A 57,671-nucleotide genomic window follows, 5' to 3' on the forward strand; every position below is an offset into this window, starting at 1 on the left:
AGAACGGACACATTCCAAAGGGCGATCCCGAAATCCTCTCTGCAATGTGCTTGGGCGTCATTACGCAAGCCGGTCAAAACAAGCCGTACAATCGTCTGAAGGGGCCGTTTTCCCAATATAAAGACGATATAGCCGCCGCAATCATGGCCATCCTGAAGTATCGCCTGAGTGATTTCGACTAATGCGCTCCTTCATGTTCTCCGTGGCATACTGGATGTTTTCTATCCTGTATGTGCTGGTGACCCTGCCCGCTCTTATACTTCCCGGCGATAAGGTCGTCCGTGCGCTTATACTCTCTTATGTAAAGAGCATGCGCTGGAGCCTCCGGGTCTTTGCCGGCATACGCCATGAAGTTCGCGGGCGCGAAAACCTTCCAGACGGACCATTCGTCATCGCGGCCAAGCACCAGAGCTGGGGCGATGGTTATCTAATTTATCCAGAAATCGAAAACATTGCTTTCGTCACGGGCGATCACCTTGAGAAATTTCCGTTCGTAGGGAAAATCCTGCAAAAGCTTGGCGCGATTGTAATCGACACTTGTGGCGGCGGTGAACGCAAAGCCGCATCCCTTGCAGAGGGACTTGAGCGCATCCGTGAAGATGGGCGCAGAGTTCTGATATATCCGGAAGGTCACCTCGCCCCGGTTGACTATCATTTCCGATACAAAGCCGGTGTATGGCATATGGCGAATGGGATGAAAGTGCCTGTCGTTCCCGTCGCAACGAATATCGGCCTCTATTGGAGCCAGGAAGACCACCAAAAGAAACCTGGTACAGCTATCGTGGAATTTCTACCGCCATTGGAGGCAGGTGAGAATAAAAGCGCCTTTATGTCTGAACTAACTCATACCATTGAAACAGCAACCGCCAGCCTGGTAGCAGAGGGACGACATACCGCCGTCAAACCAGCAGTTTTGTTACCCGATCCGGCGAACGGTGAACTCGGCAATCCGGTGTCCGGACACGCGTCCTGACACCACAAAGGCAGAACATTACCGATTTTCAATATTTTTATAGTGGTAATCATATAATCCTTATTGTATTTCGATGCGTAGTAAGTTTTGTATCGAAATCGAGGAAACACCCAATGATTAAATCTACTCTTGCCAGCATCGCCATGATCTCTATTGCAGGCGCGCTTTCTGCCACAGCCAGCGCCGACGATTGGGACATGCGAGCATACACCGGAGCAGAAATCGCGAGCGATTCAGAGGCAGCAAACAGCTGGACTCTTTCCGCGACGAGCGCTCAGGGACCGGGGCTTGTTTTTGTCTGCACAGTCAACAGCGGAATGCGTGGCGCTGTCGTATACGAGCCAGATGAGGATCTTGTAGATCAGGCTCTGTTCAGCCGCGGCTGGACGGCCAACAAGACGGGCATTGTTACTGTGGGCGATCAGACTATCGAAGATCGCTGGTCCCATCAGCGACGTGCCAACACGCTGACGACAAGCGATCGCTCTTCAATCATCGCTATGCTCAATGGTGTAAATCGCGGCGACAATATCGCCCTCGATTTCCATCGAATGGACCCTATGCGGCTTACATTCCCAGAAACGAGCGACGCCTTTTCAAGCTTCGTACAAAGCTGCCCGATCACGGGCCGTCGCTAAGTAACGCGGATAAGTTGTCTGATACCGGCCTCGTTTCGACGAGGCCGTTTCTTATTCTGCGTCAGCAATCGCAGGAATAATTGTTACGCTCTCGCCGCAGCCACAGGCGTCGGTCTGGTTCGGATTATTGAACACGAACTTTGCGTGCAGCGGTGTGATCTCATAATCAACGACAGAGCCAAGCAGAAAGAGAACGGCTTTGGCGTCTACGAGGATTTTGACACCATTACCCTCGACAACCTCGTCAAACGGTTCTGGAGCGTCGGCATAGTCCATTACGTATTCCATACCTGCGCAGCCGCCATTCTTGACGCCAACACGCAGGAAGCCGCTACCCTTGTTTTCCATAATCTCGCGAACGCGCTTAGCAGCAGCGTCAGTCAGCGTAACAAGTTTTGGACGTGGTCGACGGGCCATATAACCTCTCCTTCCGGACTCAGATCGTGATGGATCAGAGCATATTCAAGGCGAGACGCGCCTCGTCGGACATACGTGATGTATCCCATGGCGGGTCAAAGACGAGATCAACGTTTACATCATTGATGCCTTTGACGGTACGCGCAGCGTTTTCCACCCATCCAGGCATATCGCCCGCAACAGGACAGCCGGGCGCAGTCAACGTCATATCGATCTGAACGTTGCGATCGTCGTCGATATCGACCGTGTAGATCAGTCCAAGCTCGTAAATGTCGACAGGGATTTCCGGATCGAAAACAGTCTTGAACGCCGAGATCAAATCATCAGTTAGACGCAGAAGCTCTGCCTCTGGAATCGCAGATGGCTTGTCCGCTTCAGCCGGACGGTCGGCCTTGCCAGAAACATCAATAAGATCGCGATCGGCAGTTTCACTAGTCATAAGACATCCTAACCCAGCATTCTCAGCGTTTTCGACAGCGCTTCTACGAACGTATCGACTTCTTCAGCCGTGTTATAAATTCCAAAGCTCGCCCGCGCCGTGGCGCTTACCCCTAAATGGGTCATCAATGGCTGAGCACAATGGTGACCGGCTCTAATTGCCACACCATATTTGTCAAGAATTTGTGCGATATCGTGCGGGTGTGCGCCATCAACGGAGAAGGTCAGCACGCTACCCTTTCCCGGTGCCGTGCCATGAACCGTCAGATTGTTGATCTGGCGTACAGCATCAAACGCGCGCTCATACAGCGCCTTTTCGTGCCGTTGAACTTCAGCGCGATCAAATTGCTCATACCAGCGAATGGCCGCACCAAGCGCGATAATCTCCAGAATGGGCGGCGTGCCCGCTTCGAACTTATGCGGTATTTCCCCGTAAGTCGCCCCATCCATTGTGACGGTTTCGATCATCTCACCGCCGCCTTGATAAGGGCGTAGAGCCTCCAGCGCTTCACGCTTACCGTAAAGCACGCCTACGCCTGAAGGACCGTACAGCTTGTGAGGCGCAAAGACATAGAAATCGACATCCAGGTCCTGAACGTCCACGGTCAGGTGAACCGCGCCCTGACATCCATCGAGCAGAACCTGAACGCCGCGTGCATGCGCTACATCCGTAATCCGCTTCGCATCGGTTGCCGTACCAAGCACGTTCGACATGTGTGTCATCGCGACAAAACGCGTTTTACCGCTGAATGCTGCCTCATAGGCATCCATGTCGAGTTGACCGTCCTCCAGTACCGGAATCCACTTCAGGACAGCTCCATGACGCTCCCTGAGGAAGTGCCATGGAATGATGTTCGCATGGTGCTCCATGACCGACAGAATAATCTCGTCACCCGGCTGGATCTGTGCAGCAATGCCATTCGCAACGAGGTTGATGCCCTCGGTTGCACCTTTGGTGAAGACGATTTCGTGCACATCAGACGCGTTCAGGAAGCGACGTGCATCTTCACGCGCATCTTCCATCGCCGATGTCGTTTCGTTCGCCAGCGTGTGAAGCCCCCGATGCACGTTGGCATAGGCGTGGCTCATCTGGTTCGTAAAACAATCAATGACTGCCTGAGGCTTCTGAGCCGACGCCGCGCTGTCGAGATAAACAAGAGGCTTGCCATTCACCTCTCGAGACAGAATCGGAAACTCGGTTCGAATGGCGTCGATATCGAACTTACGGGTCACAGTCGCTCCGTCAGCCATGCTCCAGCCTCTTCTATCAGAATTTCGCCAAGCGCTTCCGGCATGTCATCCAGTGCTTCACCGATGAACGCCCGCGTCAGCAGCGCACGCGCCTGCGTTTCAGGAATACCGCGCTGGCGCATATAGAACAGCGCCGTCTCGTCCAGTGCGCCGACTGTGTTGCCATGGGCGCACTCGACATCATCTGCGTAGATTTCAAGCTCAGGCTTAGCGTTCACTTCGCCGCCATTCTCAAGAATGAGTGCGTTATGCGCCATTTGAGCCGCCGTCTTCTGCGCCTTCTTCGCCACAAAGAACTTGCCCTGAAACACGGCCCGGCCACCGTCCATAACGGCCCCTTTAACAAGCTGCTCTGTCTTACAGTGCGGCTGTGCGTGACGCACGAGGCTCGTCTGATCGAGATGGTATCCATCGCCTACCAGATATGCGCCGTTGATGCTGGCCTTAGCGTTCTCACCGTGGTGGTAGACCTGTGTTTCCATACGCGCGAGCTTGGCCCCAAAGCCAATGCCGGCTTGAGACAGGCTGGCATCATCGGCGAGGTGGATAATACAGGTCGCAACCTGAACCGCGGACGTGTCCGCCTTCTGGTAAATGAAGCGTTCGAGCGAGGCACCCGCCTCGACACTGTATTCCAGAACAATGCTGGAAAACCCGCCAGAACGGATATGGCTTTCCAGAACGGAAAACTGAACGCCCTTACGAACTACGAAGCTGACACGCTGAAAGGCATTCGCAGAGGCAGTATCAAACACCAGATGGACGGGCTTCTCCGGGCTCTGCGTCACCTCTATCAGCAGCGATTGCCCTGCCCGCGTCAAAGCTGCTCCAAGAGCGGCCACGGGCAAATCTTCAGCGCCGCCAAGCGCTGTCAAATTTTCTTCAGAAGCAACACGCATGCCTTTAGGCAGTTTTGGAACGCCAGCGCCGATTTCAATAACCGTCGCATCCGCTGATGCGAAAGCGGAAGTCATCTCCGCTCCAACCCCAGACTCAGGCAGGCTTTGAACTGCGTTGCGCAAATCAGAATATTTCCAGGCTTCAACCCGTGTATGCGGCAGACCGGTTTGCGCAAACGCTTCGAAATTGCGTTCACGCTGCGGGTTCGCCTTCAAACCGGCATAGAGGCCTGCCAGTTCAAGCTCTGCTGCATTGGGGTTTGGAAATAGGTCTTTCAGAGCAGCCATCAGGCAGCCTCCGAAAGAACGCCATCATAGCCCTCTTTCTCGAGACGGAGCGCGAGCTCTGGTCCACCCGTCGCAATAATCTTACCGTTCGCAAGCACATGGACCTTATCTGGCTGAATGTGATCCAGAAGACGCTGATAGTGCGTTATGACCAGCATCCCACGATCGGGCGAACGAAGTTCATTGACGCCATCAGACACGATACGGAGCGCATCAATATCAAGGCCTGAGTCCGTCTCGTCGAGAATGAGAAAACCTGGCTCCAACATCATCATCTGGAAGATTTCCAGACGCTTTTTTTCACCGCCGGAGAAGCCCACATTCACGGGACGCTTCAGCATTTCCGGCGTCAGCTTAAGTTTCGCAGCGACCGCTCTGGATTTCTTGAGAAAATCTGCCGCAGAGATTTCTTCCTCACCACGCAGTTTGCGTTGTGAATTCATTGCTGTTCGAACGAATGTCATGACAGGAACGCCCGGAATCTCAACCGGATACTGGAAAGACAGGAACAAGCCCGACGCAGCGCGCTCTTCCGGCTCCATGTCCAGAATGTCGTCGCCATTGAGGGTCGCCGAACCACCAGTCACTTCATAGCCGTCGCGGCCTGTCAGGACGTAAGACATGGTGGACTTACCTGCGCCGTTCGGGCCCATAATCGCATGGACCTCACCGGCAGGCACTTCAAGCGTCAGGCCCTTGATGATCTCTTTCGTTTCGTCGTCTTCGCCGACTGTCGCCGTAAGATTTTCAATTTTCAGCATAGGTAACTTACTTTCTAAGCCTCATCCGCCGGAGGCGAGAACTGATTACAAATTTTGAGGAATGCGCCGAACAGCACGAACAGCATCGCAAAGAGCCAGACGCCGGTGACAGCTGGCGCAAAACCACCAAATGCCCAGGCGCCGATCATCTGCATAATCAGCGCGAAAATGAATATGAACAGGATGACTGCGGCCCAGCCCTTCCAGTTAGCCGGTCGGCCAAAGTCCGTAACGCTCGTGCGCTTCTTGAACCAGAATTGAGACATTAGCCCACGCTCCCCTCAAGGCTAACCTGCAGAAGGCTTTGCGCCTCAACTGCAAACTCCATAGGCAGCTGCTGGATGACATCCCGAACAAAGCCATTCACCAGCAATGCAACGGCTGCTTCTTCATCAAGTCCGCGCTGGCGCGCATAAAAGAGCTGATCTTCAGAAAGCTTCGTTGTCGTCGCCTCATGCTCAAGCTGGGCGTCTGCGCGACGTGTCTCTACATAAGGGACTGTGTGCGCGCCGCAGTTATCGCCAATCAGCAGCGAGTCACACTGAGTGAAATTGCGCGCGCTTTCTGCTTTCTTGTGAACGGACACAAGACCGCGATAGGTCTGATCAGACTTACCGGCAGAGATCCCCTTGGAGATAATCCGGGACTTCGTACGCTTTCCAAGGTGCAACATTTTCGTGCCTGTATCGGCTTGCTGACGACCGTTTGTAACAGCAATCGAGTAGAACTCGCCGACGCTGTCATCACCGCGGAGAATGCAGCTCGGGTATTTCCATGTCACTGCAGAACCAGTTTCAACCTGCGTCCAGGAAATCTTAGATCGCGCGCCACGGCAGTCACCGCGCTTCGTTACGAAGTTATAGACACCGCCTTTGCCGTTCTCATCGCCCGGCCACCAGTTTTGGACCGTGGAATATTTGATCTCGGCGTCGTCCATAGCAACAAGCTCCACGACCGCAGCGTGAAGCTGGTTCTCATCGCGCATCGGGGCCGTACAGCCTTCGAGATAAGACACGTATGCGCCTTCATCGGCGACAATCAGAGTACGCTCAAACTGGCCCGTGCCTTGCGCATTCATCCGGAAATAAGTGGACAGCTCCATAGGGCAGCGCACACCTTTCGGGACGTACACAAAAGTACCATCCGAGAAGACCGCGCAGTTAAGCGTTGCAAAGTAGTTATCAGATTGCGGAACGACCGTGCCGAGATACTTCTTCACAAGCTCCGGATATTCCTTCACAGCTTCCGAAATCGACATAAAAATCACGCCGGCTTCTTTGAGTTCTTTCTGGAAGGTCGTCGCGACAGATACCGAGTCAAAGACCGCGTCTACAGCGACCTTCGGCTTGTCTGTTCGTGCTTCGGCAGCAGACTCAGCTGCGCCCTCAACACCCAGAAGAACCTCGGCCTCACGAAGTGGAATACCAAGCTTTTTGTACGTTTCGAGAATCTCTTCAGGAACGTCGTCGATGGACTCATATTTCGCGCCAGTCTTCGGCGCGGCCCAATAGTAGATGTCCTGATAGTCAATCTTCGGGTAGTTCACTTTCGCCCATTCGGGCTCTTTCATCTGTTTCCAGCGTTCAAAGGCCTTGAGGCGCCATTCCAGCATCCACTCAGGCTCTTCTTTCTTCTCAGAGATGAAGCGAACAATGTCTTCGTTCAGCCCCTTCGGCGCGAACTCCTGTTCGATCTCTGTCGAGAAACCCGCAGAGTAATTCTTCGACTCAAGTGCGCGCGCGGCGTCGACCGTTCCCTGATCGATACCTTCTTTGACCTTAACTTCGGTCTCGTCTTTTTCGTGCGTGGACACATCGTGATCACACATCACGCGCTCTCCTTAAATGCGGCCGGAACCGCTCTCTTCGCTGCTTTAATCCATGCCTGCGCTGCGGCATCTGCATCGGAGGGCTCTGAGGCCCATCCAAAACTCACCCGAAGCGCAGACCGCGCAATATTCTCTTCTACCTGCATAGACGTCAGAACGCCCGAGGTTTTCACCTTACCGCTCGAGCACGCCGAGCCTGCTGATACCGCAACGCCGCCAAGGTCCATAGCCATGACTTGCGTCTCACTGGCGAAGCCTTCAAGGGCAAAACAGGACGTACCCGGCAAACGGTCGCAGGTGTCGCCAATGAACACGACCGGCGCTGCCGCCGAAACGAGTGCCTCAAACTTATCGCGAATGTCGCTTACACGTTTCGCGGCTGCCGCTTGAGACGCTTCAATAGCGGCTCCAAATCCTGCAATTCCTGCGACATTTTCAGTGCCCGAGCGAATAGACCGTTCCTGACCGCCACCTATTAGCTGCGGCTTTAGCGGCGCGCCAACTCGAAACCAGAGCGCACCCACACCTTGAGGACCGCCAAGTTTATGGGAAGAGAACGCAGCGTAGTCGACGCCCAAAAGGCCGACATTCAGCGGAATTTTCCCGAGCGCCTGCACTGCATCGCAATGGGTGTAACCGCCCTTCTCGCGAACCATCTGTGCCGCTGCCTGAACCGGCTGGATAACACCCGTCTCATTGTTTGCAAGCATCAGACAGAGGAAAGGAACTTCTCCATCCTCCAGCGCGCCTAGCTGTGCCTTAAGGTCATCAAGATCAATTTCACCCGTGAGCCTCAACGCCACCTTACGAGCATCTTCCGGCATCTGAGCAGACACCGCCGGATGCTCGAGACCGGACACAAATACAACAGGCTTTTCGATAAGCGCCAAAGCGCCCCTGATGGCGAGCGCGTTCGCTTCCGTGCCGCCACTTGTAAACACAATGTCCTCGGATCGCCCGCCAATAGCGGTCGCCAGCGATTGCCTGGCTTTTTCTACAATACCACGCGCTTTCCGCCCGGCAGAATGCACAGACGAAGGGTTTGCACCCACATCAAGCGCAAAGCCTAAAGCTTCCCTCGCTTCTGGACGAAGAGGGGCCGTCGCATTGTAGTCGCAATAAATCATAGTGCCTTTCAGGCAGCCTGACTTCCATCAAGACGACGTGTCTGGACGATCTGACCGGCGCGGCCATTGACCACATCATCTAACGTCACCTGAGCAAGGAAGCCCAAAATGTGCTGGCGAAGTGAATCCCACAGTTCGTGCGTTGCGCACTGCTCGCCGTCAGGACCACAACCGCGTCCGGAGTCCGGCGCACAACGTGTCGTCTTGATCGGTTCGTCAACGGCAAGGATGATGTCGCTCAGACGGGTCTTGGATGCGTCTTTAGCAAGCACGTACCCACCACCCGGACCACGCACACTTTTCACGACGCCGCGGCGGCGCATCTTGGCAAACAACTGCTCAAGGTAAGAAAGCGAGATAGACTGGCTGGCAGCAATCTCTGCGAGCGTCTTCGGTTGATCCCGCGGAGAATCGGCCAGATCGACCAGTGCCATAACCGCGTAGCGGCCCTTCGTTCCAAGTTTCATCTTTCAACTCCAGCTAAGTGGGAGATAGATACCCATTGAGAAAGGTCAACTATTTTTCTTCCGAAATTCTTGATTTTTAGTCAATTGAAGGTTTACACCCAGCCTTCAGCAAATTGTCGCACGCTGCACTAAGGAGCACTACATGGCAGAGATTATCATTCCCGGCCCGGCTGGTCGTATCGAAGCCCGCTATACGGAAGGCCCGGAAGAATCCTCTCCAATCGCTCTCATCCTTCACCCTCACCCGCGCGCTGGCGGCACGATGCAGGATCCAGTGACGATTTCCCTTTATAACCTGTTCGAGTCACGTGGCTTTTCCGTGATGCGCTTCAATTTCCGGGGCGTCGGTCGTAGCCAGGGCCAGTTCGAATCAGGATCAGGCGAATTGTCAGACGCTGCTTACGTTCTTGATTATATGGAATCCCTGACCGAAACGCCGCGTTACTGCTGGGTTGCAGGTTACTCATTCGGCGCGTGGATCTGCCTACAGCTTCTGATGCGTCGTCCGGAAATTGATGGCTTCCTCGCTATCTCTCCGCCGGCAAACCACTACGACCTGAGCTTCCTGGCTCCATGCCCGGCTTCTGGCCTGATCCTGTCAGGCGATCAGGACAAAGTCGCACCACCAGCCGACATTGAGCGTTCGCTTACCAAGGTGCGCGTCCAGAAAGGCGAAGTGATCACGCGTGATTCAATCCCGGGTGCGAACCACTTCTATCAAGGCAAGCTGGACGAGATGACGGAACGTTGCGCCCAGTATCTTGATGAGAGCCTTCAGAAAGCCGAACGCGAGCGCCTCGGCGACATCTGATCACTCGATCAGTTTTCCACCTGTTAGCGGGTGCGGCACTCCAGTCGTACCCGGAAAGCTGAGCGGCAGGCCACGCTTGCTGCGCACAGCCAGAAGCGCAAACGCCTCAGCTTCAATTGAATCGCCACGCCAGCCTTCATCCTCTGCCGTAACAACCGGCACAGGACAACGCTGATTCAGCTCGTCCATCAGAAACGGGTTTAGACGCCCCCCACCGCAAACGACGACTTTCGTCACCGGCTCGGGAAATAGGCTAAGCCCTGAAGCGACCCCGGCCGCACTAAACGCCGTGAGCGTTGCGCATCCATCATTGAATGAAAGTCCATCCGCGAGATCAGCGTTGAAGTCATATCGGTCTAGCGATTTCGGATATGATCGTTTGAAGTACGGATGGCTCATCCAGTCTGCGAGACGTTCTGCGTGCACCTCGCCCTGTCGTGCAGCATGGCCATCTGCGTCGTACGTGCCCTGATGATGCTTCATGACCCACTCATCGACAGGACCATTGGCGGGACCACAATCGAACCCGAAAATATTATCGCCGTTGATGTAAGTCAGATTTGCGACACCACCGAGGTTCAATACCGCGACGGGCTGCTCAAGATCAGCGCTCAGTGCGAGGTGATAGACCGGAGCGAGCGGTGCGCCTTCACCGCCAGCGTCAACATCATCCGTTCGGAAATCGAAAGCCAATGGAACCCCAAACATCTGCTTCAATGACGGCGCATCCAATATCTGAAGGGTCCGTCCTTTGCTGCCGTTTAGAGGTGCCTTATGCAGAACAGTCTGACCATGCACTCCCGCGAGTACCGGTTTCATGTCTGGAGCACATTGAGCCACAGCGTCATCAAAGGCGTCTTTGTGAGCGCGATTCAGTACACTCATAGCTGCATCGAAGGTATTCTGAGGTGGCGTCCCCTCCCACTTCCAGGTGCGTGCAGCATCGACAGCAGCGCTGATTACAGCGCGTTCGTCCGGCGTAAATTTACGCTCTGAAACGGGCCCGAACTCATACACCTTTTCACCATCGGTACGGATGATTGCAGCATCGACCGCATCAATCGAAGTGCCGCTCATGAACCCGATTGTCCAAATTGGCGAAAAATCGCCCGTATCAGTGTTCAAACCTTCTATCCTTCGTGCTAGATCGCCGCGTCTAATGGAGACCGATATGAGTGAATTCAAATCCGATTTTCTGCGCACTCTGCAGACCCGCGGCTACATCAAGCAGACCACTCACGAAGCCGAGCTGGATGATTATTGTTCCGAAGGTGTGCCGATGGCTTATATCGGATTCGATGCCACGGCTGAAAGCCTGCATGTCGGCTCACTCCTTCAGATCATGTTGCTACGCCGCCTTCAACAGGCTGGCGGCAAACCGGTTGTCCTTATGGGTGGCGGCACAACTAAAATCGGCGACCCGACGGACAAAGAGAAGTCCCGCCCGATCCTGACGGAAGACGCCATCGCGAAGAATATTGAAGGCATCAAGAAAGCCTTTTCACCGTTCCTGACATTTGGCGAGGGTCCAACAGATGCCATCATGGTCAATAACGCGGACTGGCTGGATAAACTCGGCTATATCGAGTTTCTGCGCGACATCGGCAAGTTGTTCACCGTCAATACGATGGTGAAACAGGACACTGTTGCACGTCGTCTCAAAAACGAGCAGCCATACACCTTCCTTGAGTTTAACTATACGCTTCTCCAGGCATATGACTTCCTTGAGCTATCACGCCGCCACAACTGTATGATCCAGCTGGGCGGCTCTGACCAATGGGGCAATATCGTCGCTGGGACGGACCTCATCCACAAAGCGGACGGACGTCAGGGCTTTGGCATCACATCACCCCTCATCACGACAGCTTCCGGCGGCAAAATGGGCAAAACTGCAGACGGCGCAGTATGGCTGAACTCCGAACTGCGGACGCCATACGAATACTGGCAGTTCTGGCGCAATACGGAAGACGCTGACGTCGGCCGTTTCCTTCGCCTGTTTACGGACATCCCGCTGAATGAAATCGAACGACTGGAAACACTCGAAGGTGCCGAGATAAACGATGCAAAGATCGCGCTCGCCGATGCAACCACAACAATGCTGCATGGCGAACAGGCCGCAAAAGACGCAAAAGAGTCCGCTGCAAAAGTGTTCCAGCAAGGCTCAAGCGGGGACGCGTTGCCAACCTATGATGTTTCCAAAGATGAAGTAGAAGCAGGCATGCTGGTCGCAGCCGGTTTCACGGCCGCGGCTCTGACAAAATCCAATGGGGAAGCGCGCCGGAGCATCAAGCAGAATGCAGCCAAACTCAACGGTGAAAGCGTCAGCGACGAGAACGCGACACTCAGCCTTTCAGATTTTGATGCAGATGGCCTAGCGACATTGTCCATCGGCAAAAAGCGCCACGCCCGCCTTCAGCTCCGCTAGGGCGCAGGCTCCAATTCTTCTGGTTCCGTGACCTCTTCTGGCTGCGGGACCGGAGCTTCCGGGTTTTCGAAAACGCGGCGCAATACGCCTGGAACAATACCTGAAAGCGGGTTTACGGAAACACGGGCTTCTTCCAAAGATCCCCGCACATCATAAGTGATCGCGAAAACGCCCTCACCTTCACGCGAGACAAACAAATCCCCGATGATCGGTATTCCGCCCAACGCCGAGTTCACACCGAATGAGGGCACGAGAACGCCGCTGATTTGCAAGTCTTCACCATCATCGAGCATATGGCCATTGGCCGTTAAGCCGAGCGCCGGCCCAGATGCCTTGCCACCGCGAATGTAGAAACCCTCAGGCGTGAGTGTCAGCGGAAGCTCGACACTCGAAAACAAAACGCCTTCACCCGACATCACGTCTGACAGCCCCCGAAGTGACGCAAGAGACAGAATCTGCGTCAGCAAAGGCGCGTTTGCCATGCGTGCATTTCTAAGCGTGATATTCAGATCGGACGGTTGCTGATCTGCTCGCATAATGCCGCTCATGCTGAGCTCGCCACCCGTCACAAAGTCTTGCCCAAGCACCGCAGAGATCAATCCTCCAGCATTGCTTGCCTGTGCCGTGAGCTGATTATTGCCGTCATCCAGGCCCTGTATGGAGAGCGCGAACGGATTATCCAGCTCTAACAAACCGGCGAGCTCAAAACTGTTCAGGCGCGGGCCAGAGAAATCCACACGCATCGTCGCATCCTGTGCCTGCAGGTCGTTTCTGAGCTGAAGGCGATCAATATTTGCGTCCAGCGTGACCTCTCCAAAGATCGGAAGCGCACCGCTGCCACCGGCGCCGCCTGCATTTAGAACACCCTCCAGAAGCGGAGCCGCGTTCAGATACGGACCGGTTAGCTCCAGTTCCAGCGTGAGCGGATCGGGACGCCGAAGTTCACCGCGCAGGTCAAGCTCGTCTTCGATGTAAATGCGGTCAACTGAGAGGTCTTCCAACCGTCCGTCAGCGCCCAGAGAAACATCACCCTGAAAGTCGACGCCCTCGGCGATGAAGGCAATTTCAGTCGTCTGTTCCTCTTCCTCGGTAATTACCCGAACAACTGCATTGGCTGGCTCACCTATTGGCTTAAACCAGGAAAACTCCTCTACATCGAGGCGAGACTCTTCAAAGTCGAGCGCGATATTGATCAGGTTCCAGTTCTCAGCTGACGTTCCAAACGCATCAAGCTCCGCGTACGCCGATCCGGTCATGTAGGTTCGAATTGCAACGCCGAACCGGTTAATGAAATCAGGACTCACATAGCCGGACGCCCGTAGTGTGGAGCGGTCTTCAGCGCCTTCTTCACGAAACCGGTCGCTCCAGGTAAATTCCATCGGCGCGTCACCGAACTGACCATAACCGGAGATACGCAGGAGCTCATTGGACACGTGGATATCCGCCTGACTGCCAGTCAAGGACATCTCGTTGAACAGCTCCCTAAAGCCGCCATCGGTAATTTCGCCTTCGACAGTGAAACGGGTATCCTCGTAGGACACTTCGGACAACGCAGGACGGATCAGTGAAAAGTGCGCCTGTCCGGACCCCGTAATATCTTGAATGTTCAGTCCATACTGCGCTTCGAGCTGCAGCCGGGAATCAGAGAGCGTCTGGAGAATATCCTGCACATCACCAAAGCCTTCGGCGTCGATATAAAAGTTCTCACCTTTTGGCTTAAACTGGGGAATCGAGACCTTCCCTGAAGTTAGCGTCCAATTGCTGAATTCACCGCTCTCAAGATCAAGCGAGAAGGAGTTTCCGTTCAGGCGGGCTGAACCGCGCCCTCTGTTCACCGAAGGCAAATCCTCCAGGAATGACGTGACAGCATTCTCAAACACGAAATCCAGCTGGAGATCTTCATCGTCCAGTCGATCATCCCGCAATTCATCCGGCGCTAAGTCCATCCGAAATTGAGCTTCGGAGAAGTCGCCTTCGCGAACGTTTTCCTCAACCCACAGACGCGCATCAGCGCCGAGCGTTACAGGCCAGAATTTAAGTACGGTTTCGGGCGTGAATGCACCATCCACTGTGGCTGTCATGGAGATGCCAAAAGGAAGGTCATCTGGTAACGCATTTTCATCAGGCAAATACATTAGCCCTTGCGCGTAGGCTTGTGCGCCATCGACAAACGCAGTCATGTCCAGCACATCCATCTGGCGCCTGCGTAAATCCACCAACGCTTCCGCACGCACATTCTGAACCTGCCAGATGTCAGAAAAATAGGGCGTAAAATCGAGCTGGAGCGCTTCGGCGTCCAGACTGATGGCATGTGGTTCAGCTAAAGGGTCTTCCAGCAGGTTCGTAACCTGATCGAGCTGAAGCTGAAGACTACCCAGAGCGAACTCGGTATCGATTTCACGCGCATCTACAAACAGTACGTCGCGTTCTATATTATATTCGACAAGCAGACTATTCGCGCCAATCTCGATCAGATCTTCACCCATAAGCAATTCGCCAGGCTGAGAGCTTACGTCCACAGAGACAATATCAATGCCCGACTGACGTACCTCAAATGCAAAAGACAAATCAGCCATCAGAGTGCCTGAGAGGTCCGGCAAAATCGCTACGAGTACAGGAAATTCAGGAATATTCGTATCCTGAAGTGACAAAACGGTTCGGAATTCGCGAAGCCGCGGAATAAACTCCAGATCAAACTCCAGGCTCTGAGGCGCACCATCGCCTATCGCTTCGCCGGACCCCGAAATGCCGATCGTGTCGTCATCCTGAACGAGCGAAAGGTTCGCATTTTCCAACACCCATTCCACATCACTTCCCTCGTCTATAAGACGAACACGAAAGCCCGAGAGGGTGATTTCATCTACATTGGCGACGGCGGCAGAATTTGCGAGATTCTCGACAACATTCAGAATGGCTTGTTCTGCATACTGAAATGGCGACGTGGCTTCATGGAATTGAACCGGATAAACCGGAGGGATGGCCTGTCCTGCGAATTTAAGCCCTCCGCCTTCCGGACGCCGAACCTCAAACTCACCGTCGCGAATATGCAGCTCCTGAAGCTCCACTTGCCCTACGAGCAGGCTGAACGCATCGAACTCGATTGTCGCACCATCTGCGCGGGCGACAACTTCTTCGGTGTCATTATAGAAAACCAGTTCATCTGCCAGAATCTGGAATTCGTTCTGATCGTGCTGCCAACGCAAGGAGAGCGCACCGACGGAAACGGGCTGGCCGCCCCGGGCGCGCGAGATTTCGGCTTCCACATTACCGCGGACGAACTCGAGGTCTGTCGGCCCTGAAACGAGGCGCCATGCGATCAAACCAAGTCCGAGGCCAATTAGAAGCACAAGCCCCGTCAGACCTTCCAGAATGATTATGCCTGTGGTTTGACGCACTCAGAAAACTCACAATATTGATCAGAGTCAGAATCTGATCCTTTAAACTCATATATTTCATCAACCAGAAAGAAGGTCGACATGCAGATCGGAGATAAAATCCCATCATTTACACTGCCAACACCCGACGGCGGAACAGTATCTAGTGACGACCTGAAAGGCGGTTGGACCGTTATCTATTTTTATCCGAAGGACAACACCCCGGGCTGCACAACAGAGGCGAAAGACTTCAGCGCAGAAATCGAAGCATTTCAGGCACTTGGTGCTCGCGTTATCGGCATCTCGGCCGACAGCCCCAAGAAACACGCAAATTTTATCGCAAAACAGGAACTCAAAGTCGAACTCCTGTCCGATGAAGATACCTCCGTATGCGAAGCGTTTGGCGTCTGGGTTGAAAAGAAGATGTATGGAAAAACCTATATGGGTATCCTCAGATCAACATTTATCGTTGCCCCGGACCTTAAGGTCGCTCACGAGTGGAAAAAAGTTAAAGTAAAAGAACATGCTTCTGATGTTCTAAGCACTCTAAAAGAAGCAATTAGCCGACATAATTGATTTCTTAATGAGCAATTTACCGGTTCGATCGAGATTAACTAAAAAAAATGCGTAGGGTGGTCTTCGCGTCGTAATTTTTTTCGTCTAGGGTCGATCAAAATCCGGTGAGGGCGATCTGGGGCGCTTTAAATCGGCACGAGTATCGGGCGGCGTAAAATATGAAAGAAATGCACGGAAAAGCTAAATCCTGGCTCGAGAGGACATTTCCTGAGCGCCAGATTTATCACCGTAGCGGCGGTTCAGTACGTTATATCAACATTACTCAACGCCAACAGGTGCTCGCTGCGGCAGGTGCTGCGCTCGCGATTGGCTGGTGCGTGTTCGCAACGTTCAGCGTCATTAGCCAGGGCCCACGCCTCTCTGCCCACAATGATGCACTCGACCGCAACGATGCACGATGGCAGAGATGGGTGAATGAAACAAACGCCCGCGCCGCAACTGCCCAGTCTCTTCTGGAAGAACGAACGGAAGCCTTCCAGCGCGCCACTATCGAGTTCGAGCAACGTCACGATACGCTCAAAATGCTTCTCGAGGCCGTCCAATCGCCAGAATCAATTGAAGAGAATGTGCTCCGCGGCAACGGAGCAAACTTTCTGATTGAAGCAGGGATTGAAGAAGGCGCACCACGTCAATCACGCCCTACCCCAGTCCAGACTGCCTCACTTGAAGTTGCCGGCTTTCGCGAAAATATCGATCAGCTTCGCCAAGAGCAAAACGCCTTCCTTGATGGTGTTGAACAGGTCGCTGTTGAACGTTCCGAACAGGCGCGCGGTGTACTTCAGCTGACTGGCGTCGGTATTGGCCGTTTCGAAGAACAGCGTGAAATGGGCGGCCCACTGGTAGAACTCAGCTCAATGAGCACACAATACGGGCTGAGTGATTCTGATCCTCAATTCTCAGAACGCGCCGTTCAGGTCGCTGCACGCCTGCAAGAAGCGAACTATTACCAAAGCCTGGTCGAGCTGCTACCGCTTGGTGAGCCGATCAGCGTTCCTTTCCGTGAAACTTCCGGTTATGGTCTTCGTACAGACCCGTTTAACCGGCGCCCTGCATTCCACGCTGGAATGGACATGGGCGCGTACCACCGGGCTCCAATTGTCGCCGCCGGTCCTGGCGTTGTTACCTATGCCGGATCACGGTCTGGTTACGGACGTCTTGTCGAAATCGATCATGGTTACGGTTTTAGGACACGATATGGTCACCTTAATAGTGTAGAGGTTGAGGTAGGCGACGAGATCCAGATGGGCGATCTGGTCGGGCGAATGGGCACAACTGGCCGAAGCACTGGTCCTCACCTGCACTATGAGGTCTGGTTCCGAGGCAAAACATATAACCCCGTAAATTTTTTGAGGGCAGGTCAACATGTTCACCAACAAGGGTAAACCAGAAGGTTCTTCTCCTTCAACGACACCATCGCAGGGAGAGCCGATGCGTCAGGCAGCTACACGTCCTGCAGCACGTTCTGCTCCGTCACTCTTCAGCAACGACATGAAGCTGAAAGGCTCTATTGTTTCCGAGGGTGAAATTCAGATCGACGGCAAAATTGAAGGTGACGTTAAAGCAGCGGCGCTGACAATCGGCGACACAGGCGAAATCCTCGGTGAAGTTGTTGCAGAAACCATCGTCGTTCGCGGCAAGGTCAAAGGCCACATTCGCGCACGCAAAGTTCAGCTGGCTTCATCTGCTAAAGTCGAAGGCGACATCACGCACTCTTCTCTGTCTATTGAGGCAAATGCGGTGTTCGAAGGACAGGTCAAACATTCTTCAGACCCTCTGAAGACTGGTTCTGCGCCTGCAAGCCCTGCTCCGTCTACGCCGACGCCAACCGCTGGCTAATCGACGCCTAAAATTTCAGAAAAAAGCCGCCCGTTTCGGGCGGCTTTTTTTTGTTTGAAAAGAACCGAGCTAAGCTCCGCTGTCATCCGTATCAGATGCTGACGTCAGGCTATGTGACAGAGACGCCGCCAGGAACTGATCAAGATCACCGTCCAGAACACCTTGCGTGTCCGACGTTTCAACGTTTGTCCGTAAGTCTTTGACCATCTGATATGGCTGAAGAACATACGAACGGATCTGATGGCCCCAGCCGATCTCCGACTTGGTGCTCTCCAGCGCTTCGGTTGCTTCACGCTTCTTCTGTAGCTCAAGCTCGTAAAGTCGCGCGCGCAGCATCTCCCACGCGGTTGCACGGTTCTGGTGCTGAGAGCGACCATTCTGACATGCAACGACAATACCCGTAGGTTCGTGGGTCAGTCGAACGGCAGAATCCGTTTTATTGACGTGCTGACCACCCGCACCGCTCGCACGATAGGTATCAGTCCGCACATCCTTGTCTTCGATCTCGATTTCAATGGACTCATCGATAACGGGATAGACCCAGACGCTGGCAAAGCTCGTGTGACGACGAGCATTCGAATCGAACGGAGAAATGCGTACGAGGCGGTGAACACCGGACTCACTTTTCAGCCAGCCATAAGCATTTTCACCTTTAATCTGCAAAGTCGCCGACTTGATACCGGCTTCTTCAGCGACATGCTCTTCGACTTCGTCCAGCTTCATGTCATGCGCATTGGCCCAGCGAACATACATTCTGCGGAGCATGCCTGCCCAATCCTGGCTTTCTGTTCCGCCCGCGCCAGCATGAATTTCGACATAGCAGTCATTTCCATCCGCTTCGCCGGATAGCAGCGCCTCAAGCTCGGCTTTTTCACCGCGTGCTTTAGCATTTTTCAGAAGATCGAGAATTTCCTCAAGGGCGTCTTTGTCACCCTCTTCCTGAGCCATTTCATAGAGTTCGCGCGCATCAGACAAATCACTCTCAAGCGACTGGATAGCTTCCATTTGATCATTGAGCTTAGTGCGCTCGCGCATCAGCTTTTGCGCCGCCTGCGCATCGTCCCAGAAATCGGGACGTTCTGACATTGCCGTTAATTCGTCGAATCTTTTGTGGGAACGATCCCAGTCAAAGACGCCTCCTCAGCAGTTCCACTGACTGCTCGATTTGGCCTGCCAAAGACATCATTTCAGGTGTCATGCACCTACTCTCCTGAATTCGTAAATTCCGATTGGACCGTGGGTTCTAGACAGTTCGCACCGTCTAGTAAACTTCCCCGTCAAAATCTTCCGGACCGGTTTGAGGTGGTGGTGTAATCTGCCCCGGTTGCACAGGATCGTCACCATTGCCGTCAAATATATCGCCAACGCCGGTAGAGACTTCGCCTGAATTTCCATTGCCGAAAATACTATCAAGATCGCTACCAAAACTGTCTTCAAAACCCGGCTCTGAGCCCCGGCGGAACGCCTCGCGAATGACCTGGCTGTTAGATCCAGGTAGCGTGCCGGTGCGGGCGTCAATATTCATAAAACGCACACCGCTTGGCGCACGGAATGGAAGTGGATCGTAATCGACCAGAGCCTCATTCATGAATGAACCGAAGATCGGTGCCGCAACACTGCCGCCAGCTTCGCCATTGCCCATAGAGCGCGGTTCGTCGAAGCCGACATAAATCCCTACGACAAGATCCGGAGAGAAGCCCATGAACCAGGCATCCATATAATCGTTTGTCGTACCGGTTTTACCACCCAGCGTGTGTTCACAGAGTGTAGGAATATCACCAACGCCGAGCGCCGCTTCAGGACCGCCACGTGGACACTGACGACGAATGCCCGCCGCTGTGCCGCGTTCAACAACGCCCTGCAGCATGTATGTGATCTGGAAAGCTGTGATCGGATCAATTACCTGCTCACGCGTATCCGCGAGAATAGGCGGCGCCTGCCCGGTATACTCTTCATTGCACCCCGGACATTCGCGCGTATCCATTTGATAGATTGTTGCACCCTCACGGTCCTGAACCCTGTCGAACAGGCGCGGCGTGACCTGACGGCCGCCATTCACAAAGGCAGCATAAGACGCAGCCATGTTCCATACAGTAACCTCGCCGGCGCCGAGCGACATGGAGAGATAAGGATCCAAACGATCGTATACGCCAACACGTTCGGCAAACCGGGAGACCTGCTCCATACCGATGTCCTGGGCGAGACGCACTGTCATAGCGTTACGGGACATTTCAAGGCCGAGACGCATCGTGCTCATGCCATAAAAACGACCGGACGTGTAGTTTGTCGGAGCGTAACACTGGTCTTCTTCGCGCGTGTAGTCGCACTGAACAAAAGGTGCATCGAGAATTTGAGTTGCCGGCGTGAAAACAGCCTGCCCTGTGCGAGGATCGCCAAGCTCCAGCGCGGACGCATAGACAAACGGCTTGAACGAAGACCCGGGCTGACGCTGGGCTTGCACAGTCCGGTTGAACTGCGATCTCCAGAACGAGTAACCACCTGCCATCGCAAGGACGCGCCCCGTATGAGGGTCCAAAGCGAGGAGTGCGCCTTCTACCTCCGGAATTTGACCAAGGCGGGCATCTCCGACTGGAACAAAGGCAGGCTCGACTTCCTCAGCGTCGGTTTCAGCCTCAGCTTCCGAGTTTGCAGCCTCCGTTAGAGTCTCTTCGGAAATAACTTCATCGCCAGCGGGATTGGAGCTGTCTGATCCTTCAGGTACGACCTCTTCACGCTCTACGCCGACGAGGATCACATCGCCTGACTGAAGTCCGCGACCGCCGCCTTCACGGCGATAGGTGCGGGAGAACTCAATATCATCTTCAGCAAGATCAATCTCGGCACCATCGGTCAGCAGCAAGCGAACCGCGCTTGAAGATGCGGAAAGTACCAGCCCTGCCTCGCGGGTGCCATAACCACCCGGAAGCTCTACCGCGTTCAGCGCATCGAGCTGGCCATCGCCAAGTTCGATCATCGCAAGTGGGCCGCGATACCCGTGACGACGGTCATAGGTTTCAAGGCCCTCGCGGAGCGCAGACTGCGCAGCAAGCTGAAGCCGCGTATCCAATGTGGATCGAATAGAAAGGCCATTTTCGCGAAGCTCGTCCTCACCAATCTCTTCTGACAGGGACCGACGCAGCTCCTCAACAAAGTAGGTCGCCGCCGCGTATTCTTCGCCGCGCAGACGTTCCTGCGTCACAAGCGGTTCTGAGATTGCAGCTTCAGCCTCATCTCGAGAAATGTAACCGTTCGCCTGCATGCGACCGATAACCCAGTCGCGGCGCGCACGCGCACGATCCGGGTTTCGGAACGGATTCACATCGCCAGGACGCTGAGGCATCGCAGCCAGAAGTGCCGCTTCAGCCAGAGAGAGTTCTGTAAGAGGTTTGTTGAAATAATTAAGCGCTGCCGATGCAACACCGTAAGAGCTGCCGCCGAGATAAATCTCGTTCATGTACAGCTCAATGATTTCTTCCTTTGTGAATGCTTCTTCCATGCGACGAGACAGAATCGCCTCACGGATTTTTCGGTCCAGCCTCTGCGAACTGTCATTCAGCAGCATGTTCTTGGCGACCTGTTGAGTAATGGTGGAACCGCCCTGCAGATTACCACCCGCGCCAGAGATCATGTCGCGCGCATTGCGAAGCATCGCTCGCACCATACCGAAATAGTCGATCCCGCCGTGAGAGAAGAAGTTCTTATCCTCCGCGGACACGAAAGCTTCAATCAAATGCTCAGGCATCGCTTCATATGGAACGAACAGGCGATGCTCGCTCGCGAACTCAGCAATCAAGCGACCATCACCCGCATGCACACGGGTCGTAACTTCAGGCTGGTATTCTGCAAGGACATTCACGGACTGCAGATCACGTGAGAGCGCATTTACGTAAGCAGCTACCGCGAACGTGCCAATCAGGCCGAAAACGGCGACGACAATCATCAGGACCCGGAAAATCGGATGCATAAGAAAACGCGCAATAGCGCCAAAGAAACTTCTCAGGCCTTGCAGAACTGAATTCATAAAGACTCGCTCGCGATTTTACTGACAGTCAGGGTGATCCCGGAATCACCTTTAATTCCGGCTATACTATGGCGTGAGCATGCCCACGACTAGGCTTTCTATCGAGATATATGCGGGCGAAACAGCCCCATAATCAGCCGCCGTTAGAGTAATACCGAGCGAGCGCCTGCTCTTCTCTGTCGAAATAAGTGTCAATCGCGCGACCAACAGCCTGCATGGCTCGTGTCAGCCCCTGCCCTGATGACAGTCGGCGCTCGTCGTTTGAGTTCGTCAGGAAGCCTACTTCCAGAAGGACCGCAGGAACATCCGGTGCAAGCAAAACGTAGAAATTCGCCTGGCGGTGCGTGTTGCGTAGGATTGGCCCAACCGCTTCAAGCTCTGGAATGAGGATATCGGCAAACGCAGCGGAACGGGTTAGCGTTTCGCGCTCGACGAGGTTCTCAAGGATGTCCTGAGTTGCTGGGTCGACCGGATCGATTTCCATCGGAATGTTCCAGCCCATGCGTTCACGCATTTGCTCCATGCGCGCATCCCCAGCCGTAGAGAGCGTGTAGACGGAAGCACCCGCGACTGACCGACTTCCCGCAGCATCCGCGTGCAGAGAAATAAAGATGTCAGCTTCGGCGGCGCGCGCGATTTCAATACGCCGGTCGTGATCGATATAATCGTCACCATCGCGCGTCAGAACAACGTCGTAACGCCCTGTCTGTTCGAGGATATCGCGAAGGAGTAGCGCACCTCGCAGAACAACAGATTTCTCGATAGTGCCTGCTCCGCCTTGTGTCCCAGGATCGCGACCACCATGCCCGGGATCGATCACCACGACATGGCGTTCCGGAACAGGCGCTATATCGCCGCGACCACCGCGCAGGTCAGGAACACGCATTGCGGTATCGACTTCTACATCAGCGACATCAGTCTCGCCTGACCACGGGCCGGACGGACGGACACTTCGGAACGTGTCCAGATCGACCGGACGAAAATCCAATACAATCCGGTAAACACCATTCTGCCGCGTCGGCTCCATCGTGTACGAACTTTCGAGCACGAGCGGCTGATCAAGGTCGAATACAAGGCGCGACGTTGTTTCAGAATTATGTGCATACCGGAAACGTTGAATTCCGCCGGCTCCGCGACCTTCGCCCTGATGCGCCGCATGATCGGGCATCGCCCAGACGAGGCGATCAAAGTCCAGCACATATCTCAGGCCACCGGTGCTGAGCGCAAATTGCGAGTAATCGAGATCAGCGGTCGCATCAATGACAACGCGAGTTCTGTCGCCGTCAAAGCCGACGCGAACGTCGCGGACTTCGGTACCAGACTGAGCTGTCGCTACGACGCCAAAAAAGACAACCGCAGTTAGAAGCGACGCTACCGCCATCAATATGCGCAGGTAAGGATTCATCCCACTTTCCACCGGTCAGATTAACGTTCGGGATCATAGCGTCGTTTTGGTAAACACTCCATTTACCTTAGTGAAGGAATTGCAGTGAATTCAAAATCGCTCTTTTCTCTTTATTTTTCTTTCCGAATTAGGCAGTGTATGAGAGTCGCCTCCCTGAGATGAGCGACCCAACGTGAACACACGGCGGAAGAGGTTGAACAAAATCCCCTCCGAACCGCCGCACTAGAATTGTTTGGTACCGGAAGTCGAAACTGATGACATCGCATTCTCAAATCAGCATGTCGCTTCGTTTCGACCGCCAGACACCTCCTAACATATATCAACACGGCCGACGTCGCAGTGCATTCAGGTACGACGCGCGAACTGTCAGGACGTGCAGCAGGAACACCTTTAATGACAAAAATGATGTTGATCGACGCGGTCCACCCGGAGGAAGTCCGGGTCGCCGTGGTCAACAAAGGTCAAGTCGAAGACTTTGATTTTGAAAGCGCCAAGAAACGACAACTAAGAGGAAATATCTATCTCGCAAAAATCACACGCGTCGAACCGTCTCTTCAGGCGGCCTTCGTTGATTTTGGCGGGAATCGTCACGGCTTCCTCGCATTCAGCGAGATTCACCCGGATTATTATCAATTGCCACAGGCAGACCGCGAGGCTCTGATCGCAGAGACTGCGTCCGCAGTACAGGCTGATGGTGATGACGCTGACGATATTGATGAGGACGACGATGAGCGTCCTTCCTCCAAGGCACTGCTCTCCAAGAATTACAAAATTCAGGAAGTTATCCGTCGTCGCCAGATCATGCTGGTTCAGGCGGTTAAAGAAGAGCGCGGCAATAAGGGCGCCGCTCTGACAACATATCTGTCGCTGGCAGGTCGTTATTGCGTACTCATGCCAAACACGCCTCGCGGCGGTGGTATCTCACGCAAGATCACAAACAGCACAGACCGTAAGCGTCTGAAAGAGATTGTCCGCGATCTGAACGTTCCAGAAGGCATGGGCCTAATTGTCCGTACGGCTGGCGCGAAACGTACAAAGACCGAAATCAAGCGTGACTTCGAATACCTGATTAAACTCTGGTCGAAGATTCGCGAACTGACACTCAGCTCTGTTGCTCCTTGCCTGATCAACGAAGAAGCAGGCCTTGTCCATCGGGCACTGCGCGACATGTATGACAAAGACATTGATCAGGTTCTGGTCGATGGTGAAGTCGCTTATCGCGAGGCCAAAGACCTTTCCAAAATGCTCATGCCGAGCCATGCGAAGAAGGTTCAGCAGCACAAGTCCGGTCTGCCAGTATTCTCTGAATACGGTGTTGAGCCCCAGCTCGATAATATTTTCAGCCCGACCGTTCAGCTGAAGTCCGGCGGATATTTGGTTATCCACCAGACAGAGGCTCTGGTCGCGATTGACGTGAACTCCGGTAAATCCACACGCGAACGCAATATCGAACAGACCGCGCTTCGGACCAACCTCGAAGCAGCCGAAGAAGCGTGTCGCCAGATGCGCCTTCGCGACCTTGCCGGTCTGGTCGTGATCGACTTCATCGACATGGAAGAAGCGAAGAACAACCGCGCTGTCGAACGCAGGATGAAAGATTGCCTGAAATACGACCGTGCGCGCGTTCAGAACAACAAGATCTCCATGTTCGGCCTTATGGAAATCTCTCGTCAGCGTCGTCGTGCGGGCGTGCTCGACACCAGCTCTGATCCATGCACAGCGTGTAGCGGCACAGGCCATGTTCGTTCTATCGAATCGTCTGCACTCCAGCTGCTCCGCGCCATCGAAAGCCGCAGCGCAGGTGTCGCGGGTGGCCAGATTGAAGTAAGCGCCCCTACGGACGTCGTTCTTTTCCTTCTGAACGAGAAACGTCAGGCAATCAGCGATCTAGAGATACGTCAGAAGCTGACCGTACAGGTTAAAGCGCAATCTGACCTGCTATTCGGCGAATTCGAAATCCGCGTCACAAACGCGGAGGGTGATAATGTCGAGCCGCCTAAGCCGAAACCGATTGAGCGCGTGCCGATCACAGACGTCGATGACCTTGAAGATATTGAGGACGACGACGAAGAAGAAGATGAAGAGATCGCTGAAGAGAAGCCAACGGGTCGCAAGCGCCGCCGTCGCGGACGCCGCAAAGATCAGGACCGCTCATCTGCTGATAATCTGAAGGTTGTCGACGCAGACGCCGATGATGAAGGCGACAACTCAGACGGCCCATCTGATTTCGGCTCTAGTGACGATGATGACGGCGCGGATGGTAATTCCCGCAAACGTCGCCGTCGCGGTCGTCGTGGTGGACGTCGTCGTCGCGGAAGAGATGGCGCACCGGAGGCAGTCGAACTCAATGATGAGAACACGACTGAAGATGGTGGCGCGGTTCTCGACGAAGCGGCTTCCAACGTCGTTGCTCTCGTCGGCGAAGGTGTAGAAATCAAAGCGACACCTGAAGCTAAACCTGAGCCGGAAGCGACTGCAGATGACGTTGCCGAAACTTCTGAAGCAGCCTCTGTTTCCGAAGAAGCCGAAGCAGCTACTCCTGTAGAAACATCGGAACCGGAGACAGCGCCGGATCAAGAGTCCCAGGCGCCTGAAGCCGTCTCGGAAGCACCGGCGGGAATTGCAGAAGAACCTACAACAGAAGAGACACCTTCTGCAGAGGTAGCCGAGGAAGCAGTTTCTGCTGAACCGGCAGCCCCTGTTGTAGAAGCTGAAGCTGAGGCTGAAGAGCCAAAGGAACTTCCGGAAACCGAAAAGCCTAAAAAGATCCGTCGTGGCTGGTGGCAACGCCGGAGCGCCGGCTAGACCGCTAAACTATCTAAGATTTAATTCGCTAAGGGGGGATGCACTGCATCCCCCCTCTCGCATCCGGCCTTCAAGTGTGATTAGATTACGCAGCGGGCGGGCGAAATGGAGAGATTTGTGAAGATTAAAAGCTTCGCCAGACACGTTGTCTCTGCGATTACGGTGTTCTGCACTGTATCATTTTCTGCCCAGGCCCAGAGCTTCATCCGCGATGCGGAGATTGAAGCTATTCTGCGAGATTTCACCAATCCGGTTCTGGAAGCAGCCAATCTGCGCCCGGATGATGTGAACATCTTCATCATCAACGATCCGACCCTCAACGCGTTTGTTGCGCGCGGCCAGAATATCCACCTCCATACCGGCTTGATTATGGCGTCAGAAACGCCAGGCCAGTTGATTGGCGTTATTGCGCATGAGACAGGTCATATCGAAGGCGGACACAATATTCGTCGTCAGCGTGATCTGGAAATCGCATCACGCCCCGCATTTGTGTCTATCGGTCTAGGCCTGCTCGCCATTGCCGCTGGAGCGCCCGACGCCGGTGCGGCGCTGATCGCGAGTTCGCAGCAATTCGGATATCTGAATTTCGCGTCCCATACGCGCCCTCAAGAGGCTTCCGCGGACCAGGCTGCCCTGCGCTACATGCAAGCAACCGGTCGCTCTCCGCGCGGTCTTCTGGAGTTCTTCGAGAACTTCCGCGATATCCAATTCTCCAACAATGCTGAGCGCTATCGCTATTTCTACACCCACCCGCTCGCATCAGATCGTATTGAATCGCTTCGTCAGGGTGCAGAACGTTCCGGTCTGATGGACCTCGAAGACGATCCGGAAGAAGTCTACCAGCTCGAGATGATGAAAGCGAAGCTGTTCGGCTTCATCATGGCGCCAGTCTATGTGCAGCGGGAATATCCGCCATTAGACACATCAGTCCCGGCCCGGTATGCACGCGCGATTTCGGCTTTTCAAAGCCATAGCCTCGCAACGGCCCTAAGTCTCACTGATGAGCTGATCGAAGAATTCCCGGAGAACCCTTATTTCTACGAGCTGAAGGGCCAGATTCTCTTCGAGAACGGTCGGTTCGAGGAATCAGTCGAACCAAACCGTCGTTCTTTGGAGCTGGCAGGCCGCGTCCCTCTTCTCATGGTGAACCTTGCAAGGTCACTTAGCGCCATGCAAACCGAAGAGAACCTCGCAGAAGCTGAAGAGCTTCTTTCGCTCGCGACTGCGCTGGAAGCCGGAAACGCCTTTGCCTGGCATGAACTCGCGATTGTTCTCGAACGTCAGGGCCGCCGCCCTGAAGCAAACCTAGCAACGGCCGAACAAGCGTTCCACTATGGCGACTGCGACCGTGCACGGAGTTTTGCTGCGAGAGCGTCAGAAGATCTTGAGCCGAACACGCCAACAGGCATTCGCGCCAGTGACATCACCAGAATTTGTACGATTACAGCGCAGAGCCGCTCTAGAAGATAAGAGCCTGCGCGTGCTAGTCAGATTCTGATCTATCTAGGGAAACAGTCTATGCTTGCTAAAACGCTCTCCGTTACAACGGCGCTTACCGTCCTCGTGGGCCTTGGCGCTTGCAACATGTCCGCTCAAAGCAACTCTGTGCCTGAAACGGCTCAAAGCCGAGAGGACGTCGAAGCCATCGTTCGTGCTTACCTTCTGGAAAATCCGGAAATCATCATGGAAGCGATGCTCGTTCTGGAAGAACGTGAAAATGCGCGCCTCGGCGACCAGCTCGCATCAAACGATTCGGACTTCTCCGTCGGTCCGGCCGATGCTGAAGTTACGATCGTAGAATATTTTGACTATCATTGCGGATATTGCCGCCGGTCACTCGACTGGGTGATGGATCAGGTCGAAAACGGTGACGGTCGCGTTCGCGTTGTATTTAAAGAACTCCCAATCCTGTCGGAACAGTCTGTACGCGCGGCTCGCGCTGCAATCGCTTCCCAGAACCAGGGCGAGTATCTTGAGTTCCACCAGGCGATGATGCGCCACTCCGGACAGCTGTCAGACGATGACATTTTCGAAATCGCGCGTGATGTTGGCATGAACGCCACGCGTCTGGAACGCGATATGGAAAGCGCAGAAGTCGACGCTCATCTCGCACGCGTGCTCGGTGAAGCGCGCGAACATGGCGTAACCGGCACACCGGCCTTCTTTATCAATGGTGAGCTGTACTCAGGCTTTGCGCAACGCGAACTCGAGCAGCGCATCGAGTCGCTTCTGGAAGGCTGATCAGCCCTCTCGTCTGAACACGACGAAAAAATTATTGGCCGGCATGGCTCTGACCGTTTCCAGAGCCAGCCGGTTTTTTATTGCGCGCGGAACCACGTCGTTATCCAGATCACGCACGCCCCATGACGGATCTCGCATTTTGAGGTTCTGATCAAAAGCGGCGTTGCTATCAGCTGTGTGCTCGCCCTTCCGACTGAATGGACCATAGAAAACCATTCTGCCCCGAGGCTTCAGTTCACGCCCTGCCGTTTGTAAAATGCCTGCCAGCACAGTGATGGGAGAAATATGGATGACGTTAGAGCTATAAACCACGTCAAACGGTCCCAACTCCGAATAATCTGGTGGATGAGACGCATCTACTGTTTCGGCGATCAGCCTGTCGGAAATTGATAAATGGGTCGCCCAATCATTGCAGCTATCGACAGACGAAGGATCAAGGTCAGTTGCAAACCAGCTTACCCCTGCATTCGCTTCCACAAGGTGAGCTGCATGCTCACCGGTGCCGCATCCGATCTCCAGAACCTTGCCTTCAGTCAGGCCAAGCGACTGAAACGCTTCCATAATATGGGGAAGATTGCGTGCTGCCGATGGTGACATAAGGCGCTTTCCTTCGGTCGCACGCTCTTCCAACGCGATGGGCTTTTTCTGGTCACTCATACTTCGCCCTCCGGACGCAGGCAGACAAATCTGCCACCTTGTTCACATATAGACATGGCACGTCGCATCCAGACATCGAATGACTTCACTCGCATGTAAAAGGCCCGATCAAACGGTGGGCACGCGTCCAAGGTTACGGATGACAGAACACCAACGACCTGAGGGCCATTTGACGTCGGCACGTAGAGCGGGCCGCCACTATCGCCGACACATGGCGCAAAACGTCCGCCATTATCGACCATGATAAACGTCTCACCGACATTTCGAACGACAAGCGGGCCACCTTGCAGAAAACGGTTCTGACCGTTCTTGCCCCAGCCTGCAAAATAGGCTGTTTCGCCAGCGCCAATAGGAAGCGGCATATCGCCGAGATCGGTTCGGGCGATTTCCACCTCAGACAGCGGCTCTGTATCTTCCACATATACGAGCGCGATATCATCGTCGAATTTTCCGGTATCGGAATACCAGGCCGAATGACAGACCGCGCCTTCAATCGGGACGATAACTGTCTCAGGCTGCATCACATCATGCGCCGGCGCGATAAGGATCATATCGATGACTTGCGAGGTTGGCCCACGCATACGAACGCAGTGATTAGCCGTCAGGAACCAGTTTTCAGCGATCCGTGTTGCTGCGCAGTGATGACGCTGCGTGCCACCTTCCGAGAGCACCTGCTCTATTTTCACCAGTCCGGGAAACGCCTCTAGATCGGGAAACGGCCGTTCAGCTGACCGCTCGCTGGCAGCCGTATTCAATGCAGGACGCTGCATCCAGGCTGGCGGCTCGTCCGCATGAGAAGGATCGCGAAAGAAGCATGGTTCAAGCGAAAAGTCCGCAAGTGCTGCGGCGTCCACGCCGCCTGTTTCCATGTCGACATCCGCTGGTGAAGGTAAGAATCGGTCAAAAACGCGATCAATTTGCCAGTGAATATCGGGCTGACGGTCGGCATATAATGCGCCACCGGCTCCCACGATCAGGCTTGCCAGAATAATCAGCAGCGTTCGCAAATCAGCCCCTCACCTATTTGAGAAAACTCGCTCATTGAGAGAATATCAGCCGATAGCCAGAACCGCCAGAAGAAGGCGTTCACGAAACGGTCAGAACGCATTAGCGCCTATTCGTCGGGCGGACTGCCGAGCGATGTTGGGACATCGCAAAAATATTCCAGTGAAACATGCGTGAAAGCCCGCTGAGGGTCACCGAACGTTTGTTCGATCTCAACGCTTTGCGCTCGCGCCTGAATGTGAACGCCTCACGCCAGCCATCTTTCGTGCCTTTCCAGACATATCCCGAATAAGGTGTCCCGATGTATCGGATGAGCAGATACGCCGTGAGCGCCAGATGCCCCGGAAGTGTCAGCCACAACAAAACGGCGGGCATGTTTCCTATATAGGTCCACACCCTGTTTCTCGCGCCATGATAGACAGAAAATTCACTGGCCTCGCCAGACAGGCCTCCGCCCTTATGTTGAACAATCGCGTCAGGCTGGAGCAGGCAGTATTCCCCGGCGAGGCGCATGCGGAAACCGAGATCCACATCTTCCATGAAGCAGAAATAGCGTTCCTCGAACCCGCCATAGGTGAGAAACGTTTCGCGATGATAGACAGCACTCGCGCCACAAGGCGCGAAGGTCTCCCCCGCCTCTGGTATCTCCCGCGCTGGGCGATGATACCCGCCGCGCCACGCAAAGCCCCAGATCGTGTAGCCGTCACCAATGCCATCAAGGATATCGTTGTCATCCATGCTGAGTTGTGTGGACGCAAACATGCGGCAATCCGGATGAGCCGCTATCGAGTTTGCCAGTGTCGCCAGCCAGTCAGTTGCCGCTTCCGCATCCGCATTAAGCAGCGCAAGCCATTCGCCGCGCGCCTTCTTCGCCGCGATATTATTTCCTTCTGCAAAGCCGCTATTGCGACCGAGTAGATCAATATCGCAATGGGGTAGTGCCGATACATCCAGCCCGTTCATCGAACCGTCGGTCGAATCATTATCGATGATGATGGTCTCAAAGTTCTGGAAGGTCTGCGCCGCGAGTGAGTTGATCGCCTTCTGGAGATAGGTTCCACCATTGTAATTGATGATCAGAACCGAAAAGAAGGGCGTGTCGGACACAATAAGCTACCTGTCACTCGAAAGTTCGATCCCATTCGCCATGATTTACCCTGTGATGACAAGTCGTATGCTAGAGAAGTCCATAGGCAGCGTGGGATAAGACGGTATGAGCGACCTTGAAACGATCAGACAGGAAGTTGTCGAAGTTATCAGACGGGTCGGCCCCACCCTCGGTAAGGAGCTTGCCGAACATCTTCCTGAACGGAATTATCTGGAACTCTGGCAGGCCTGTTTTACCAGCCCCGACATCCTGATTTCGCATTTCTCCCGCTATTATCTGCGCTATGACATCACACGTGAGGATTTCATCCGCCTGAGCCCGTCTATCCTTCGGGACTTTCTCTCATTCACGCTGTTCTCGACCAATGACCAGCGGGAACAGGTGATCGACCGGCAAGTCACATTGTCTAATCTTCACCGACAGGTCAGCATGCAGAAAATGCGTCTGGCGCGATCAATTCTGCGCCAGATTATGCGCAAAATTCCAAAAGAGCTGCACCATGAAATGTGCGCCTTTATTGCGGGCGATATCGCCTACTTCCTCGCCCACCGCGAACCGCGCGAAGTCTCCGCTATCGGCGAAATGGTGAATGGATCAGACATTGATATCATCATCGTCCATGACGGACTTCCGGATGACATTCTGGAGCTGATCGACCGTGAGATGATGTCGTTCAAGCTCTATTATCTGCGGCACCCGGAATACCGCGAAGAAGTTGATTATATCTGCAAGCATAAGCTCACCATGTTCGGTCAGCTTGCCTATCAGACCATCGACCACAAGATCGCGTCCAAGATCGCCTATGAGGCTATCTTCCTCGCAGGCTCCGTTGAGATTTTCGCAGAAATCAAAAATCAAGTCGAAGCATCAGGGACCCAGGACTTAATCGAGCGTGACTTCCTGCAGGGGCTGGAAGAGCGCAAGGTCGCAATGCGCACACTGCTGTCAGTGGACGCCAGCAAACTCGATAAGAATACCGAGTCGCTGTTCTTCTTCTCGCAGGAGCGCGTTGAGTTTCAGTAGGGGCCTAGGAGAGGCCAGCCTTCAACAGCATATGCATGTGGATGAGGCCGGTCGGCTCGCCGGCTTCATTGCATACAAAAACCTGCGTCAGCTTGCGTTCCCCCGCTGTCAGCGTGCGCAGGACATCCGCCGCGAGAGACGTTTCTTTCACCGTAATCGGACCGCGGCTCATAATCTCATCAACCTTGCGGGTTGGCAGGTCTACAGCGAGGTTCCTACGCAGATCACCGTCTGTGATGATTCCCGCAAGCGTTCCGTCAGACGATTTCACGCCAACACAGCCAAAGCCCTTGGCGCTCATTTCCGCGACCGCCGCTTCCATGCTCGTACCTTCAGCGACAAGCGGGATTTTCTCAGCAGACGCCATGAGGTCAGCTGCACTCGTCAACGCAGCGCCAAGCGCGCCGCCCGGGTGGTAACGTTTAAAGTCCATCGCCGTGAAGCCACGACGTTCAATCAGGGCAACAGCCAGCGCATCGCCATAAGCCATCATCAGTGTCGTAGACGTTGTCGGAGCACGCGTCTCGCCGCAGGCTTCAGCAGCATTCGGGACCAGAAGCAGATGATCAGAATTCTTGGCCAGCGTAGACGTCGCATCTGTCGTCATGCCGATCAGTGGTACGGAGAAACGGCGGCAATAAGCGATAATGTCGCTCAGTTCTTTGGTTTCACCGGATTTTGAAAGTGCCAGAACCGCATCCTGTTGCGAGATCATGCCGAGGTCGCCATGGCTCGCTTCTGCCGGATGGACAAAATAGGCTGGTGTACCCGTCGACGCGAGCGTCGCTGCAATCTTGCGCGCAACATGGCCTGATTTGCCGACACCAACGCAGGCCAGACGCCCTTCGACAGAGCCAATCAGGTCCACAACATCAACAGCAGCCTGATCGAGTGCGTTCTCGAGCTGAAGCATGCCCTCGCGCTCGGTCTCGATCGTCCGCTTCAGCGCGCTAAGTGTCTTTGCAGCAGTGTCAGGCATTTTATTCTTTCAAATCCGGTTCGGGCTTCAAATATCGTCTGGCTTCATATTCCAGAAGCGGGGCAAATAGCTACCCTTCACATAATCCGCGCAACAGATATGTCCTGTTTTTACTTTGGCAGAAGGTGCATCGCCTTGCCCGATGTAAATCGCTTCGTGGAAATACCGCAGCGTACCATTCGACGTGATTAGCAGTACGGTCTCTGCCGGCACCTCGGTGATTTCCTGCATAACGGAGACAGCGTTTTGCCTGAGCGTTGCGAGGTCCGGTGACCAGTCTGCTCCATCAGGAATGATCGTACGTTCGCGCCAGTCATCGATGACATCCGCGCCGTATTGCGCCTCAATCTCTGCGTCGCTTTTTCCGCCCCAGCTTCCATAGTCGATTTCCTTAAGGCGCTCATCGATCTCGATCACGCCAGAAAACCCGATTTCCGCAGCGATCAGATCAGCGCCCTCTCGCGTACGCACCAGCGGGCCCGAGATAATACGATCAGGCATGACAGACTGGCGGTTGAGATATGCCCCGATAGCCGTTGACTGCTCTCGTCCTTTTTCAACGAGCGGATAATCCTCTCGTGCACCGACCCAAACAGGCGTTTCGCCGGGACCGAATGTATTCCCATGACGTGCCAGAATAACTTTCACGCTCAAGCTCCTGTATCACCGAGATTTTCAAGAACACGCTGAAACATGTCGCGACGACCGACATCGACCCACCGATCAGAAATCGGCATTGATCGGACCGTTCTGCCCGCTTCAATCGCGCGCTGGATAAGATCCGGCATATCAATCCGCTCGCCCTTATCAATCAGATCGATCAGCTCCGGCGAAACTGCATACATGCCAGCACTAATGCTCACAGATTGGGTCGGCTTTTCCGTCACGCTCAGCACACGGTCCGACATAGTTTCGACGACGCCATATGGCACCTGAAACTCGGCCTGCCGGGTACACATTGTTACGGCTGAAGACGCATCATGGAAGGCCAGCACTTTCCGGTAATCCAGATCGGTCAGAAGGTCGGCGTTTGCGACGATGAATGGCATGTCCGGGCGTTCATCGAGATACGCAAGACTTCCCCCCGTGCCGAGCCGGTGAGGCTCCTCAATATAGGATATGTCTACGCCCCAGCGCTCGCCATTACCGAAGTGATCGACAATCTGGTCCGAGAAGTGACGAATCGAGAATACGAATCGGCAGAAACCCTGCGCGATCATCTGCGCGATGATGTGCTCGAGCATTGGCGCGCCGACGATTGGGAGCATCGGTTTCGGGATTTCTTTTGTCAGCGGCATCATGCGTTGACCGAGGCCGCCAGCCATAATCATAACCAGCTCGGGTCTGCGCACCTCTGGCAGCGTGACCGTGCGCGTTTGCGCGATCAGGTCGGAGATATCAATATCCTCACCGGGGATATGGTAGGACATTGTCTCGGCGCCGTCTGACATTCTGGTTCTCTACGCTACTCTGAAAGTCAGTTCCGCTTCTGACGCCTGCACAAGTCAATTGCAAGCTTATGGCGGGTGACTTTTTCAATCCTGATTTAAAATATATGCCATAAGAGCCCTGACACTGTTTATGGAAGGCTGTGATTTGCTGAAGCGTCCCACAGAAATGCTCACTCGCCGGTCAGAATCGCTTTTAGCGAAGGACATGGCAGCTAACGCCAACCGTTTGACGCAGACTTTAGCGGGTAAATCCTGTCTGGTGGTTGGCGGCGCTGGCTCAATCGGCAGCGAAACCACTCTTCTACTTGCGCGATTCCCGCTCTCGCGCCTGACGATTATTGATCAGGATGAAAACGGGTTAGCACGATTGGTGAGACGTCTTCGCGGCAATGCATTGGCTCCCGCTGCAACGCAAATCGACTCGCTGCCCATGGATTATGGCTCGACTGCGTTTTTCGCGATGCTGCGCGCATCAGAGCCGTACGATTATGTGCTGAACTTCGCCGCGCTGAAGCATGTGCGCTCGGAAAAACAACCCTGGTCTATCTTCGCCATGATGGACACCAACATTCTGAAACAATCAGACCTGCTGTCAGAACTTTCCGAGGCGGGCCAACCGTTTCGTTATTTCAGCGTCTCGACGGACAAAGCGGCTAATCCTGTATCCTTCATGGGCGCTACTAAACGGCTCATGGAACATGTGATGTTCACCGAGACGGCTAATGTGAGCTCAGCCCGTTTTGCCAATGTCGCTTACTCCCAAGGATCGCTCCTTGAAAGCTTTTGCTACCGGCTGGACAGCGATACCCCTCTCGCAGCCCCGCTTGGCATTGAGCGATTCTTCTTCACACTCGAAGAGGCTGGCCAAATGTGCCTGCTGACCGGGATTCTTGGTGAGAACGGAAAAATCTACATTCCCGACCTCTCGCCAGAAGAACACCTGGTGAGCATGGAAACGGCCGCGATCAGCTTTCTTAAGGCCAACGGATACGAAGCAATTGCCTACCCTCTGGAAAAGCAGGCCGAAGCATTTTCAGATTTCGCGGAGCTTAAAGCTGCAGCAAAGTGGCCGCTCATCCTCACCCCGTCTGACACAGCGGGTGAGAAGCCGTATGAAGAGTTTGCTGGCGAGAAGGAAACCGTTTCGGATAGCACTTTTGCAGCATTGAAGGCCGTAAACTACGCACCTTTTAACTTTGCGAGCGGCGTTAGCGCGCTGTCAGCGAAATTGCGAGCGCTGAAACTCGACACGATCGCGCTTTCAAAACTTTCAACGGATGACATGAAAGCATGGGTGTCCGAAATCGAGCCTGATTTCGAACACCGCCATATTGGTTCAGAGAAAACGCTGGACGACCGGATTTAGCCGTTAAATGAGCGGATCGCTTCGATCACTTTGTCCTGATCGTTTTCGCTGAGATATGGGTGCATTGGCAGAGCAAGAACCGTGTCACGGATCGTATCGGTAACTGTCAGATTGCCCGCTCCCGCCTTATATTTCTCATAAGCGCCGTTTACGTGCATCGGAACCGGATAATAAACGGCAGTTGGGACATCGTTTGCACGAAGATGCGCCTGCAGTCCGTCGCGGTTCTCGTGTTCGATCACATATTGCGCCCATGTGGAGACAACGCCGTCCATCACTTGCGGCACGGCCAGCACATGACCTTTCAGGCCTTCGGCATATCGATCAGCGACCTTGTTCCGCAGTTCGATTTCGTCAGCGAAAATATTCAGTTTCTCGATCAGGATTGCCGCCTGAATGGTATCCAGTCGTGAATTCATGCCGATCCGCATATTGAAGTATTTAGGATCGTGTTCGAACTCGACGCCTTTAAGATCGCTCGCAGTCACCTTGCCGTGGACACGCACGCTGTCCATTAGCTCTGCAAGCTGTTCATCATTCGTGAGAACCGCGCCGCCGTCGCCATAGCAGCCAAGCGGCTTTGCCGGGAAAAAGCTCGTCGTCACAACATCTGCCCATTCGCCCGGATGTTTGCCGTTGAGCGTTGTGCCGTATCCCTGCGCGCTATCGGCTATCAGTTTCATGCCATACTTGTCAGCGATCGCACGCATTTTCGGATAGTCAGCAGACTGACCGAACAGGTCGACCGCAATAATGACTTTCGGCGTCAGACGCCCTTCAGCGATCACGGCCTCAATACAGGCAACGAGGTGATCGGCGTCCATATTGTACGTTTCACGCTTCACATCGACGAAAACTGGTTCCGCACCGAGCCATGGCACAATTTCAGCCGTCGCACAGAATGTGAAGGACGGGCAGAACACAGCGTCACCCGGCTTCAGCCCCCAGGCCATTAAAGGCAGAGCAAGAGCTTCGGTGCCGTTTGCGCAGCCCAGAGCAATCTTCGTGTTGGAGAATTCAGCCAATTGCGCTTCGAATGCGCGGACTTCCGGCCCCATGACGAACATGCCGTGCTGCAGCACTTTCTGAATCGCGGTGTCGACTTCTGATTCGATACGCGCGCGCTGAGCATGAAGGTCAATGAAATGCATGAGAATTACTCCGGAACAGAATGCTGAACTGCCCTCTAGCGGGGATTCACGGAGACTTCCAAACACAAAGCATTCGCGAATGTTTCAAATCGCGACCGGACACACCAGTTTCAATGCATCATTCAGATATCAGATTGTTTGGAAACTGGCAGGGGCAGAAGGACTCGAACCCTCGACCCTCGGTTTTGGAGACCGATGCTCTACCAACTGAGCTATACCCCTAAGGCCAGAGCGCGTTGCTATAATGACTTCCGAGAAATTGCAAGTGACCGATTGAACGAGAATTATAAAAACTGCTCTCCATACGTTCAAATGGACTGTCTGTCGCTTGCACCGACCGATGACTGGGAAATGAACCAGACGTTCAGTCATGGCTCAAAGCCGGTCTGGCAGGTTGGACTCATGATGAAGCCTATCATGAAAACCGGAGTGGTTTCTGTTGCGTTGGCTGCGGCAACCCTCCTCATCCCTGCGGCTCATGCGCAAGAGCGCGGTGAGCGAAATAGAGACAGGTTTGAACCACGTCACGAACAAACGCATCGTGGCTATGAGTCGAACCATCGCGATAACCGTGACTGGCGACGCGGACATGGCGACCGCTTTGAACTGACACGCCGCGAACGCCGCCAGGTGATCAATCAGTGCGAGCGCGCTGCCGATGATCGCGCTGACTGGTCTACACGCCGCGGTCGCGCTCATACCGAGTTTGTTGGTCGACCTTATGTCCGCCAATTCGGCCCCGCAGGTTATGAAGTTGAAGGCGCAGTTCGCGTTTCTACGCGTCGCGGCTCTAACATTGTGCCTGTTGAATGCACCATCCGTCGCGGCCGTGTCGTCGATCTCGATATGAACCCGCGCCGTGGTCGTGGGCACCATAACGATAATGGTCGTCGCTATACATCCCGCTACTAATCAGCGCTTTTCAACGTATTGGCAGGGCCTGAACACTTCCCGACCGGCAGTGTTCAGGTCGCTGCCATTTAGTCACAAGAGTATATCTAAAGGTCGCAGTATTCACGATACATCCTTGCCATTCATGGCGAGGTATATATCAAAGCCTGAAAATAAATGTTCAGGGGCTCGATATGAAAGATATCCTCGAAGCGTTAGAAGCGAAGAGAGAACAGGCACGACTTGGCGGCGGTCAGAAGCGAATTGATCGTCAGCACGAGAAAGGCAAGCTGACTGCACGTGAGCGCATCGAGCTCCTTCTCGACGAAGGCTCATTCGAAGAATGGGACATGTTTGTCGAGCATACCTGCAATGATTTCGGCATGTCTGATCTGAAAACTCCGGGTGATGGTGTTGTCACCGGCTGGGGCACGATCAACGGCCGCATGGTCTACGTCTTCTCTAAAGACTTCACCGTATTCGGCGGCTCTCTCTCCAAGGCTCATGCCTCCAAGATTGTAAAAGTCCAGAAAGCGGCCATGAAAAATGGCGCGCCGGTCATTGGTCTGTTTGATGCAGGTGGTGCGCGTATTCAGGAAGGCGTTGATTCGCTGGCCGGTTATGCTGACATCTTCATGGAAAACGTTCTGGCCTCAGGCGTCATTCCACAAATTTCCGTCATTATGGGTCCTTGCGCGGGTGGCGACGTTTACTCTCCAGCCATGACCGACTTCATCTTCATGGTGAAGGACACGTCCTACATGTACGTGACCGGCCCTGACGTTGTTAAAACCGTTACGAATGAAACTGTTTCGCATGAAGACCTCGGCGGCGCACGTGTCCACGCGGGCAAGTCCGGCGTAGTAGACGGCGCTTTCGATAACGACATTGAAGCGTTGACGCAGATCCGTCGTCTTGTGGATTTCCTCCCGCTCTCCAACCGTGAGAAAGCGCCGGCCCGCCCAAGCTTCGACAATATTGATCGCCTCGAAGACTCGCTCGACACGCTGGTTCCGGACAACCCGAACAAGCCGTATGACATGCGCGAGCTTATCGAGAAGACAGCTGACGAAGGCGACTTCTTCGAAATCGGCAAAGACTTCGGCACGAACATTCTGACCGGTTTTGGTCGCATTGAGGGCCAGACCGTTGGCTTTGTCGCAAACCAGCCACTCAGCCTCGCTGGCGTACTCGACATTGATGCATCCCGTAAGGCTGCGCGTTTTGTTCGTTTCTGCGACTGCTTCAATATTCCGATCGTCACTTATGTCGACGTTCCCGGCTTCATGCCGGGTACAAAGCAGGAATATGGCGGCCTGATTAAGCACGGCGCGAAACTTCTGTTCGCCTATGCGGAAGCGACTGTTCCGAAAGTTACGGTCATCACGCGTAAAGCGTATGGCGGCGCTTATGACGTTATGAGCTCCAAGCACCTTCGCGGTGACGTGAACTATGCATGGCCAAAAGCCGAAATCGCCGTGATGGGTGCCAAAGGTGCCGTTGAGATTATCTTCCGCGCCGATATCGGCAATGATGAGAAAATCGCTCAGAAAACGAAAGAATACGAAGACAACTTCGCAAATCCGTTCGTTGCCGCGCGTAAGGGTTATATTGATGACATCATCATGCCGCACTCGACACGTCGCCGTGTGGCTAAAGCACTCCGCCAGCTGAAGACGAAAAACGTCACGAACCCGGCGAAGAAGCACGACAACATCCCGCTCTAGGCGGCTTTTCAATATCGCAGCTGTCAGACATGGCAGCTGCGTTGCGACGCACCTGAAATCCGTCAGCGTCGAACTATATGCAATCTCACTGTGACAATTCCGGAGGATGACATGCGATTATTTCTGACGACGACGGCACTGGCGCTCACACTCGCCGCATGCGGTGGTGGTTCAGAGGAACCAGCAGCCCCAGCTGAAACGACGACGCCAGCAGCAACAGAATCAGCAGCGCCGGCACCTGCCCCGGAAGCCGAAGCTCCAGCGGTCGAAATCCCGACGGCGGAAGAGGCTGAAGCTACCGTCGAAGACATGGTTGAAGATCTGGAAATCGTTGAGGCGGATTACTCAGAAGCCGTCGCGGCGCTACCTGAGCCGTATAACACGGGCGACTATGAGCGCGGCGAAAGCCTGTTCCGCCAGTGCGCGACATGTCACCTGCTCGATCCGGAAGCTGGCAACCGGGTTGGTCCGAATCTCCACGGCGTTTTCCAACGTGGTGTCGGTGAGCTCGAAGGCTTCAATTATTCGGACGCCGTTCTGGAAGCAGACTTCCAGTGGACACCGGAACAACTCGATCACTGGCTGGAAAACCCGCGCGCATTCTTACCAGGAAACCGCATGTCCTATGCAGGCATGCGTCGTCCGAACGACCGTACGGACCTGATCACGTTCCTTCTGATTAAAACGGAAGAATAGTTCAGGCACCAGCCGACTGAATTCATAAAAAAATAAAGCCCCGTGCAAAGCGCGGGGCTTTTTTCTTACCTATGAAGTATGGCGATTTAAGCCACTTTCGCGAACCTGCGCCAGTACGACATGAAGTGCTCAGCATCCCTGCGTCGCTGGAAAATAACCGACTTTTTGAAGCCTTCCCCGTAGGAAGTTGTTTTAACCATGATCACTGGTGCGTCATCCGTCCCCGATGCGCACGTGCCCATGCATTCACGTTCTGCGGCAAACTGATTCACTGCCTGAAAAAGCTTCGTCTCAGTAGCTGCGTCCTTCAGATCAAACTTAACAACAACGTCTGTCATGATCACCACCCATTCATGCCTTCATTTAGTCATATTCAGGGCGACGCCGCAGTGCAGCAAGGTTTTGAGCTGTTTCAGGTCGCGTTGAGCACAGATATGCACGCTAACATGGTAAATTCGGTCAGTTGCTGTTCAAAAGTTAATCAAAGCCAACAATTTTCTCCACAGAAAAAGGGTGCCTGCTCTCACAGACACCCTCAGGATTCGATAAAATTTTGAAAGACAGCGCTTGTCGGCTGAGAAACGCGCGGCGAACCGTCACAGCAAAAGCCCCGATAAGTCCTGCAGCTGCGACATAGCAGCCCGCGCAATGGCCTGTAGATGCGGCGTTCAGAGCTAGCTCACCGCCACCCGACGTGCACATCGGAAGCACAAAGCCAGCGCCTACATCGTGGCAGGACCGCAGTAAAAGACCCGAAATAGCGGTCGTAACGCTCATTCCGAGAAGCATTTTGTCATTTGTGACGAGACTGCTGATTTCAGTCATCGGCGACTCCTTATAGTTTCCGAAAGCCTGAATAGCATAATTTCCGCACGAAGAGTGGGGCCAAATAGTCGCATTTTCTTTGAGAGAAAAGCGTGACAATCCCAGACTCAAACTCGGGTTATTCTCAGAGGGCAAAATGGCAACAACAACCATGCAGAAAAACGGGATCGACTTCAGCGTGCTGACAGTCGGTCTCTTCGTGGGGGTTTTCACACTCCTTGCATTAATGGTCGCGGCTTGGTCGCCGGACCCACTATTCAACATTCATGGCTGGCTCAGCCTCGGCATGAGTCTGGTCGCAATCCTCGCGATCTGCTTCTGGGCAGCGAACCGCAAAGACGGCAAGCTGTTCGACGAAACGCAGTATGAAGACACACTGATCAAATGGGGCGTTGGTGTCTCAATGTTCTGGGGTGTTGTCGGCATTCTCGTTGGCTTCGTCATCGCGATGCAGCTCACCTTCCCTAGCCTTCTCTATTTTGAAGAGTTTGGCTTCCTAAACTTTGGTCGCCTGCGCCCACTGCATACATCTGCAGTGATCTTTGCGTTTGGTGGTAACGTGCTTCTGGCAACGTCTTTCCACGTTGTTCAGCGCACCTGCCGGACGCGTATTGCGGGCGGTATGTGGCCGTGGTTCGTTTTCTGGGGCTATCAGGCGTTCATCGTTCTTGCTGCTACTGGTTACGTCATGGGCGTCACTGCAGGCCGCGAGTACGCAGAACCTGAATGGTATGTCGACCTCTGGCTGACTATTGTATGGGTTGCCTATCTGCTCGTATTCCTCGGTACGATCTGGAAGCGTAAAGAGCCGCACATCTACGTTGCGAACTGGTTCTACCTCGCATTCATCGTAACGATTGCGATGCTTCACATCGTGAACAACCTCGCGGTTCCAATCAGCCCGCTCTCTTCCCAGTCAGTGTCTCTGATGGCTGGTGTTCAGGACGCGCTGACACAGTGGTGGTATGGTCACAACGCGGTTGGCTTCTTCCTGACGGCTGGCTTCCTGGCGATCATGTACTACTACATCCCGAAGCGTGCTGAGCGTCCGGTATTCTCTTACCGCCTCTCAATCGTTCACTTCTGGGCACTGATCTTCATCTACATCTGGGCTGGTCCACACCACCTGCACTATACGGCTTTGCCACAATGGGCGCAGACACTGGGTATGACCTTCTCCATCATGCTGTGGATGCCAAGCTGGGGTGGTATGATCAACGGTCTGATGACGCTGTCTGGCGCATGGGACAAACTCCGCACAGACCCTGTCATCCGTATGATGGTCGTCTCTCTGGCATTCTACGGCATGTCCACGTTTGAAGGCCCGCTTATGTCAGTTCGTGCGGTGAACTCTCTGTCTCACTACACCGACTGGACAATCGGCCACGTACACTCTGGTGCACTCGGCTGGGTTGGCTTCATCTCCTTCGGTGCTCTCTACTGTCTCGCACAGTGGATGTGGAAACGTGACCGCCTCTATTCCGCAAACATGGTGGAATGGCACTTCTGGACCGCGACCATCGGTATCGTTCTGTATATCTGCTCCATGTGGGTATCCGGTATCATGGAAGGCCTGATGTGGCGTGCGTACAACGAATTCGGCTTCCTCGAATACACATTCGTCGAGACCGTAGAAGCTAAGCACATCTCCTACATCATCCGTTCGCTTGGTGGCCTCCTTTACCTCGTCGGCGCTCTGATCATGTCGTTCAACATCTACATGACCGCTAAGGGCAAAACCCGCAAAGGTGAGGAAGATCACGTTCACGCTCCAACCAATGATGGCATTCCGGCTCGCGCCGAAGCCGTGCCAGCTGAATAAGGAGACAGACTAATGGCATTGTTTGATAAACACGCCCTGCTCGAGAAGCACTCTATGCTCCTCACAGTCGGCATCCTCGTTGTCGTCGCCATTGGCGGTATCATCGAGATCGCTCCGCTCTTCTATCTGAGCAACACGATTGAGCGCGTGAACGGTATGCGTCCATACACGCCACTCGAACTCGCAGGGCGCGAAATCTATGTGCGTGAAGGCTGCTATGTCTGTCACTCCCAGATGGTTCGCCCGCTGCGTGACGAAGTGGAACGCTATGGTCACTATTCTCTCGCTGCAGAGAGCATGTACGACCACCCGTTCCAGTGGGGCTCCAAGCGTACAGGTCCTGACCTTGCACGTGTTGGCGGCAAATACTCTGATGAATGGCACATGGACCACATGCGTAACCCACGCTCTGTCGTTCCGGAATCCATCATGCCGCCATACACGTTCATGGTAGATCGCCCACTCGACTTCAGCCAGGTACAGCAAACCATGCAGGCAATGCGCCTTGTAGGTGTGCCTTACACCGACGCTATGATCGAGAACGCAGAGTACGACCTTCTCGCTCAGGCCAATCCGGACTTCTATCCGAATTCCGGCGACTATGACGGCGCTCTGGTGGATCGTTACACCGAAGCATCAGGTCGGGAAGGTACGGTCACTGTACGTGCATTTGACGGCGACGCCGAAAACATCACCGAGATGGACGCTATGATCGCCTATCTCCAGATGCTCGGCACACTGGTCGACTTCGAAACTTACGAAGCCGACAGCCTGCAGAACCGGAGATAGCATCATGAACTATGAAACGCTTTCCAGTTTCGCACAGACCTGGGGACTGCTCTACTTCGTAGTGCTGTTCCTCGGGGCCTGCACCTACGCACTGTGGCCGTCCAAGAAGTCCGAATTCGAACGGGCAGCCAACCTCCCTCTGATCGACGAGGAGCCTATCAATGAGTGAACATGATAAAGACATTGATGCTGCAACCGGTGTTGAAACCACCGGTCACGAATGGGATGGCATCAAAGAGCTCAACAACCCGCTTCCACGTTGGTGGCTATACATCTTCTACATTTGTATCGCCTGGGCTGTTGTGTACTGGATCTTCATGCCGGCATGGCCTGCACTGCCTGGAATGGGCACGAACACTCCGGGTATTCGTAACCACTCTGACCGTGCTCTTGTCGCTGAAAGCATTGACGCACTGCGTTCTGCGCGCGCTGAAAACGGAGCGGCTCTGATCGAAGCGTCTGTTGAGGACATTCTTGCTGATCAGGACCTTCGTCAGTTTGCTATGGCTGCTGGTGAAAGTGCCTTTGGTGACAACTGCGCGACCTGCCATGGTGCAGGCGCCCGCGGTGCACCGGGTTACCCGACCCTCGCAGACGATGTGTGGCTCTGGGGTGGTGGTCTGGACGAAATCCAGCACACGATCACTTATGGCGTCCGTCAGGAAAATATGGAGAGCCGCTTCTCCATGATGCCTGCCTTTGGTCGCGATCAGGTCCTGAGCGCTGAAGAGATCACGAACGTTGCGCACTATGTTCGCACGCTCTCCGGTCTCGAGGAGGCATCCGATGCGTCTATTGCGGGTCAGGAAGTGTTCGAGTGGAACTGTGTCGCATGTCACGGTGAAGCCGGTACTGGCGATCAATTCCAGGGCGCACCAAACCTCACAGACCGCGACTGGCTCTATGGCAGTGACATGGCTACTGTTCAGGCGACCATCTACAATCCACGCAACAGCGCAATGCCTGCGTGGGGTGAACGTCTCGACGAAACAACCGTCAAAGCCCTTGCAGTATATGTCTATGCATTAAGCGGCAGCGAAGGCTGATTTGATCAGAAAAGGCCCGGTTCGCCGGGCCTTTTTTTGTGAGGGTGTGACAAGATACCATCACGTATTTCTAACTTTCTTGTTTTAGAAAGTTCTAAAATACAAACTGGGAAGTCGAGTACAATGACAGCTCTCAAACCTACCCCGCCATCCGATGCGCAACCGATGTATAAGAAGCGCGAGCCGGTTCACCCGAAGCTCGTCAGCGGTAAGTTTCGCTCCTTCAAATTCGCGTTTATGGCGCTCGCGCTGGCGGTCTATTACGGCTTGCCCTGGATACGCTGGGATCGCGGGCCTGAAGCGCCGGATCAGGCAATCCTCTTCTTTGCTGATGGTAAGTTCTATTTCGGCCCGATCGAGATCTGGCCGCAAGAAGTTTACTACATCACCGGCATTCTCATTCTGTCGTCTCTCGGCCTGTTTCTGGTGACCTCTCTGTTCGGACGCGTCTGGTGTGGCTATGCCTGTCCGCAGACGGTCTGGACCGATCTCTATATCGCCGTTGAGCGCTTCTTCGAGGGCGACCGTAACAAACGCATTAAGCTTGATCGCGCGCCTTGGACCTTCAACAAGATCTGGCGCAAAGCAGCCAAACACGCTGTCTGGCTGCTGATTGCTGCGGCAACCGGCGGTGCGCTCGTCTTCTATTTCCACGATGCGCCTTCACTCGCCTATAACTTCTTCACAGGTCACGCGCCAACGACAGCTTACGTCTTCGTCGGCATCCTGACCTTCACGACCTATTCGCTTGCAGGCACAATGCGTGAGCAGGTCTGTACCTATCTTTGCCCATGGCCGCGTATTCAGGCGGCGCTGACTGACGAAGACGCCCTCAACGTCACCTATCGTTGGGATCGCGGCGAACCTCGTGGTCCGCACAAAAAGTCTGAAACATGGGAAGGTCGCGGCGACTGCGTTGACTGTAATGCCTGCGTCACCGCCTGCCCTATGGGTATTGATATCCGCAACGGCGCCCAGCTTGAATGTATTCACTGTGCGCTCTGTATCGACGCCTGTGACGACATCATGAAAAAGGTTGGTCGCCCGACCGGCCTCATCGCATACGATACAGATAAAAATGTGGAACTGCGTGCAGCTGGAAAACCGGCCCAGAAGTTCCGCCTGTTCCGTCCGCGAGTTATCATTTATGCGGTATTGATCAGCGCCATCACGGCACTCATGGCGTACGGCCTGTTCACACGCTCCACCTTCGAGCTGAACGTCCTCAAAGACCGCTCACCATCCTTCGTGCAGCTGTCTGACGGTCGCATTCAGAACGGCTACGCAATCAAGCTGGTCAACAAGCGGATCGATCCGAAAAACATCCGCCTGGAAGTGACCGGAATTGAAGGCGCAGACGTCTCGCTTGTGGGCGAAGAGCACGGCGATCTCGACGTCGAAATTCCTGGTGAGGGTGTGACACGTTTCCGCATGATCATCAAAATCCCTGAAGATGCGGTGGATGGAAATGACCGGCTTCGCATTGTCGCAATTGACACAGAGACCGGAGAGCAGGACGCTAATTTCATTCCATTCTCCAGCCCACGAAGGAACTGACCTCAATGAAGATCGGTCGTCTCAACGGATATCACGTACTGTTCATGCTGCTCGGCTTTTTCGGTGTCATGATTATCGTGAACGTCATCTTCACCGTGTATGCGGTGCGATCATTTCCGGGCGAACAGGTTGAGCAATCCTACATTCAGGGCCTGAACTATAATCAGGCCCTCGAAGACCGCGCCCGCCAGGAAGAGCTGGGCTGGTCAACCGAAGTTGGTCTTGAAGCAACAGACAGTGGCAGCCCAATGCTGGTCACTTACTGGCTGGACGAATTCGAGAACGGCATCACTCAGCTTGAGGTGTCGGCCACACTCACCCGTCCTGCGACCCGGGAAGGTCAACGTATTGTCGACCTCAGCGCAAATGGTCCGGGCCGTTACGAGATCATACTGACGGACCTCGAAACTGGCGACTGGAACGCCGAAATAACCGCACAGTCACCCGACGGTGATACCGTCACAGCTCATAAGTCACTCACATGGACACGCTGACCTCTGCTGATCTGCCCCTCGGGGAAACCGTACCACCTCAAACGAGCGCACGTCCCTTTGTTCGCGAAAAGAACGGGCGTAGCGAGCTGATACTGGCAGTTTCCGGCGCGAAATGCGGCGGATGCCTGGCAAAGATCGAAAAGAATGTCAGCGCGCTCGAAGGTATCGACCACGTCCGTATGAACCTCTCTACCGGTCGCCTCGTGGCAGACTGGACGAGCGACGCGTTTAATCCCGACAGGATTATCGAAACGCTCAACGGTCTTGGATATCCGTCCAAACCGTTTGATCCAGATCTTGTCGACGCAAGTCGTCAGAAACGTGAGCGCGGCCTCCTTCTGGCCATGGCTGTCGCAGGGTTTGCTGCCGCCAATATCATGCTTTTGTCTGTGTCCGTCTGGGCTGGCAAAGGTGAGATGTCAGATGCGACACGCACCCTGCTCCACTGGGTTTCTGCCGCGATTGCCATTCCAACGGTCGCATTCTCGGGCCGTCCATTCTTCTCGTCCGCGCTCGGCGCTCTGCGTGGCGGACACGTCAATATGGACGTTCCAATCTCGCTGGCTGTCCTGCTGGCGACGGGCCTGAGCATTTACGAGACAATCCATCACGGTGAGCATTCCTACTTCGATGCGGCAGTGATGTTGCTCTTCTTCCTGTTGATTGGACGCTTCCTTGAAGCCCGCCTTCAGCGACAAGCCTATAAAGCGGCCGACGATCTGGCCGCTATGCAAGCGGTTACCGTCTCACGCCGGCTTGCGGACGGCTCTATTGAGACGGTCGCATCAGGCTCGCTCGACGTTGGAGACACGCTTATCATCTCGACCGGTGAGCGCCTGCCGGTCGATGTTGACCTTGTGAGCGCAGAAGCATCGCTCAATACCAGCCTTGTCACTGGTGAAGTCATGCCCCAGCTGGAACCGCATGGCACACGCATTTACGCGGGCAGCGTCAATCTCGGCGCGCCTATCGAGGTCGCCGTCGCGACAACCACTGACGATTCCCTGATTGGCGAAATCAGTCGTCTTCTGGATGTAGGCGAGCAAAAGCGTTCAAAGTATCGCCAGATCGCGGATAAAGCCGCCGAACTCTATGTCCCGATCGTACATACGTTGGCGGCAGTCGCATTCATCGGCTGGTTCATCATCAGTGGCGACGTTAGAACTGCGCTCTTCACTGCGATCTCCGTTCTGGTGATTACCTGCCCTTGCGCACTGGCGCTGGCCGCGCCTGTCGTTCAAATCGTCGCTGCGGGACGTCTCTTCCGCGCAAACGCCTTTCTGAAATCCGGTGATGCGCTGGAACGTATTGCTGCATGCGATCACATCATTTTCGATAAGACAGGCACACTCACAGAACTAACACCTCATTTCGATGATACAGAAGAGTCACGCGAAAACCTGAACCTTGCGGCGCACCTCGCCCGTGCCAGTCGGCACCCGCTTTCCCGCGCTGTCGTACAGGCAGCCTGCCCCGGCCCCGTCGCAGAGAATGTCGAGGAGCATAAAGGCCTCGGCCTGTCGGGTCTCATTGATGGGAAGGAAGCACGCCTCGGCTCCTGGGAATGGGTCAGCGCTGAAAACGGCGCAGCGCCGGAAGACAATGTCAGCCTCTGGTTCTGGATTGAAGGTAGCGCCCCAGCGCCGCTCCATCTGACCGAAGACATCAAGAAAGGCGCAAAAGAACTTCTGCAATCACTTGATGAGTTGGGCGTAACTTATGAGATCTGCTCAGGTGACCATCCGGCTCGCGTCGAAGAGGTTGCAGCTCGTCTCGGCGTTCAGAACTATACAGGCGGCATCAAACCTGTCGGCAAGGCAGAGCGCGTCGATACGCTGAGTGCTGAAGGCCATAAGGTTCTTATGATTGGCGATGGTCTGAACGATGCCGGCGCACTTGCATCATCTCACGCAGCTCTCGCCCCGGGCGGCGCACTGGACGCAGCACGTACAGCGAGCGATGCAGTTTATTCCGGTGAGTCGCTGGAAAACATTGCGACCGTGATCCGTGTCGCCCGTTCAGCGCAGGGACGAATCAAAGAGAATTTCGGTCTGGCTGTGATCTACAATCTTATCGCGGTTCCAATTGCGCTCTTGGGATTTGTCACACCGCTCATCGCTGCGATTGCCATGTCAGGCTCCTCCATCGTCGTGACGCTGAATGCGCTGCGCGTAGCTTCAGGAAAAACAAAATGACCGCGCTTCTATTTTTGATTCCCGTCGCGCTGGGAATGGGCCTGATCGGTCTTGCGGCATTCTTCTGGTCAATGAAGACAGGCCAGTTCGATGACCCGCAAGGCTCGGCTGAACGCATTCTTCATGACGAAGATCGTCCGCTCTGAGGCGAAACACTCTATAGCAATTCCCCGTATGCGCGAGATCGTCATTAAACTTTCGGCTATCTTGCTTATTCCCGATTGACATAACACTTCTGCCACGGCAGGTATTCAACAGTTGTTGAATTCCCAGCATAAATAGCTGGGCATCATGGGGAGAGAAAGATGATCCGCACTCGCCTTGCGCTCTTAGCGCTTGCCACTACCGCATTTTCACCTATCGCCGCCTTCGCTCAGGAAGCTGAAACCGAAACCGCTCAGGAAGCGCGCTTCGGCACGATTCAGGTTACCGCACAGCGTCGTGAAGAAAGCCAGCTGGACGTTCCACTGTCCGTATCTGCTTTCGATGGCGGTCTGCTCGCTGACCTCGGCGTCACCGACCTGACAGAAGTCGCGAAAATCACACCAAACGTCACGCTGGAAGTGTCCCGCGGCACGAATACAACCCTGTCCGCATTCATTCGTGGTGTTGGCCAGCAGGACCCGGTTGCAGGCTTTGAAGCCGGCGTCGGCATCTACATTGATGACGTCTACCTGAACCGTCCACAGGGCGCAGTTCTCGACGTATTCGACGTTGACCGCATCGAGGTTCTTCGTGGCCCTCAAGGTACACTGTACGGCCGCAACACAATCGGTGGCGCAGTTAAGTACGTTACGAGCGGCCTTTCCGACACACCTACGCTCAACGGTCGTTTCGCAGTTGGTTCATACCAGCAGCACGACGCTGTTCTTTCGGGCAGCATGCCACTTTCAGACACGTTCCGTGTTGGCGGTGCTATTGCCTCTCTGAACCGTGATGGTTTCGGTGAGAACCTCACCACAGGCGAGCAAAACTACGACAAAGAAGTTCTGTCTGCGCGTGTATCGGCAGAGTGGGACGTCACAGAAGACTTCCAGCTCCGTTTCTCTGCTGACCGTACAGAAGATGATTCTGCACCACGTCAGGGTCACCGCCTCACACCAGGTCTTCTGACAGGCGCACCTGTTCTCGGAAACGTTTATGACACACGTGCTGGCCTGAATGTCGTATCTCAGGATGTTGAAGCTATGGGTGCGTCCCTGACGGCTGAATTCCGCCTGAACGACAACATCACGCTTCGCAACATCCTCGCTTACCGCGAAGATGAGAGCATCACACCAATCGACTTCGACAGCCTTCCGGCTGGCGACCTCGACGTGCCTGCGATCTATGCGAACGACCAGTTCTCTGAAGAATTCCAGGTTCTCTATGAAGGCGACCGTCTCAACGGTCTCGTCGGCGTCTACTATCTCGATGCAAATGCTTCGACTGTGTTCGACGTACTGCTCGACACAACAGGTCAGCTTCTTGGCCTGCCAGGTCTGAACGCTCAGACATTCGGTGACGTAAACACTGAAACATGGTCTGTCTTCGGTGACTTCACATACGACGTAACCGACCGTTTCGCAGTTACACTCGGCGCGCGTTACACGGAAGACAAGCGTACGTCTCAGGTTCTGCGTCGTACCTTTATCGGCGGTTTCTCTGAATTCTTCGGCGGCAGCCCGATCCTGATTGCGACAACGTCAGACTTTGATGGGTCTGCGGACTTCTCTGACTTCAGCCCGCGTCTTTCCCTCGCTTATGATCTGACAGACGACAGCAATGTCTACTTCACATATGCACAGGGCTTCAAAGGCGGCGGTTTCGACCCGCGTGGCCAGACAAGCGCTGCACCTGACCTCGATCAGGACGGTATCGTGTCGCCTCAGGAGCAGTTCGAATTCATGCAATTCGATCCAGAAGAAGTCGACAGCTTTGAAGTCGGTTACAAAGCGAGCCAGTTCGGCGGCCTGCTGAACTACTCTGTCGCAGCCTTCACATCTGACTATTCAGACGTACAGATCCCGGGCTCTATTGGCGTTGATACGGACAATGACGGCGTCAATGACACCTTCACGGGCGTCACAACAAACGCTGGTGCGGCAACTATCTGGGGTATCGAGTTTGAGGGTAATGCTACATTCGCTCAGGACGTGATCAATGACGGCGACCTGTTCAATGCAAGCTGGTCTCTCGGTTATCTCGATGCGTCTTACGACGAATACATCGACGCATTTGGCAACGACGTAGCTGACCAGCGTGTTGTCCAGAATACACCAGACTGGACTGCAAGCCTGCGTCTTGCTTACGACACGCCGTTCAACCTCGGCATGAATGAAGGCAACCTGCTCGCTAACGTCATGGCGTCTTACCGCGGCGACTCCAGCCAGTTTGAGACACCAAGCGCCTACCTCGATCAGGAAGCTTACACTCTGCTCGACGCGTCTATCCGCTGGGAAACAGCCGACGGCCGCTATGGTCTGACACTGTCCGGCAAAAACCTCACAGACGAGCGTTACATCGTTGCTGGCTACAACTTCACAAACGAAGCGACTAACCCGCCAACACCAACACTCGGCCTCGAAGGCACACTGACAGGCTTCTACGGTGACCCGCGCACTGTCACTCTCGGCTTCGACTTCTCGTTCTAATCGGGAAGCACGGCTAAAACGAAGAACGGCGACGCTTAAAGCGTCGCCGTTTCTTTTTGACTTGCTGCAATCATATCCGAGAAACCTGCAGCCACAAAGTCGACTATGTAATCGCACGCATCGGGCAGATCATCAGACTTGCAGAGATCGTCAGACAGATGGTCGATACGTCCAGTCTGCGCAAAGGCCAGCGTCAACGCACCGGAGAGGCAGTGATAGCCCCAATATACGCTTTTATCGGGAACACCGGGAAGCGCAGTTTTCAGAACGGCGAGAAACCGGTGGATCATCGGATCGAAGAACTGGGTCATCAGCGTACCGCCCCATTCCGGCGAGCTGTTCACATACGCGATCAATGCGTAATAGCTTTTCCAGCCAGGCTCCTGAACCTGCGATCGCTTTAATAGCGGCTCGAAATAAGCGCGAATAATGTCTTTGACTTGCGGCGGGTTCGGTGCCGCGTTCTGAACGGTCGTTTCCAGCGCTTCAAGACGCCAGCTGTTCAGTATCTGCGCACGACGAAGTAGCACCGCATCGAACAAATCCCGCTTCGGGCCGAAGTGGTAATTTGCCAACGCCACATCCACACCAGCCTCTTTGGCAATGGCACGCAGCGTCACACCGTCATAGCCATGCTTGGCGAAGAGGCTCTCCGCTGCGTTCAGAATAGCTTCGCGCTTATCCTGCTTTTTGTTTTCTACCGCCATGTCCCAACGTTAGCTCCCCTATTATTTTTATTCAGTTAGCGGACAACACCTGCAAAGGCAAAACTCTGCCTGAAAAAGCTTGCGCTCCCGCATTCAGAGTCTAGAATTTCAACAATTGTTGAAGACGTAAAGAGGGCAATGCCTGATAGGTCTTCTGGGAGGCAAAAAATTGGATATCTACTATCGCTCGGGCGATGGTCTGAAGCTGTACGCGAAAAGTTACGGCCCGGACGACGCCCCTGTGACGGCGTTGTGCATGCACGGGCTCACGCGCAATCACAAAGATTTCGAACCTATGATAAACGCGTTGCTCGAAAGCGGCACGAATGTTCGTTTCATAGCAGTCGATGTGCGCGGACGCGGGCTTTCCGAACGCGATACAAATCCGGTGAACTATTCCCCTGCGATTTATGCGCAGGACATGATTGCCCTGCTCGATCATCTCGAAATTGAGACCGTAAAACTCGTCGGCACAAGCATGGGCGGCCTCATGTCCATGGTGCTCATGACCATGATCCCCCACCGAATTGAAGGTGTCGTCCTGAACGATATCGGGCCTGTCCTCCAGAAAGAAGGCCTTGATCGCATCCAGAATTATGTCGGCGGCACGTTGCAAAAAGATAACTGGGAAGCTGCGGCAAAAGCCGTCGAGGATGTGCAGCGTTCTGCATTTCCTGACTACACGCATGAAGACTGGATGGCGTTTGCCCGTCGCACTTATCGAGAGCTGGACGATGGACGTGTCGAACTCGACTATGATCCTGAAATCTCGCGCACTGTGAAAGAAGTGCGTCCGAACATTTTCACCAATATGGCGATGTGGAAGCTCTTCAAAGTGATGAAACCTGTCCCGCTGCTTCTGGTGCGCGGCGAAATCTCTGACCTCCTGTCAGACAAGAATGCCAGAAAAATGGTCCGCAAGCACGGCTATGCGGAACTCGTTACCGTGCCGCGCGTCGGCCACACCCCTCTACTGGACGAACCTGTTGTGCAGGGTGCGCTCCGTCCATTTCTCGAACAGGGAGCCAGCTAATGTCTGACATCCAAACAACAGCAGAACCGGTCACCAACAAGGTAAAGGGCCGCGCCTGGGTTCTGGCCGTCCTGACGATGGTCTACACCTTCAACCACCTCGACCGTCAGGTCATCATCACGGTGCTCGAGCCGATCAAAGCGGCGATGCAGTTATCCGACCAACAGCTCGGCCTCCTAACGGGCCTGAGCTTTGCTCTGGTCTACGCTACGCTCGGCATTCCGGTTGCCTATCTGGCTGACCGGTCCAACCGCCGGAATATTATCGCCCTCGCCCTGCTCGTCTGGTCCGGTGCGACCGCGGTCTGCGGCGTCACGCAAAACTTCTGGCAACTCTTCCTGGCCCGTATGGGCGTAGGCATCGGCGAAGCCGGCGGCACACCTCCCGCGACATCTATGATCTCAGACCTGTACGCACCGCGCGAGCGAGCAATGGCGCTTGGCATTTACACGACCGGTATCGGCTTCGGCATTATGCTTGGCTATATCGTCGGTGCTCTGGTCTATGCCAACTTTGGCTGGCGCGCCGCATTCTTCGCGGCCGGTGTACCTGGCATTCTCCTCGCCATCATCTTGCGCTTTACAGTCAAAGAACCTCAACGCGGCATTTCCGAAAATCGCCACACAGATACCAGCGAGCCTGCGCCAAGCATGATGGAGACGTTCCGCTTCATGATGAGCCAGTCTTCCTACATGTTCCTGCTGCTCGGCTGCCTGCTCATCTGCGTCTCTGCGAACGCTTATGTCGCGTTCACATCAAGCCATTTGCAGCGCACCTATGATCTTCAGCCTCAGGATGTTGCGATCCCTCTCGGGCTTCTGATCGGTGGCGTCGGTTCTGTCGGTGCCATTGTGATTGGGTTCATCTGTGACAAGCTCTCAGCCAAAGACCTTCGCTGGCGTCCATGGATCATCGCCGTCACATCAGCAATCGCTCTGCCGTTTGCATTCATGTTCCTGCAGGCAACAACGCCAATGGAAGCCTATATCTGGAATGTGGTGCCAAACTTTGTGGGCCTGATCTATGCGAGCATTGCGTACACGGCTTCGCAGGAACTGGTGAAGCTGCGCATGCGCTCATTCTCATCCGCATTCACGCTGTTCTGCCTCACTTTGATTGGCATCAGCGGCGGCCCTTGGGTGACGGGCTTCCTCAGCGACATGTTCTCAGCTGGCGGTCACGAAGCACCTCTGAAGCACGCACTTGAGTGGGTGCTGCTATTTAATGGTGCGAGCGTCATCTGTTTGATTCTGGCGGGATTCAACTATCGGGCTGACGTAGCGAGAGCGCTCGAAGACTGAGCACAAAGTGAGATATTTTTGCCTTACACCGTATAAAAAGTGCTGAATATCACATCGCGATAGTAAGGATTTTGATAGACTGGACTATATTCTTCTAGGGAAAAACGGTATTAGCTCGCCCAAACAGTGTAGCAAAGTACTACAAAAACATGTCCTCGGGAGAACAACATGATCCGGTCTATCAGGTCCGCTGGCCTAACTAGTGTTGCAGCTATTGCGCTCTTTTCTGTAGCAAGCTGCGGTCAAAGCACGTCTACTTCTTCTGACGTTTCCGCTGAAAACTCCGTAGAATCAACAACTCCGGTTGTTCTCGCTGATTACGCCAGCAACTTTCGTCTGAATGATGAAACAGGCTATGCACACGAACTTTTCTACTATGCGGACGTACCGGCATCCGTCATCGTAACCCAGTGCAATGGTTGCGAAGCATCTGATGAGGTGATGACGGCAGTCTCCGAGCTCGCTGAACGCTACTCCGAGCACGACATTCCGTTCTACGCTCTGAACTCCACTATCGGCACGACGCGTGACGACATCGCTGCAGCCGTAGAAGAGAATGGCTGGACGATCCCGGTTCTGCTCGACCGCACCCAGCTTGTTGGTGAGCAAATCGGCGCAAGCCGCGCAGGCGAAGTGTTTATCTATTCTCCACTCGAAGGCTTCAAGCTCGTCTATCACGGTGATGTTGCTGACGATGCGAGCAACATCGCTGCCGTGCTGGATCAACTCATCGCGGACGAAGAGGTCACGGTTGCGTCGTCTCAGCCGGACGGTCAGCTCATCAGCTTCCCAGCGCGTAATGAGCCGCTTTCCGTATCTTACGCTAACGACGTCGCACCGGTTCTGATCGAAAACTGCGTCGAGTGCCACACGACTGGCGGCATCGCGCCATGGGCGATGACCGACTATGAAACTGTCGTCGGCTGGGCGCCAATGATGCGCGAAGTCATGATGACCAAGCGTATGCCCCCTTGGTCGTTTGACGAAACCATTCGCGAAGTCGAACACAGCCGCTCGCTCTCTACCGAAGAATACCAGACGGTCATCCGCTGGATTGAAGCAGGCACGCCACGTGGCGAAGGCGAAGACCCTCTGCCAAGCGTCGAATTCGAAGTACCTGAATGGCCGCTCGGTGAGCCAGATCTCGTTCTGGAGATCGATCCATTCGATATTCCTGCAACCGGCGTTGTCGACTACCAGTACCCGGTTGTTGCAAATCCACTGACGGAAGATCACTGGCTGCGCGCAACGACAATTCAGCCTGGAACACGGGATACAGTTCACCACGCTCTGACAGGATATATGTCCCAAATGCCGCCTCCGGGCGCGACGGATACGTTCGGTCAGTGGGAGTTCTCTACAGGCACATACGCGGTCGGCGAAGAATCCATGATCCACCCGGACAATTCCGGTGTCCCATTCCCTGCGGGCGGCGCGATCGGCTTCCAGATGCACTACACGCCGAACGGCCGTGAAGTGACAGACTACACACGTGTTGGCTTCTACTTCCATGACGAACAGCCAGAGCTTTACACACGCAGCTATGTGATCGTCGATCCGACCATCACAATTCCGCCGGGCGAGGAACGCCACGAGGAAGTTGCTTACGTTGAGTTCCCAGCGGACGCTGAACTTCTCGGCGTTTACCCGCACGCTCACTATCGTGCGCGCTCCATGTATATGGAACTGATCCGCACAACCGGCGAAACTGAAGTCGTGATCAACTCGCCGCGTTATGACTTCAACTGGCAGTTCGACTATCGTCTCTCTGAGCCGATCATGATCAACGCAGGTGACCGTCTGGTCGCTCACTATTTCTATGACAACTCAGAGCGTAACTTCGCGAACCCTGATCCGACCTCAACCATCACATGGGGCGACCAGTCATTCGAAGAAATGATGTACACCCGCCTCACATACCGTTGGGTTGGTGAAACGACAGCGGATCCGATGACGGAAACGCAGGAAGAGCTTGAAAGCGGCATGCTTTTCGGCGCGCTTGATGATGACTTTGATGGTCTGGTCGAGCCGGAAGAAATGAATCGCGGCATGTTCGGCATGATGGCAGCGCCAATGATTGGCCAGTTCGATGGTGACGGCGACGGTGCTCTGTCTCGTGAAGAAATGGGCGCGGCTATGGAAATGATGATGCGCATGCGCTCCAGTCAGGCGGGCGCAACGGGCGGCGACAACTAAGCCGCTTCCGCACATCTCAGACTAAAAAAAGGGGCGATGATCACACGATCATCGCCCTTTTAGTTACGGAGCCGTACCTTCTTTGCAGTTCGGGACGGCATCACGGGAGACTGTATCTGAACCTATCGGTTCATGCGGTTCTCAATGAGTTGAGGCACGACTTCAGGCTCTGCGAGTGTCGATGTATCACCCAGCGAGCCGTAATCATTCTCTGCAATCTTGCGCAGAATACGGCGCATAATCTTGCCGGATCGGGTTTTCGGAAGCCCCGGCGCAAACTGGATGAGGTCAGGGCTGGCAATCGGGCCAATCTCGGTACGGACCCATTTCACCAGATCCTTCCGGATTTCTTCCGTCGGTTCTACGCCAGCAATCAGCGTGACATAGGCGTAGATGCCCTGCCCTTTGATATCGTGCGGATAGCCAACCACGGCGGCC

The 57,671-nt window shown here is 54.4% G+C and carries 53 protein-coding genes and 1 tRNA gene (2 of these 54 cut by a window edge); 28 read left to right on the forward strand and 26 right to left on the reverse strand.

From position 1 onward, the window contains the following. From P1U45_RS13645 to P1U45_RS13655, 3 genes are all read left to right on the forward strand, one after another. Positions 1–182, forward strand: partial view of a TetR/AcrR family transcriptional regulator gene (locus P1U45_RS13645; protein WP_301059575.1) — the 3' portion only. It extends 412 nt beyond the left edge of the window; only the last 182 of its 594 coding nucleotides appear in the window; its start codon lies off the left edge, out of view; it ends in the stop codon at positions 180–182. Continuing rightward, positions 182–973 (forward strand): 1-acyl-sn-glycerol-3-phosphate acyltransferase, encoded by a 792-nt coding sequence (locus tag P1U45_RS13650; protein WP_301059576.1) that lies wholly within the window; start codon positions 182–184, stop codon positions 971–973. Before P1U45_RS13645 ends, P1U45_RS13650 begins: the two co-directional genes overlap by 1 nt. Before the next feature lie 113 nt (positions 974–1,086). After that, positions 1,087–1,611 carry a hypothetical protein gene (locus P1U45_RS13655; RefSeq protein WP_301059577.1) on the forward strand — a complete coding sequence of 175 codons (525 nt, stop codon included), beginning with the start codon at positions 1,087–1,089 and terminating at the stop codon, positions 1,609–1,611. Between the two features lie 51 nt (positions 1,612–1,662). Here the strand turns inward: P1U45_RS13655 and P1U45_RS13660 are convergent, their stop codons facing one another. The 9 genes from P1U45_RS13660 to P1U45_RS13700 are packed head-to-tail and all read right to left on the reverse strand — an operon-like array spanning position 1,663 to position 9,087. Beyond that, positions 1,663–2,028, reverse strand: a complete 366-nt coding sequence (locus P1U45_RS13660) for an iron-sulfur cluster assembly accessory protein (protein ID WP_301059578.1) — start codon at positions 2,026–2,028, stop codon at positions 1,663–1,665. Between the two features lie 34 nt (positions 2,029–2,062). Further along, positions 2,063–2,467 (reverse strand): SUF system Fe-S cluster assembly protein, encoded by a 405-nt coding sequence (locus P1U45_RS13665; protein ID WP_293608147.1) that lies wholly within the window; start codon positions 2,465–2,467, stop codon positions 2,063–2,065. Positions 2,468–2,475: 8 nt separating this feature from the next. Next, positions 2,476–3,717, reverse strand: coding sequence for a cysteine desulfurase (locus tag P1U45_RS13670; protein WP_301059579.1), 1,242 nt, complete (start codon positions 3,715–3,717; stop codon positions 2,476–2,478). Continuing rightward, complete coding sequence (gene sufD, locus P1U45_RS13675; RefSeq protein WP_301059580.1) at positions 3,696–4,904, reverse strand: Fe-S cluster assembly protein SufD; 1,209 nt, start codon at positions 4,902–4,904, stop codon at positions 3,696–3,698. Before sufD ends, P1U45_RS13670 begins: the two co-directional genes overlap by 22 nt. Continuing rightward, positions 4,904–5,665, reverse strand: coding sequence for a Fe-S cluster assembly ATPase SufC (gene sufC / locus P1U45_RS13680; RefSeq protein WP_301059581.1), 762 nt, complete (start codon positions 5,663–5,665; stop codon positions 4,904–4,906). Before sufC ends, sufD begins: the two co-directional genes overlap by 1 nt. A 14-nt stretch (positions 5,666–5,679) precedes the next feature. After that, positions 5,680–5,931, reverse strand: a complete 252-nt coding sequence (locus P1U45_RS13685) for a hypothetical protein (RefSeq protein ID WP_293608151.1) — start codon at positions 5,929–5,931, stop codon at positions 5,680–5,682. Then, positions 5,931–7,493, reverse strand: a complete 1,563-nt coding sequence (gene sufB, locus P1U45_RS13690) for a Fe-S cluster assembly protein SufB (RefSeq protein ID WP_301059582.1) — start codon at positions 7,491–7,493, stop codon at positions 5,931–5,933. Before sufB ends, P1U45_RS13685 begins: the two co-directional genes overlap by 1 nt. Further along, complete coding sequence (locus P1U45_RS13695; protein WP_301059583.1) at positions 7,493–8,620, reverse strand: cysteine desulfurase family protein; 1,128 nt, start codon at positions 8,618–8,620, stop codon at positions 7,493–7,495. The genes sufB and P1U45_RS13695 overlap by 1 nt, the downstream gene beginning before the upstream one ends. Positions 8,621–8,628: 8 nt before the next feature. Then, entirely contained in the window at positions 8,629–9,087 is a 459-nt protein-coding gene (locus tag P1U45_RS13700; protein WP_293608154.1) for an Rrf2 family transcriptional regulator, read from the reverse strand. 142 nt (positions 9,088–9,229) lie between these two features. On the opposite strand from P1U45_RS13700, the gene P1U45_RS13705 reads away from it, so the two are divergent. Further along, positions 9,230–9,898, forward strand: a complete 669-nt coding sequence (locus P1U45_RS13705) for an alpha/beta hydrolase (protein WP_293608155.1) — start codon at positions 9,230–9,232, stop codon at positions 9,896–9,898. Here the strand turns inward: P1U45_RS13705 and P1U45_RS13710 are convergent, their stop codons facing one another. Then, positions 9,899–11,023 (reverse strand): anhydro-N-acetylmuramic acid kinase, encoded by a 1,125-nt coding sequence (locus P1U45_RS13710; RefSeq protein ID WP_301059584.1) that lies wholly within the window; start codon positions 11,021–11,023, stop codon positions 9,899–9,901. A gap of 46 nt (positions 11,024–11,069) precedes the next feature. On the opposite strand from P1U45_RS13710, the gene tyrS reads away from it, so the two are divergent. Continuing rightward, the gene (tyrS, locus tag P1U45_RS13715; protein WP_301059585.1) at positions 11,070–12,323 is read left to right on the forward strand and encodes a tyrosine--tRNA ligase; all 1,254 of its coding nucleotides are present in this window, start codon (positions 11,070–11,072) and stop codon (positions 12,321–12,323) included. Here tyrS and P1U45_RS13720 read toward each other — a convergent pair. Beyond that, on the reverse strand, positions 12,320–15,718 hold the full coding sequence (locus P1U45_RS13720) for a DUF3971 domain-containing protein (protein WP_301059586.1): 3,399 nt from the start codon (positions 15,716–15,718) through the stop codon (positions 12,320–12,322). The genes tyrS and P1U45_RS13720 overlap by 4 nt on opposite strands. Positions 15,719–15,799: 81 nt before the next feature. Here P1U45_RS13720 and bcp point away from each other — a divergent pair, with 81 nt between their 5' ends. From bcp to P1U45_RS13735, 3 genes are all read left to right on the forward strand, one after another. Beyond that, positions 15,800–16,273, forward strand: a complete 474-nt coding sequence (gene bcp / locus P1U45_RS13725) for a thioredoxin-dependent thiol peroxidase (protein ID WP_301059587.1) — start codon at positions 15,800–15,802, stop codon at positions 16,271–16,273. A 158-nt stretch (positions 16,274–16,431) separates the two neighbouring features. Continuing rightward, positions 16,432–17,655, forward strand: a complete 1,224-nt coding sequence (locus tag P1U45_RS13730) for a M23 family metallopeptidase (RefSeq protein WP_293608160.1) — start codon at positions 16,432–16,434, stop codon at positions 17,653–17,655. After that, positions 17,636–18,109 carry a polymer-forming cytoskeletal protein gene (locus P1U45_RS13735; RefSeq protein WP_301059589.1) on the forward strand — a complete coding sequence of 158 codons (474 nt, stop codon included), beginning with the start codon at positions 17,636–17,638 and terminating at the stop codon, positions 18,107–18,109. Before P1U45_RS13730 ends, P1U45_RS13735 begins: the two co-directional genes overlap by 20 nt. A gap of 69 nt (positions 18,110–18,178) precedes the next feature. Here the strand turns inward: P1U45_RS13735 and prfB are convergent. The 3 genes from prfB to P1U45_RS13750 all read right to left on the reverse strand — a co-directional run bounded on the left by prfB (position 18,179) and on the right by P1U45_RS13750 (position 23,535). Further along, a protein-coding gene (prfB, locus tag P1U45_RS13740) for a peptide chain release factor 2 (RefSeq protein ID WP_301059591.1) occupies positions 18,179–19,307 on the reverse strand; the annotation gives its coding sequence in 2 pieces (ribosomal slippage) (positions 18,179–19,237 and positions 19,239–19,307; 1,128 coding nt in all). Positions 19,308–19,370: 63 nt separating this feature from the next. Next, positions 19,371–22,130 carry a PBP1A family penicillin-binding protein gene (locus tag P1U45_RS13745; protein ID WP_301059593.1) on the reverse strand — a complete coding sequence of 920 codons (2,760 nt, stop codon included), beginning with the start codon at positions 22,128–22,130 and terminating at the stop codon, positions 19,371–19,373. A gap of 133 nt (positions 22,131–22,263) precedes the next feature. Next, positions 22,264–23,535 carry an N-acetylmuramoyl-L-alanine amidase gene (locus tag P1U45_RS13750; RefSeq protein ID WP_301059595.1) on the reverse strand — a complete coding sequence of 424 codons (1,272 nt, stop codon included), beginning with the start codon at positions 23,533–23,535 and terminating at the stop codon, positions 22,264–22,266. 393 nt (positions 23,536–23,928) lie between these two features. Here P1U45_RS13750 and P1U45_RS13755 point away from each other — a divergent pair, with 393 nt between their 5' ends. From P1U45_RS13755 to P1U45_RS13765, 3 genes are all read left to right on the forward strand, one after another. After that, positions 23,929–26,340, forward strand: a complete 2,412-nt coding sequence (locus tag P1U45_RS13755; protein ID WP_301059596.1) for a ribonuclease E/G — start codon at positions 23,929–23,931, stop codon at positions 26,338–26,340. A 117-nt stretch (positions 26,341–26,457) separates the two neighbouring features. Continuing rightward, positions 26,458–27,810: a M48 family metalloprotease gene (locus P1U45_RS13760; protein WP_301059598.1), complete on the forward strand. Its 1,353-nt coding sequence runs from the start codon at positions 26,458–26,460 to the stop codon at positions 27,808–27,810. A gap of 48 nt (positions 27,811–27,858) precedes the next feature. Then, on the forward strand, positions 27,859–28,581 hold the full coding sequence (locus tag P1U45_RS13765; protein ID WP_301059599.1) for a DsbA family protein: 723 nt from the start codon (positions 27,859–27,861) through the stop codon (positions 28,579–28,581). Here P1U45_RS13765 and P1U45_RS13770 read toward each other — a convergent pair whose 3' ends face one another. The 3 genes from P1U45_RS13770 to P1U45_RS13780 all read right to left on the reverse strand — a co-directional run bounded on the left by P1U45_RS13770 (position 28,582) and on the right by P1U45_RS13780 (position 31,350). Then, positions 28,582–29,238, reverse strand: coding sequence for a DUF938 domain-containing protein (locus tag P1U45_RS13770; protein ID WP_301059600.1), 657 nt, complete (start codon positions 29,236–29,238; stop codon positions 28,582–28,584). It lies immediately after the preceding gene. Further along, on the reverse strand, positions 29,235–30,245 hold the full coding sequence (locus P1U45_RS13775) for a S1 family peptidase (protein WP_301059601.1): 1,011 nt from the start codon (positions 30,243–30,245) through the stop codon (positions 29,235–29,237). Before P1U45_RS13775 ends, P1U45_RS13770 begins: the two co-directional genes overlap by 4 nt. 100 nt (positions 30,246–30,345) lie before the next feature. Continuing rightward, on the reverse strand, positions 30,346–31,350 hold the full coding sequence (locus P1U45_RS13780) for a glycosyltransferase family 2 protein (RefSeq protein ID WP_301059602.1): 1,005 nt from the start codon (positions 31,348–31,350) through the stop codon (positions 30,346–30,348). A 106-nt stretch (positions 31,351–31,456) separates the two neighbouring features. Between P1U45_RS13780 and P1U45_RS13785 the strand changes: the two genes are divergently transcribed. Further along, the gene (locus P1U45_RS13785) at positions 31,457–32,374 is read left to right on the forward strand and encodes a hypothetical protein (protein ID WP_293608171.1); all 918 of its coding nucleotides are present in this window, start codon (positions 31,457–31,459) and stop codon (positions 32,372–32,374) included. Between the two features lie 4 nt (positions 32,375–32,378). On the opposite strand, the gene P1U45_RS13790 is transcribed toward P1U45_RS13785, so the two are convergent. Genes P1U45_RS13790 through P1U45_RS13800 form a run of 3 tightly spaced genes read right to left on the reverse strand, consistent with a single transcriptional unit; the run spans position 32,379 to position 34,804 of the window. Further along, positions 32,379–33,353 carry a KpsF/GutQ family sugar-phosphate isomerase gene (locus P1U45_RS13790; RefSeq protein WP_301059603.1) on the reverse strand — a complete coding sequence of 325 codons (975 nt, stop codon included), beginning with the start codon at positions 33,351–33,353 and terminating at the stop codon, positions 32,379–32,381. A gap of 27 nt (positions 33,354–33,380) precedes the next feature. Beyond that, the gene (locus P1U45_RS13795) at positions 33,381–34,001 is read right to left on the reverse strand and encodes a histidine phosphatase family protein (RefSeq protein ID WP_301059604.1); all 621 of its coding nucleotides are present in this window, start codon (positions 33,999–34,001) and stop codon (positions 33,381–33,383) included. Between the two features lie 2 nt (positions 34,002–34,003). Further along, positions 34,004–34,804, reverse strand: coding sequence for a sugar phosphate nucleotidyltransferase (locus P1U45_RS13800; RefSeq protein WP_301059605.1), 801 nt, complete (start codon positions 34,802–34,804; stop codon positions 34,004–34,006). A gap of 205 nt (positions 34,805–35,009) precedes the next feature. Between P1U45_RS13800 and P1U45_RS13805 the strand changes: the two genes are divergently transcribed. After that, positions 35,010–36,170 carry a polysaccharide biosynthesis protein gene (locus P1U45_RS13805; RefSeq protein WP_301059606.1) on the forward strand — a complete coding sequence of 387 codons (1,161 nt, stop codon included), beginning with the start codon at positions 35,010–35,012 and terminating at the stop codon, positions 36,168–36,170. On the opposite strand, the gene P1U45_RS13810 is transcribed toward P1U45_RS13805, so the two are convergent. Together P1U45_RS13810 and P1U45_RS13815 are read right to left on the reverse strand one after the other, a co-directional pair. After that, positions 36,167–37,327 (reverse strand): DegT/DnrJ/EryC1/StrS aminotransferase family protein, encoded by a 1,161-nt coding sequence (locus P1U45_RS13810; RefSeq protein ID WP_366145010.1) that lies wholly within the window; start codon positions 37,325–37,327, stop codon positions 36,167–36,169. The genes P1U45_RS13805 and P1U45_RS13810 overlap by 4 nt on opposite strands. A 140-nt stretch (positions 37,328–37,467) precedes the next feature. Next, positions 37,468–37,543, reverse strand: a tRNA-Trp gene (locus P1U45_RS13815). Positions 37,544–37,594: 51 nt separating this feature from the next. Here P1U45_RS13815 and P1U45_RS13820 point away from each other — a divergent pair. The 3 genes from P1U45_RS13820 to P1U45_RS13830 all read left to right on the forward strand — a co-directional run bounded on the left by P1U45_RS13820 (position 37,595) and on the right by P1U45_RS13830 (position 40,635). After that, positions 37,595–38,233, forward strand: coding sequence for a hypothetical protein (locus tag P1U45_RS13820; protein WP_301059609.1), 639 nt, complete (start codon positions 37,595–37,597; stop codon positions 38,231–38,233). Between the two features lie 173 nt (positions 38,234–38,406). Continuing rightward, a complete protein-coding gene (locus tag P1U45_RS13825; RefSeq protein ID WP_301059610.1) occupies positions 38,407–39,939 on the forward strand; it encodes an acyl-CoA carboxylase subunit beta in 1,533 nt (510 codons plus the stop codon). Positions 39,940–40,050: 111 nt separating this feature from the next. Beyond that, complete coding sequence (locus tag P1U45_RS13830) at positions 40,051–40,635, forward strand: cytochrome c family protein (protein WP_293608179.1); 585 nt, start codon at positions 40,051–40,053, stop codon at positions 40,633–40,635. A gap of 86 nt (positions 40,636–40,721) precedes the next feature. Here P1U45_RS13830 and P1U45_RS13835 read toward each other — a convergent pair whose 3' ends face one another. Then, positions 40,722–40,973, reverse strand: coding sequence for a hypothetical protein (locus P1U45_RS13835; protein ID WP_301059611.1), 252 nt, complete (start codon positions 40,971–40,973; stop codon positions 40,722–40,724). Positions 40,974–41,112: 139 nt separating this feature from the next. Next, positions 41,113–41,460 (reverse strand): hypothetical protein, encoded by a 348-nt coding sequence (locus P1U45_RS13840; protein WP_301059613.1) that lies wholly within the window; start codon positions 41,458–41,460, stop codon positions 41,113–41,115. Positions 41,461–41,611: 151 nt separating this feature from the next. On the opposite strand from P1U45_RS13840, the gene ccoN reads away from it, so the two are divergent. The 9 genes from ccoN (at position 41,612) to P1U45_RS13885 (ending at position 51,996) form a co-directional block, all read left to right on the forward strand. Continuing rightward, complete coding sequence (ccoN, locus tag P1U45_RS13845; RefSeq protein ID WP_363258645.1) at positions 41,612–43,282, forward strand: cytochrome-c oxidase, cbb3-type subunit I; 1,671 nt, start codon at positions 41,612–41,614, stop codon at positions 43,280–43,282. Positions 43,283–43,294: 12 nt separating this feature from the next. After that, entirely contained in the window at positions 43,295–44,071 is a 777-nt protein-coding gene (gene ccoO, locus P1U45_RS13850; protein ID WP_293608183.1) for a cytochrome-c oxidase, cbb3-type subunit II, read from the forward strand. Positions 44,072–44,075: 4 nt separating this feature from the next. Then, on the forward strand, positions 44,076–44,240 hold the full coding sequence (locus tag P1U45_RS13855; protein ID WP_022695616.1) for a cbb3-type cytochrome c oxidase subunit 3: 165 nt from the start codon (positions 44,076–44,078) through the stop codon (positions 44,238–44,240). After that, complete coding sequence (gene ccoP / locus P1U45_RS13860) at positions 44,233–45,117, forward strand: cytochrome-c oxidase, cbb3-type subunit III (protein ID WP_301059614.1); 885 nt, start codon at positions 44,233–44,235, stop codon at positions 45,115–45,117. Before P1U45_RS13855 ends, ccoP begins: the two co-directional genes overlap by 8 nt. 123 nt (positions 45,118–45,240) lie before the next feature. Continuing rightward, positions 45,241–46,674: a cytochrome c oxidase accessory protein CcoG gene (gene ccoG / locus P1U45_RS13865; protein WP_301059615.1), complete on the forward strand. Its 1,434-nt coding sequence runs from the start codon at positions 45,241–45,243 to the stop codon at positions 46,672–46,674. Positions 46,675–46,679: 5 nt separating this feature from the next. Next, on the forward strand, positions 46,680–47,168 hold the full coding sequence (locus tag P1U45_RS13870; RefSeq protein ID WP_301059616.1) for a FixH family protein: 489 nt from the start codon (positions 46,680–46,682) through the stop codon (positions 47,166–47,168). Further along, positions 47,156–49,363, forward strand: coding sequence for a heavy metal translocating P-type ATPase (locus P1U45_RS13875; protein WP_301059617.1), 2,208 nt, complete (start codon positions 47,156–47,158; stop codon positions 49,361–49,363). Before P1U45_RS13870 ends, P1U45_RS13875 begins: the two co-directional genes overlap by 13 nt. Further along, positions 49,360–49,509: a cbb3-type cytochrome oxidase assembly protein CcoS gene (gene ccoS, locus P1U45_RS13880; RefSeq protein WP_022695621.1), complete on the forward strand. Its 150-nt coding sequence runs from the start codon at positions 49,360–49,362 to the stop codon at positions 49,507–49,509. Before P1U45_RS13875 ends, ccoS begins: the two co-directional genes overlap by 4 nt. A 159-nt stretch (positions 49,510–49,668) precedes the next feature. Continuing rightward, positions 49,669–51,996, forward strand: coding sequence for a TonB-dependent receptor (locus P1U45_RS13885; RefSeq protein WP_301059618.1), 2,328 nt, complete (start codon positions 49,669–49,671; stop codon positions 51,994–51,996). Between the two features lie 35 nt (positions 51,997–52,031). On the opposite strand, the gene P1U45_RS13890 is transcribed toward P1U45_RS13885, so the two are convergent. Next, positions 52,032–52,703, reverse strand: a complete 672-nt coding sequence (locus P1U45_RS13890; protein ID WP_301059619.1) for a TetR/AcrR family transcriptional regulator — start codon at positions 52,701–52,703, stop codon at positions 52,032–52,034. 169 nt (positions 52,704–52,872) lie between these two features. Here P1U45_RS13890 and P1U45_RS13895 point away from each other — a divergent pair, with 169 nt between their 5' ends. The 3 genes from P1U45_RS13895 (at position 52,873) to P1U45_RS13905 (ending at position 57,233) form a co-directional block, all read left to right on the forward strand. Further along, positions 52,873–53,736 (forward strand): alpha/beta hydrolase, encoded by an 864-nt coding sequence (locus tag P1U45_RS13895; protein ID WP_301059620.1) that lies wholly within the window; start codon positions 52,873–52,875, stop codon positions 53,734–53,736. After that, positions 53,736–55,037, forward strand: a complete 1,302-nt coding sequence (locus P1U45_RS13900; protein ID WP_301059621.1) for an MFS transporter — start codon at positions 53,736–53,738, stop codon at positions 55,035–55,037. The genes P1U45_RS13895 and P1U45_RS13900 overlap by 1 nt, the downstream gene beginning before the upstream one ends. 168 nt (positions 55,038–55,205) lie before the next feature. Then, the gene (locus P1U45_RS13905) at positions 55,206–57,233 is read left to right on the forward strand and encodes a hypothetical protein (protein WP_301059622.1); all 2,028 of its coding nucleotides are present in this window, start codon (positions 55,206–55,208) and stop codon (positions 57,231–57,233) included. Between the two features lie 122 nt (positions 57,234–57,355). On the opposite strand, the gene acs is transcribed toward P1U45_RS13905, so the two are convergent. Next, positions 57,356–57,671 carry the end of an acetate--CoA ligase gene (gene acs, locus P1U45_RS13910; protein ID WP_301059623.1) on the reverse strand. Its footprint extends 1,643 nt past the window's final position, so only the last 316 of its 1,959 coding nucleotides appear in the window; its start codon lies beyond the right edge, outside the window; the stop codon is at positions 57,356–57,358.

Source organism: Ponticaulis sp. (genome assembly GCF_029210165.1).
Classification (GTDB): Bacteria; Pseudomonadota; Alphaproteobacteria; order Caulobacterales; family Hyphomonadaceae; genus Ponticaulis.

Excerpts from the sequence above, each read along its gene's own strand:
- P1U45_RS13665 (WP_293608147.1), bottom strand. The coding sequence starts at position 2,467 with ATGACTAGTGAAACTGCCGATCGCGATCTTATTGATGTTTCTGGCAAG.
- P1U45_RS13670 (WP_301059579.1), bottom strand. The coding sequence starts at position 3,717 with ATGGCTGACGGAGCGACTGTGACCCGTAAGTTCGATATCGACGCCATT.
- P1U45_RS13855 (WP_022695616.1), top strand. The coding sequence starts at position 44,076 with ATGAACTATGAAACGCTTTCCAGTTTCGCACAGACCTGGGGACTGCTC.
- P1U45_RS13705 (WP_293608155.1), top strand. The coding sequence starts at position 9,230 with ATGGCAGAGATTATCATTCCCGGCCCGGCTGGTCGTATCGAAGCCCGC.
- ccoO (WP_293608183.1), top strand. The coding sequence starts at position 43,295 with ATGGCATTGTTTGATAAACACGCCCTGCTCGAGAAGCACTCTATGCTC.
- ccoG (WP_301059615.1), top strand. The coding sequence starts at position 45,241 with ATGACAGCTCTCAAACCTACCCCGCCATCCGATGCGCAACCGATGTAT.
- sufD (WP_301059580.1), bottom strand. The coding sequence starts at position 4,904 with ATGGCTGCTCTGAAAGACCTATTTCCAAACCCCAATGCAGCAGAGCTT.
- P1U45_RS13695 (WP_301059583.1), bottom strand. The coding sequence starts at position 8,620 with ATGATTTATTGCGACTACAATGCGACGGCCCCTCTTCGTCCAGAAGCG.
- P1U45_RS13800 (WP_301059605.1), bottom strand. The coding sequence starts at position 34,804 with ATGTCAGACGGCGCCGAGACAATGTCCTACCATATCCCCGGTGAGGAT.
- P1U45_RS13825 (WP_301059610.1), top strand. The coding sequence starts at position 38,407 with ATGAAAGATATCCTCGAAGCGTTAGAAGCGAAGAGAGAACAGGCACGA.
- P1U45_RS13765 (WP_301059599.1), top strand. The coding sequence starts at position 27,859 with ATGCTTGCTAAAACGCTCTCCGTTACAACGGCGCTTACCGTCCTCGTG.
- ccoP (WP_301059614.1), top strand. The coding sequence starts at position 44,233 with ATGAGTGAACATGATAAAGACATTGATGCTGCAACCGGTGTTGAAACC.
- P1U45_RS13660 (WP_301059578.1), bottom strand. The coding sequence starts at position 2,028 with ATGGCCCGTCGACCACGTCCAAAACTTGTTACGCTGACTGACGCTGCT.
- P1U45_RS13685 (WP_293608151.1), bottom strand. The coding sequence starts at position 5,931 with ATGTCTCAATTCTGGTTCAAGAAGCGCACGAGCGTTACGGACTTTGGC.
- P1U45_RS13905 (WP_301059622.1), top strand. The coding sequence starts at position 55,206 with ATGATCCGGTCTATCAGGTCCGCTGGCCTAACTAGTGTTGCAGCTATT.
- P1U45_RS13830 (WP_293608179.1), top strand. The coding sequence starts at position 40,051 with ATGCGATTATTTCTGACGACGACGGCACTGGCGCTCACACTCGCCGCA.
- P1U45_RS13770 (WP_301059600.1), bottom strand. The coding sequence starts at position 29,238 with ATGAGTGACCAGAAAAAGCCCATCGCGTTGGAAGAGCGTGCGACCGAA.
- P1U45_RS13805 (WP_301059606.1), top strand. The coding sequence starts at position 35,010 with ATGGCAGCTAACGCCAACCGTTTGACGCAGACTTTAGCGGGTAAATCC.
- P1U45_RS13745 (WP_301059593.1), bottom strand. The coding sequence starts at position 22,130 with ATGAATTCAGTTCTGCAAGGCCTGAGAAGTTTCTTTGGCGCTATTGCG.
- P1U45_RS13885 (WP_301059618.1), top strand. The coding sequence starts at position 49,669 with ATGATCCGCACTCGCCTTGCGCTCTTAGCGCTTGCCACTACCGCATTT.
- sufC (WP_301059581.1), bottom strand. The coding sequence starts at position 5,665 with ATGCTGAAAATTGAAAATCTTACGGCGACAGTCGGCGAAGACGACGAA.
- P1U45_RS13890 (WP_301059619.1), bottom strand. The coding sequence starts at position 52,703 with ATGGCGGTAGAAAACAAAAAGCAGGATAAGCGCGAAGCTATTCTGAAC.
- P1U45_RS13900 (WP_301059621.1), top strand. The coding sequence starts at position 53,736 with ATGTCTGACATCCAAACAACAGCAGAACCGGTCACCAACAAGGTAAAG.
- P1U45_RS13700 (WP_293608154.1), bottom strand. The coding sequence starts at position 9,087 with ATGAAACTTGGAACGAAGGGCCGCTACGCGGTTATGGCACTGGTCGAT.
- sufB (WP_301059582.1), bottom strand. The coding sequence starts at position 7,493 with ATGTGTGATCACGATGTGTCCACGCACGAAAAAGACGAGACCGAAGTT.
- P1U45_RS13735 (WP_301059589.1), top strand. The coding sequence starts at position 17,636 with ATGTTCACCAACAAGGGTAAACCAGAAGGTTCTTCTCCTTCAACGACA.
- P1U45_RS13730 (WP_293608160.1), top strand. The coding sequence starts at position 16,432 with ATGAAAGAAATGCACGGAAAAGCTAAATCCTGGCTCGAGAGGACATTT.
- P1U45_RS13755 (WP_301059596.1), top strand. The coding sequence starts at position 23,929 with ATGACAAAAATGATGTTGATCGACGCGGTCCACCCGGAGGAAGTCCGG.
- P1U45_RS13875 (WP_301059617.1), top strand. The coding sequence starts at position 47,156 with ATGGACACGCTGACCTCTGCTGATCTGCCCCTCGGGGAAACCGTACCA.
- ccoS (WP_022695621.1), top strand. The coding sequence starts at position 49,360 with ATGACCGCGCTTCTATTTTTGATTCCCGTCGCGCTGGGAATGGGCCTG.
- ccoN (WP_363258645.1), top strand. The coding sequence starts at position 41,612 with ATGCAGAAAAACGGGATCGACTTCAGCGTGCTGACAGTCGGTCTCTTC.
- P1U45_RS13655 (WP_301059577.1), top strand. The coding sequence starts at position 1,087 with ATGATTAAATCTACTCTTGCCAGCATCGCCATGATCTCTATTGCAGGC.
- bcp (WP_301059587.1), top strand. The coding sequence starts at position 15,800 with ATGCAGATCGGAGATAAAATCCCATCATTTACACTGCCAACACCCGAC.
- P1U45_RS13785 (WP_293608171.1), top strand. The coding sequence starts at position 31,457 with ATGAGCGACCTTGAAACGATCAGACAGGAAGTTGTCGAAGTTATCAGA.
- P1U45_RS13840 (WP_301059613.1), bottom strand. The coding sequence starts at position 41,460 with ATGACTGAAATCAGCAGTCTCGTCACAAATGACAAAATGCTTCTCGGA.
- P1U45_RS13835 (WP_301059611.1), bottom strand. The coding sequence starts at position 40,973 with ATGACAGACGTTGTTGTTAAGTTTGATCTGAAGGACGCAGCTACTGAG.
- P1U45_RS13790 (WP_301059603.1), bottom strand. The coding sequence starts at position 33,353 with ATGCCTGACACTGCTGCAAAGACACTTAGCGCGCTGAAGCGGACGATC.
- P1U45_RS13870 (WP_301059616.1), top strand. The coding sequence starts at position 46,680 with ATGAAGATCGGTCGTCTCAACGGATATCACGTACTGTTCATGCTGCTC.
- tyrS (WP_301059585.1), top strand. The coding sequence starts at position 11,070 with ATGAGTGAATTCAAATCCGATTTTCTGCGCACTCTGCAGACCCGCGGC.
- P1U45_RS13650 (WP_301059576.1), top strand. The coding sequence starts at position 182 with ATGCGCTCCTTCATGTTCTCCGTGGCATACTGGATGTTTTCTATCCTG.
- P1U45_RS13750 (WP_301059595.1), bottom strand. The coding sequence starts at position 23,535 with ATGAATCCTTACCTGCGCATATTGATGGCGGTAGCGTCGCTTCTAACT.